This window comes from Pseudoalteromonas sp. 2CM36K, from assembly GCF_023161865.1.
GTDB lineage: Bacteria > Pseudomonadota > Gammaproteobacteria > Enterobacterales > Alteromonadaceae > Pseudoalteromonas > Pseudoalteromonas tetraodonis.
On sequence record NZ_JALNTK010000027.1, the window covers coordinates 1 to 54,445 of the forward strand.

The following is a 54,445-nucleotide window of genomic DNA, read 5'->3' on the forward strand; positions in this document are numbered from 1 at the left end:
GCTAGAGAAAATAAACATAAATATCAATTTTGATTCAATACGTTAGTAAATCTCTTAACCAAAGTTCAGGTTATTTACGTGAAGTTAAAATGCCAATTATTTACTTAGCCTGCTAACTAATGCTAAAATTTGCTGATATTCACAAGTAAGAGTTCCTATGAGTAGCACTATTCCTTTTCATGAAACACTCGATTTAACTTTATGCGGCAATATGGGTCGAGTCCACCGCTTATGTCGAGAAGCGGTAACACTGGCGGTTGAACCCTTAGGCTTAACTCAGTCGCGCTGGACGGCAATGATTCACTTACATCATTTACCTTTAGGGGCAACACAGCAAGCGTTGGCGACCAGTTTAGGTATTGAAATGCCCTCATTAACGCGCACCATTAAGCAATTAGAGCTGCAAAATCTAGTTATTCGACAAGTTGATGAACACGATAAACGCAGTAAAAAATTGTACTTTACCGATGAGGGTATAAAGTTATTAGAACACTTAAAAGAGTTAACAAGCGATATTAAACAGCGTTTATATGCAGGTTTAAGCACGGAGCAGCTTGATGGTATGGCGCATAGTTTAGTGCAAATGGAAGAAAACGCGCGGCGTTGTATTGTAAGCTTATCTGGAGATAAATAAGTATGACACCCGATCAAAAATTTGCTCGCTACGTTAAAGTATCGCTCGTTGGTTTTATTGTTGTATTTTTCTATTATATTGTTGCCGATGTATGGCTACCGGTTACGCCACAAGCACGGGTTTACCATCCGGTTGTGCAAATATCGCCGCAAATAAACGGCCGTGTTACCGATGTATTGGTTAGTAATAACCAAACGGTTAAAGCGGGTGATGTATTATTTGAAATAGACAAAAATACTTACCAACTAGCACTTGAGCAAGCGCAGCTCGCGCTTGATGATGCCAAACTGCAAAATAAACGACTTGATACCAACGTAAAAGCGCTGGAGGCACAAATAAGTGCAGCTAACGCTAAATTGCATGAGCAGCAGCTATTAAAAAAGCGTGGCGAAACACTCTACAAACAAAACTCTATTTCGGAGCAAGAGCTTGAAAGCATTCGTGCAAATTTTGCAGCAAGCCAATCTAATTTAGCTGCCTTTGAAGCACAGTTGGCAGAAGCTGTTTTAGCGCGTGGCGATTCAGGGCAAGATAACTTAGCACTGCGCCATGCAGCAAACCAGTTAGCACAAGCTGAGCTTAATTTATCTTATACGCAAGTGCGTGCTTTAAGTGATGGCGTTGTAGCTAATTTACAGTTACTTGAGGGCTCCTATGCGGTTGCGGGTAAGCCATTACTCGCGGTTGTAGCAAAAAAAGCAGATTTGGTAGCCGATTTTCGTGAAAAGTCACTATTAAACATGCAGCCAGGCAGTTTAGCAAAAGTGGTATTTGATAGCCGACCTGGTGAAGTTTTCGACGCAAAAATTGAAATATTTGAGGCCGGTGTCAGTGACGGACAACTTAGTGCGAATGGATTGCTTAGCACCACCGAAACCAGCAACCGCTGGGTTCGTGACGCGCAGCGTCAACGTATTCATTTAGTGCTGCCAAATAACAATCAGCTAATAAATAATATGCCCAGTGGTGCGCGTGCCACTGTGCAGTTACTTCCACAATCGGCTATAGGTCAATGGTTGGGATCAGTACAGATCCGCTTTATTAGTTGGTTACATTACATTTATTAGTGGGGCGAGTAATGACACAACATGTTAGCCAAGCGCCACAACTCGATTCAAATGGTTTACGTCAAGCGCTACGGATTGCTGGCGGCTGCACTATTGGTTTTACTTTGTGCAAGTTAATGAATTGGCCAAATGGAATATTTTTTACGGTTTACCCTATGTTATTACTCGGTTTAGTGCCAAGTATTAACAAAGGCGTGATCCGTCAATTTGTTGCCAGTGCTGCCTACAGTGCGTTTATAGTGCTTATTTTACAGGGCTTATTTTCACACTTTCCGGTGTTAATGACGCTCATTATTTTTGCTAGTTTTTGCGTGTTATTTTACTTAATGAGCTCTGGTGATGCGTTTTTATTTGGTGCGTTAGGTGCGGTGAGTTTATCGATTCAGTTACATTTTGCCAGTCATGTTGATCAAGCTAGTAGCATTTACCCGCTTATTTTAAGTAATGGTGTGGCTATTTTTATTACTATTATTATTGCGCTCTTGATGCATGGCTTGTTTCCTGATGTGACAGCGCGACCCATGCGCGCTGTACCGCACAAGGATAAAGAAAGTATTCGTCACGAGGTGTTGTTATGTGCCACGGTTGCGACTTTGTCGTTTGTGGTTTTTCAGGTGCTTGATTTGCAAGATTCAATTTCGGCGCAAGCGGCATCTATTTTAATTTTATTTTCGTTGTGTTTTAAGGCTGCGGGCACCGCAAGTTGGCAACGTATTATTGGTACACTGATAGGCTGTAATGCTGCTTTAGTTGCGCAGTTGTTTTTGTATAACCATACCGACGTTTTACTTTTTCCGGTCGCTATATTATGGATTTTATCTTTTATATTCAGTCGTTTTCATATTTTAGGTGGTGGTCCACCGGGGGTTGGGTTTGGGGTATTAACCACGTTTGGGATTTTATTTGGTCAGTCGTTAGGCCCTGGGCAAGATTTAATATACAGCGCCATGTATCGATTTAGCTCGGTGGCTGTTGCAGTAACAGTAAGCTTAAGCGCAGTGTATGTAGTGCATCGAATCCTAAACCGATTTAGCGTCACCCGCCATCATACTTATGATTAAATTAAAGGCTGCATTCGCAGCCTTTTTTATGTGCTTAACCAGAGTCAGGTTACTTAAGTTACAGCTTAATATTACCGCGGAGAGCTTTGGTTTGGCCGTGTTTGGTTTTTTTATCCATACGTTTACGCTGTGAGTTACGGCTAGGTTTGGTAGCACGACGTGCCTTATTAACCTTTGTGGCGCTTAAAATTAGATCTTTTAGCCGTTTAAGCGCATCTTCCCTGTTGAGCTCTTGAGTGCGGTGGCTCTGGGCTTTAATTATCAATACCCCTTCTTTGGTGATCCTTGAATCTTTTAAAGCAAGTAATCGTTCTTTATAAAACTCGGGCAATTTAGAGCGGTTTATATCAAAGCGTAAGTGTATAGCACTGGCTACCTTATTAACATTTTGCCCGCCTGCGCCTTGCGAGCGAATAGCGCTGAGCTCTACTTCCCATTCATCAATGGTTACGCTGTTTGAAATAGTTAACATAGTGCCCCGCTCTTTTTGCAAAAATGTATTATATCATCAGTACATTGCGTTGTGGTGAATCAACTTAAACTCACACCTGAGTAAATAATAATTTATAAATTTACGCTTTGTATTGGCAATAGCCGTTAATTAGTTTTTAATTAACGCTACTTTACTATTAGGAAATGCTTAATGAAAAAATTACTGTTATCAATCAGCTTGTTAGCGATGAGCTTCTCAAACTTTGCACAAGACATTAACGAAGGTCAATTACAAAGCTACATTAAGGCATTACCTGCAGTTACAAGTTGGGCAAGCAATCAAGAGTCGTTAAAAGGCTTAGATTTAGCGAATATGCTGGGCGCATCGGCAGATCAAACGATCACTGAGCAAAGCTCGTTAGCCAACAGCGCACTTAGCATGATCAAACAGCAAGACTTATATAAAAGCTTTGCCAACGTAACTAGCCAATATGGTTTTACGCCTGAACAATTAATTGCTGTAGGATCGGAAGTTTCAATGGCTTACATTGAAAACCTGAAATCAGGTTTATCAGATGAACATAAAGAAACCGCCAATAAATTAATGGGTGGCTTACAAAGTATGCAAAGTAGTAAAGACAAAGGCGTTAGTTCATTAATGGGATCGTTTGGCAAGGCATCAAGCGCAGCCCAATCGGCAGAGCCTGTAGTCAGTGAAAATAACCTAGCACTTGTGAGCGAATACATGCCACAACTTAAAAAGCTGTTTTCAATGTTGTAAAAGTTATTGTTTATAGAGGTGGCATTGGCCACCTTTTTTATACTTACTTTCCCAGTCTCATGTATTTTAAGTTTAAATAATGGCTTCAGTTTTAATGCTGTAAACCCCCTTTACGGCTATGATTAAGGCGTTATTTCGCTTGCGCTAAAAAAATAAAAAGTAATAAATTAACCCTAATTTTACTTACGCTAAGGCTGCGTTTTGTTTGGTGCTGAAGTTATACCAATCGACTTAAATATTTAACCATTTTAGCGAGCTAAATAAAGCGCTAACTGCGTTATAATTTTTTTCAAGTAGAACAACCACATGTCAAAATTTATGCCTTGTTATCACTCCATTTATTTGTCGCTATCAATGGTCAGTAACTTAACACAATTGGTATTAAGTTAGTTGCTACTAACAAGTTGTTGTTTTATACAGATCAGCCATTTATCAACTTAAGTAGTAAATGACAGTATATTTGCTTTCAGCTAGCTTATTTTTGTTTGTTTATTAGTCTTTTTTAATTTTTATACGGTTGAGTTAGTAAAAAATCGGTTTATTTTAACAATTTTGAAAAGTAGTTAGTAAAATCGTGATCCTTTCGGTGTTTTTAAATAAAGTTATTATAAATTAGGTGGTTAGGCTTTAGTATTACAAAGCTAAAATAGTAGTAATCCCAAAGGGAGCGTATGTTAATAGCAAATAATGGGACTAAAGCATCGCTATATAGCCGTTTGCAGCGGTTATAACTGTTTGTTCAGGTGCCTTATTTCAGATCACTATTTAACTAACAGTATTAAAAGAGCCTATTTTATTCAAATGCAAATAAGAACTACTATCTTTTGTACTTGTTGGCGTTATAATATCACCATCTTTTTTTAGCTATGTTTAAAAGGAATTTGCAGTTTATGCAGGCCTCCAACCGTCTTTTAGACTTTCCCAAACCCGTTTTTTCTATGTTATGGCAATTTATGCAACGCTTTAGCTATGAATTAGCGGTTTTATCGCGTTTTTTTATTGCCATTGTTGGCGGGTATTTTTTTACAGCCGTTAGTGTGTCGCTATTAAGTGTAGTAGTGCCTGTGCCTAAAGTTGACGCGGTTTTGCTTAGTGTGTCTGCGAGTATTTTAATTTATGCCCTGGTGTTTATTTATAGCTTTTATATTCATTCATTAAAAACTGTTTGGATCAGTATTTTACTAAGTATTGCAGCGCAACTTGTCGTGTTGTCGCTATTGAAGGGATGGTTATGAAAGGGAGTTTTTTTCGTTCAATGACGTGGTTACATACATGGGTGGGTTTGCTCGTGTGTTGGTTACTGTATTTAATATTTTTTGCAGGCACTATTAGTTTTTTTAGAGATGAAGTGAGCTTATGGAATCAGCCAAGTATCCATAATATTGAGCAGCAGGCAGATCGTATTGGCACGCAAAAACAACAAATCGTGTCAGGTGTTGAGTATTTAAATGCGCAAGCACCTAATGCGCCTAATTGGCGTATAACGCTTCCTGAGGAGCGTATACCTTATTTAACGTATGGTTATGCAAAACCAAAAGAGCCTGGACAGCGCAGAGCCTCTTTTGAAAATACCCGTTTAGATCCAAATAATATGCAGCCTTTAGCACCCTTTGTAGATACTCGAGGGGGGAATTTCTTTTATCGCCTGCATTTTGATTTGCATTATATTGATGTAAAAACGGCACGTTGGATTGTCTGTTTTGCTAGTTTATTTATGCTCATTGCATTGATATCTGGCATCGTTATTCACAAACGTATTTTTAAAGATATGTTTATTTTTAGAGCTAATAAAGGCAGTCGTAGTTGGTTAGATGTGCATAATTTAAGTTCGGTATTTGCCTTACCTTTTCATTTAATGATTACTTATACGGGCATTATTACCCTGATATTTATGATTTTCCCCTACCCCGCGCAAACCGTTTATGAGGATGGAATACGAGGCTTTTTTAATGATGTTTCGCCAAGTAGTCCTGCAACAGAGGCGTTGCAAGGCACTGCGCCGTTAGTGCCTATCAATACTGTTTTGGATCAGGTTTATACTAAGTGGCCAGAGGCTGATATAACTCGGGTGATTATAAATAAGCCGAATAAGGCCGCTGCGACTATTATGGTTTTGGTCAGCCCTGGAAAAACATTAAGGGATCAAGCACCGCGTTTGATATTTAGTGGAGCGAGTGGTGAGCTTGTTGCTCAAACTGATGATGAACTTACCGGCAGTAAAGCGCTGTATGAGTCACTAAATTCAATGCACACTGGGCGTTTAGCAGAGCCATTATTACGTGTTTTGTACTTTTTAGGCGGCATTGCTGGCTGCATAATGATAGCCACGGGCTGTATTATGTGGGCAAAGCGCATTCGAGAGCGAATGAAAAAAAATGCCCGGCCATCATGGGGTTTAAAACTCGTCGAAGCGCTTAATTTAGGAACTTTAATGGGTTTGCCCTTGGCAACGTCTGCGTTCTTTTTAGCAAACCGATTAATCAGCACACGCGCAATAGAGCGCGCGGATAAAGAGATACTTGCCTTCTTTTTAACTTGGCTGTGTGTACTTATTATTGCTTTTGTAAAGCGTGACAAGTTGCAGTGGTGTGTTATGGCGGCCATAAACAGCATTGCTTGTTTTAGTGTGCCAGTGGTTAATGCGCTAACAACACAAGGGAATATAATCAATTATTTACGTAATGAACAGTGGGCTTTATTTATGTTTGATAGTCTCTTTTTGTTATTTGGTTTGTTGTTTTTGTTACAAACCGAAAAATTACGTACTGCACTGCAAGCTAAAAAACCTAGCCCGATAAACACTCAGGAGCAAAAAGTATGATGGCATTGCTCCCTTTTAGTTTATGTTTGGTGGCTTTTAACTGCTTTGCACTGGCTAAGTTTAATCATTTTAAGGATGTTTTTAACAAGCGCCCTACTGATCAGCAGCGTTTAATTTTATTGAGTGTTGCTTGGATCAGTATTTTACTAAGTTTACTACTTTGTGTTAGCGAATTACACGGCTATGGCGCTCTACAGTTTTGCGGGTTTATGTCGTTAAGTGCTTTAATTATAATGATTTTTTATAGTTTTTTAGTCAATCTAACTAAGCTTTTTAACTTGCTTGTATTATTGATATTGGCCACGAGTACGTTATTTTTTGGTTTAAATGGGCTTTAGTTAGTAAAAACCTGATCCCAAAGGATAGGCTAAATTGAGGTAAAAAAATGGCAAGCCATCAGGCTTGCCAATTAAAAAGGGGGATTGTCATTATGTCTTGTGCTTGCCTTTCCTTTTGCAAGTGGGGCTAATATAGCCCCTCTTTATTTAGTTTACCTTACAGTAAGGTGAACGTTTTATTACAACCTAGGGGGTGTAAACCCCCTTTACAGCGATTTTTGATTTACCCATATAATCTCATCAGTTGCAAAACCAAGCGCTTTTACTTGGTTTAAAAAGTGCTGCTTAAGCTCTTTGCTTACTGTTGGTGTGCGCGATAAAAACCATAAGTAATCTTTGCTATAACTTGTAATAAACGCATATTGATAATCAGGTTGGTCGAGCTCAAAAATAATATAGGCACCATAAAACGGGCCAAAAAATGACACTTTAAAATGCCCTGTATCGGCGTTTTCTACAAATTTAGCTAAGCCTTCAGCTTCGTCCCATTTTTGTTCTTTACTAATAAACCCTTTGTTTAATACCTTTACCGTTCCATCATCGTTAATTGAATAAGTGGCTGTTACTTGCTCCATTCCTTGTTCAAAAGAGTGGTCTAATCGTGCTATTTCATACCACTTGCCTTGGTATTTCTCTAAATCAAAGTTTTTAACAGGAGTTATTCCTTCGGGGGCGCTGGTACAGGCACTGAGTAAAAACACGGTGGTAATAAATAATGCGGTTTTAAAAGCGAGTTTCATGTTGTTTCCTTTTCTTTAGAAATTGCTATAGGATCGTCTTAATACTAAAGCAATTTAAAGAACTTAGCATGAAAATTTGGGTTGATGCTGACGCTTGTCCGGTGGTAATAAAAGAAATTTTATTTAGAGCCGCAGAGCGTACGCAAACAGAAACTATACTGGTTGCAAATCATGCCATGCGAATCCCACCGTCAAAATTTATTAGCCGACTACAAGTGTCATCGGGCTTTGATGTGGCTGATGATGAAATAGTAAAACGAATAGAAAAAGGCGATTTAGTGATCACTGGAGATATTCCGCTGGCAAGTGAAGTGATTGATAATGGCGGCCAAGCACTTAATCCGCGCGGTGAGCTTTACACCACTGAAAACATTCGTTCATTACTAAATGTACGCGATTTTATGGATACTATGCGCTCAAGTGGTGTAGAAATGAGTGGTGGGCCGCCTCCATTAAACCAAAGTGACAGACAAAACTTTGCTAACAATCTTGATCGTATTTTAGCGCAAAATAAGAGCAGTTAAAGTGAGCAGCCAGTTAATAGGGTTAGGTGATAATTCATTCAGTGTTGCTGTGTATGTAGCAAAAGCGCCCCCTATGCCTTACTTTGAAACACTTGCGCAGCTAGAGCCTGTAGTTAATGGGCAAATAAATAGCATAAACCAGCACTGTGGCAATGGCTGGCGAAAAGTCTTTAATGTGTACGCCAAGGTGTTATTTGCGCTGCCAAGCGAGTATTACGCTTTTGCTAAACAAGCCGTGAGTTGGCAAGCATATCGCGATGAGCTGTTGTTACAGCAACATAGCGGTACTGCATTACTATTTAGTGCGCCGGTGCTTACTGAGCATAAAAATCAATTGCACATTATTGCAGGAAGAACTCACGCTAAAAACTTGATACAACAAAGTAAGTTAAACGCCCAACTTGATTGGCTTGATGATGAGTTTGCTATAGATAAAAGCCAGAATATTATTGTATGCCCCTATTTTGATTATAGGCAGCTGAGTAATATTAAAATTGCCCGTTTGAGTGAATTAGTGGCTCAGTTGCGAATAATCTAAGCCACTTTCGTTTTTTAGGTAAGTGTTACGCTCAGTGTGTTAGCGCTATCAACTAGCATGAGCGAGCCCAAAATAAATAGGATGCAGGCCGATGCACGGCCAAATTTTAGTGAGAGCGCCGGATTATTGCTGAGGATTTTTCTGGCACTTACCCCTATTAACCAATATACCAGCGCACAGCCAACTAAATGAATAATGCTAAGTACCAGCAATTGTTCAGTAATAGAAAATGACAGTGTTGGTAAAACAAACTGCGGCAATAAGGCTAAAAATAACAGCATCACTTTGGGATTCAAGCCACTAATTATAAAGCCCTTTCTCATCCACTTTAGGGGCGTGTCTGAGGTGTGTTGTTGGCCATCGTTATAGGCTGCAGGCATTGGAGGAAATCGGTACAGTGATACGGCAATCCAAATTATGTACAAAGCACCAAATAAGGTTAACAGCTTTATAAACATGGCATGCGATGCTAATAACGCGCCTAAACCTACCACCACTATTAAACTGGCCATTAAATGCCCAAGTATTAATCCTGACACCGCAGGAATGATTTTATCACCCGCTATACCTGCACTGATTGTATAAGCCCAATCGGCACCGGGGGTAAGTACAAACAAGATTGATACCAGCCAAAAAGAAAAAATAATATTAATATCCATACGTATCCATGCGCTAAAACCCAAAATAAGTGAGCTGCTATTTTATTTCTTTCTGATGAGTAAAAGTTACTGTATTTTACTGACATAACCGTTCATTTTAGGAAATAATCAACTATGGATACCATAGATAGGAAAATTCTTGCTGAGTTGCAAGTTGATGGCAGGCTCACCCTTTCTGAATTGGCTGATCGTGTTGGGCTAAGCGTGTCACCTTGTCATCGTCGTGTAAAAGAGCTTGAGAAAAGCAAAGCAATTGTTGGCTACAGAACTGAAATATCACCGGAGAAGGTTGGTTTAAACTTTTCTGCGTTAGTATTTATTACTATTAAAGAAGGTGATAAAGCGTCGTTAAGCAAATTAGAGCAAGCAGTCGATGCTATCCCTCAGATCACCAATGCACAACGCTTATTTGGCACCCCTGATTACTTATTACACGTCGTTACTAAAGATTTAGCCGCGTTTCAGCAACTCTACGATGACAAGCTATCAGCCTTACCGGGTGTACAACGTTTAACCTCAACCATTGTGATGAAAGATATTGTAAGAGCGCGTAACTTGCACTTTTAACAGGTTATGTTTTACACGAACTTTAAAAAGTTAAGCCGATGACGCTGCAAAGCCTATGGCAGCGGGCTTTGCCTAAATAGGTAAAAATAAAGTGTAAATAAAGCTTGTTATAAAGTGTATTGCTGTTATTCTGCTTGCCATCGGGTTGATAGAAAGCCCTGTTTATTTGTAAGTACCTCGTTGTTATTAGTAATAATCCTTCGCGATATCCTCAAGTTAAATGTTTGTTTTCTTCCTGTTAAACGCCTATTTTAAGGCAAATTTTTTATTATTTTTTTAGGATATTATTATGTCTAATACAACTACTGGTACAGTAAAATTTTTCAATGAAGCAAAAGGTTTTGGTTTTATTGAGCAAGAATCTGGCGCAGACGTTTTCGCACATTTCAGTGCTATCTCTGGCGACGGTTTCAAAACATTAGCCGAAGGCCAAAAAGTACAGTTTACTGTAACGCAAGGTCAAAAAGGCCCGCAAGCTGAAAACATCGTTTGCATCTAAATAGTTTTAATTGATGGGTTAGTGTTAACCCATCAATATTTATAAGTTTGAAAGAAGTTTTGTTTTATTTGTTAGTACCCCGTTGTTTTAGTAATAATCCTACGCGATATCCTCAAGTTAACTATTTTTTCGGCTCAATCGCCTCTTTTCAGGCACACTTTAATTAATTTTTAGGATACATATTATGTCTAATACAACTACTGGTTCAGTAAAATGGTTTAACGAAGCAAAAGGTTTTGGTTTTATCGAGCAAGAATCTGGCGCAGACGTTTTCGCACATTTCAGTGCTATCTCTGGCGACGGTTTTAAAACATTAGCCGAAGGCCAAAAAGTACAGTTTACTGTAACGCAAGGTCAAAAAGGCCCGCAAGCTGAAAACATCGTTTGCATCTAAATATAGAGTGAGTGGGCTTTAAAGCGCACTCACCCCGCTTAAACTCGTGTTAAGCAATAAAGCTAATATCATTATGATATTAGCTTTTTTTTTGACAAAAATTTATACAACGTAACCGCTAAAGCCAAGCGCTTTAAAATAAAGCTTTGGAATACCAAATCCACATTCATTCAGTAGTTCACTAAAGCGCATACGATCTAGGGGGTAAAACTCTCTTTCGAGGTTATGCCCCATTTGAGTTTTGCCTGCTTCAGTTAGGCCTAATTGAGCACAGGTGTTTAATTGTGACTCACGTTCAAATGTTGTTTCTGGGCGCATTAAATCAGCAATATAAAGATTCGCTCCTTTTTTAAGGTTAGCTTTAATGCTTTTAAGAATATGTTTTTTGTCGCCGTTATCTTCTACAAAATGCATCACCAGTAAACATAATACGGCGTCTGCTTTTGCTTTTACTTTATCAACTGGGCTACATTCAATAGTGACACGGCTATCAATACCTTGCTCTGCAAAGCGTTGTTTTGCAATATCGAGCATATCACTGGAGATGTCTTGGGCAGTAAACTGCCATTTAGGATTCATTTTGGCTAATGCTAATACTTCCTTACCTGTGCCGGCACCAATCACTAAAATGTGTGCATCGTCGCTTAACGTGGTTTGCAGCTGTGCATTGGTTAGTTGATGAAGTAGCTCATAGCCTGGGACTAAACGGGTAATGCGGTTATCATATTCTTGTGCTTCTTCGCCTGTGAAAGTGGGCATGCTGTCTCCTTAAATTACGTTTATGGTGGAGTATCCACCCGGTTTTTTAGCGACATGAATTTGCGTAGCAACGCGTTCGCTCATTTCACTTACATGTGAAATTACACCGACCTTTCTACCTTGCGCTTGCAATGAATCTAGCGCGTCCATGGCAATACTGAGTGTTTCACTATCTAGTGTTCCAAAGCCCTCGTCAACAAATAACGAGTTAATTTGCACTTTGTTCGAAGATAGTGAGGCAAGTCCCAGTGCCAATGCCAACGACACTAAAAACGATTCACCGCCAGATAGCGTATTGACCGAGCGTTGTTCATCGGCCATATCGCGGTCGATAATGGCTATATCAAGTGACTCAGCAATTGCAGTGAGCTCATAACGCTTGTTAAGAGTTTTTAAATGGCTATTAGCATAATGCAGCAATATTTTGAGTGTTTGTGTTTGCGCTAAATTACGCATTGTTTTACCTGTGGCATCACCTAGTACTTTATTAAGTAAATGCCATTGGTCAACCTGTTGCTTGAGCTGGCTCAGTTCAGCTTGTTTGCCCTCAAGCGCTTTTGCATTTTGGTTGTGCTGCTCAATCGCGGTGTTGATGGTGAGTAAGCTATTTTGCAATTGTGTTTGCTGGGTATTTAAGTGGGTTTGTTGCTCAATTAGCTGTGCTTCGCTTTGCGTTGGCTGATTATTTTGCTGATGCTGTTCATTAGCTTGTTGCTGTTGTTTTAACGCGGCACTGGCATCAACGACTGCTTGCGATAGTTGCTCGCCTTGCTTTAACTGAGTTTTAATATCGTCGTTGCTGATAGTTAGTAAAAATGTGACTTGTTCATGACTGATATCGCCATGAAGGGTGTTAAATTCTTTAAACCAGTCGTTGTAACGCGTTTCAAGCATCACTAACTCTTGGTGGTTATCTGCCAGACGATGCTCAAGGTTTTTAAGCGTGATGGCGTGTTCATCGCGCTGTTTTACGGCACTGTCGTGTGCTTGTTGGCTGGCACTTAATTGGTTTTGGCAGTGCTCTAGCTGTGCTGACAGTTTAGCTTGGTAGTCATCGGCGCTAATAGTTTGGTTATCAAATAAGGCTAAACGCTGTTGCTGCGTATTATTGTGCTGTTGCTGTGTTTGAGTTAATTCTTCATTGAGCGTGTTAACTTGCTGCTCTGCTTTGGTTATAAGCGGTGTTAGTTGTTGTAACTGTACATTGGCGCTGTCGAATTGTTTTTGACTTTGCTCAAGCTGTGCTTGGATTTGCTGATATTGTTCTACCTGCTGAGCTAAATCGCTAAGCGGTAACGATCCTGCTTGCAATGCGTGCCAAAAATCACTGTGTTCAAAATGTAAATTGAGCTCTTTTATAAGCGCTTCGCTTTGAGTTGCTAGTTCATCGCATTTGTTATTAAGCTGAGATTGCTGATTGCTCAGCTCAACATGCTGTGTATTTAAATGTTGCTGTGTCGCTTGTTCTTTTTTAACTGTGCTTTGCAGCTGGTTAACAGTTTCTTGCAAATTACTGAGCTGTTTTTGCGCCGAAAAATACTCTGTTTTTTGTGCACTTAATTGCTTATAAGTTTCATCAAGCTGCTCAACTGTTAATTCATTAAGCTCGGTTTTAGCCGCTTGCATGGTATTTTTAATTTCCAGCATTTTGGCTTGTGCATCACTAATGGCTTGGCTGTACTGAGCATGCTCTGCCACCAAAACCGCGTGTTGTGTTTGGTGTTGATGAAGCTGTGTTTGAGCATCTTGGTGTTGCTGCTTTTCGTTATTATATGCATTTTCAAAGTCGGTTATTAGGTTTGTAAAAGGTTGGCTTTGATTGCTCGCGAACGGGTGCTCTGTAGCCCCACAAACGGCACACGACTCATTTGGAACCAGTTGTGCGCGTAAATGCTCAACATGCTCACTGGCACGAAGCCGCGCTTGATTGAGTGCTTGCTCTGCGTGTTTAAGTGCCTGCTCTTTGCTGGTTAAATGCGTAAGCAGCGTAGTTTTAGTGTGTTCACTGTGGCTGAGCTTTTCTGCCACATCACGTTGCTGTTGCACCGTGTGTTTTAATTCTTGGTTAAACTGCTTATAGTGTGTGCGCTGATCTTTTAAATAATCAATGTTTTTAAGCTTACTGTCGCATTGTTCAATATTAAATTGAGCGTGCTGCTGGTTTAGCTTATTTAGGCTTTGCTGCTGCGTTGTAAGCGTTTGCTCTGCTTGTTCGAGTTGTTTATTTTGCTCGCTAAGTTTCGCTGTGAGTATTGTTTGTTGCTCTGCATGAGACTGGGCTTGCTGCTGGGTTGTTTTTAGTTGTGTCTGAGTATTAAAAAACTGCTTAAAGCTATGATGAAAATAGTTCCAATCAGTTGCCAATGGCTTTAATTGACTCTGCTCGTTTAACCAGTGCTGATGCCCTGCGATTTGCCTTGTGGCTTGCTCTGCACTTATTTTGTTTTGTTGTAGCTGCTGTTGTAAATCACTTAATTGTTGCTGCTCTTTGGTACTTTGTTGAGTCAGACTTTTTATAGTTTGGTTATATATTGCTAATTGGCTGTCGAGCACTCGCGCTTTTGCAATCAGAGGCTCTGCTGTTAGCTTTTGTTGTTTTGCTGTATCTAATTCGTTTTGCTGTTTTTTAACGTTATTGGCTTGCTCGGTGATCAGCGCGTTGTGATCAAGCTCGTTTAATTGTTTTATTTGTGTATTTAACTGGCTGTTTTGCGTTGTTAAGCGTTTACAGCGCTGGCGGTTATCTTTAATTTCAAGCGCACTTTGCGCTTGTTTTGCTTGCTCAGTTTGCGCTTTAATAGCATTGAGTGCGGCATGTGCTTGTTGCTCGCTTTGCTGAGCATTTTTTAATGCCAGCTCCAAGCTATGTGCTTGCTTATACCAATTAACGCCTTGCTCTGTCGTTGCTAAAGTTGTTTTAGTGTGTTCAATTTGTTGTTTTAAATCAGCCAGCGTTTGTTGCTTTTCACTCAGCTCATCGTCAGACAATAACGTATAACTGGCTAAACTTGCCGTTAGTAATTCAAATTTATCTTTAATAGCTTTGTTGCGCTCAAATATACGCTGCCCTATTCGACTAAATTTATCGGTGCCAGTCAGGCACTCTAAAAGCTGCGCGCGCTCATCGCCAGTGGCTTTTAAAAAGGCGGCAAACTCATGTTGTGCTAGTAACACCGCACGCGAGAACTGCTCAAAGGTTAAACCTATTTTATTTTCTATGGCTTTTAAGGTGCCACTTTTGTCAGCAATTAAGGTTTCATCGGGTAGGCTATGTAAAGTATGTTCGGCCACTTTAAGTTTGCCGGTTACTTTTTTATGTGTACGTTGAATACTATAACGTGCTCTGTAAAGTTGTTGGTCTTGGCCACTAAAATCTACTTCGGCGTACCCTTCCCATTTGCCACGGCGCAATAAATTGCGGGCATCGTTAAGCTTAATGTTATCGCCATTAAAATCAATTAAGTTACCTTTATCGCCTTTCAAACGCGCAGTTTTTGTATAAAGCGCTAAGCAGATAGCATCGAGTACGGTGCTTTTTCCTGCGCCGGTATCACCTGTAATGGCAAAGAGGCCTGCGTCTTTGAGTGGCGAGGCTAAAAAGTCGATTTCGGCATCGGCAATGGAGGCTAAATTATGAATACGAACAGCCGTTATTTTCATAGCAGTTGATCCTGTTCAAGTTCTTCAATTACCTCGGTTAACAGTGCTTTTAATTCATTTGGCACGGTTGCTGCGGCCATATCTTTATCATTATTAAATGCTTGTTCGAGTAAGCTAATTGGGTTGAGCATTTCAACAAAGCTTAAATCTTCAAATACCGTTTCTGAGGAATTACTCATTTGCTGGTCACGAACTCGCTCTATGCCACAAAAATTAACTTGTTTTCCTTTAAGTGCTTGCTCAATTTGTTCTCGAAAGGTGGTATCGATATCACTTGATTTAAGTTTAACTCGTAAGTAGGGAGCCATGTCGTATTGCTCTGTATCGAGTGCTTTTATTTGCTCACACAGCTGCGCTAAAGGTACACATTCTCCTTCAGGAAGTACAATCACTTCTGCTAAGCGCGGAATGTAAAGGGGGTTTACAGTGGTGTTTAACGGTTGGTTTTTTTGCGCGCTAAATTCAACCACATTTACTTGATGGGTATACTTTCTCTCTGAAAACGACATTGGAATAGGCGTGCCGCAGTAACGTATTTGCTCATTTCTAGCTACTAGTTGGGCTTTATGTAAATGGCCTAGTGCGACGTAATTGGCATGTTTACCAAATACCGACGCTGAAATAGCTTCTTCACCGCCAATGACCAAATTACGTTCAGAGTCATTGGAAATATTACCGCCTTTTGCATGCAAATGACCCATAACAATTAAAGGCGTATTTTCAGCGTTAAGTGTTAGCGCATGTTCAAGAGCAAGTTCATAGGCTTTTGCAACGCCTTGTGCGTAACTAGGGCCATCTTTGGTTTGGCTAAGCGTGCTTATGTCACTGGTGCGTAAAAAAGGCATAGCGAGTACCACAGCGCGTTTATCATCGTTATTAATCGTTATCACAACGTCACTGGGTTTAGCAGGATCAAACCGCCCTACCACATAAGTATCAAACTGGGCTAATAAGGGCTGTGCAGCCAAAATACGATTAGCGGAGTCATGATTACCCGCAATAATAACAACGTGTAATTGTGGGCACTGGGCTTTGGCGTTTTTTATAAATTGATAGAGTTGGTTTTCGGCGCTAGCACTCGGTGTGGCAGTATGATAAATATCACCTGCAACAAGCAATAAATCGATTTGTTGGTTAACGAGGGTGGTTAACAGCCAAGAGAAAAAAGCATGGTGTTCATGACGGCGATCATGTTCATAAAATTGCTGACCTAGGTGCCAGTCTGAAGTGTGAAGAACTTTCATTTTGCGCTCTTAAAAAATCATAAGATCGCCAATATACCCAAGGCAATTAAAGATGCAAGTATCGCTTTAGGTTAAAGTATACCAAGCTATAAAAATAAGGGGCAAAGCAGCGAGCGCGATTGTTAAAGGCCACTTTAATGCTTTGGCTTTTTTAGCTTGTAATACTTGCAGTGCATTAGTTTCATTACAAGCAGCGACTTTATCAATATACAGATAACCCGAGTTTATATACTGCTTACAATTTTGCACGTCTGCAGGTATTGCAATTAGTTTTTGCTGCTTTTTTAGGACATAAAAATCCATAAACTCACCACACTTAATACGACTAGTTAGAACAAAAAATATTTGAGAGAAACACTAAAAAAGTACCCTCAAATTAAAAAAGTGGGCGATTCTAATTACAAACCATAGTAAAGATCAACCTAAAACTGCGTTTTTTAGTATTTTTAATGAAAATAGCTGTGTTTTTTCATTTTATCTCTACTTTTAGTGATACTCAGCCTATTTTGTAAACCCCCTTTACAGCTTAGTTTTTTATGTAAATTGCTAAACAATTTAGTTAAATGTTGTTGTGTAAAACCGTGTTTTTTATATTTACATAAAGGTGTGGAATATCACCCTATAAAAGTAGGGTTTTATCGCTATTTTATTGAAGCTTAGCTGTAAATTTGTCACAGTAGCGTCACTAAAATCGATCAGGATTAACAATGAAGAAAAATTTACTTACACTGAGCGCGTTTGTATTGCCTTTGGCAATGGCAAGCACTGTGCTTGCCTCATCTGTTGAGCAAACTAAAGGCAGCTATGTTGATAAGTTTCGTCAACTAGATGAAGCTTTACCTACTCCTAATGTTTACCGCAGTGCAGCAGGTGCCCCTGCTGAAAATTATTGGCAGCAACGCGTTGACTACGATATTGATGTAACACTCGATGAGCAAAAGCGTCGCTTAACGGGGAGTCAAACAATTGAATATAAAAATAACTCTCCACATACATTAAAGTATTTATGGCTTCAGCTTGATCAAAATATTTTTAAAAATGACTCAATTGCAGAAACCACGCAAACATTTAAAAGTACCCTACAGAACGAACCTGATGCAAAGCCTGCTAAGTTAAGCTTAGGTGATTTACGTCGTCAACAGTTTATGAACGATAATGAACTCGGTTACACCATTAGCAATGTTAAAGATGAAGGTGGTAAAGCGCTGCGCGTGACTGTGGTTGATACCTTAATGCGCATTGATTTAAATACCCCACTTAAACCCGGTAAAGATGTTGAGTTTAGTATGGACTTTGCGTTTAACCTCGTTGAAGAAGACGCGGTAGGCGCACGAGCAGGTTACGAGCATTTTGAAGAAGACGGTAACGATATTTTCCTAGTGGCACAGTGGTTTCCTCGCTTAGCGGCTTACACCGATTACGAAGCATGGACAAACAAACCGTTTTTAGGCAGTGGTGAGTTCACTTTAGAGTTTGGTGACTACGATGTTGAAATTACGGTTCCTGCGGATCATATTGTATCGGCAACTGGTAAGCTTGATAACCCAAGCTCGGTATTGACCAGCACTCAGCGCAAGCGTTTAAAAGAAGCTGAAACAGCAAAACGCCCTGTGTTTGTTGTTACCGAAGAAGAAGCGCTCGAAAACGAAAAAGCCGGTACAGACAAAACAAAAACATGGCATTTTAAAGCAGAAAATGTTCGTGACTTTGCTTGGGCATCATCACGTAAATTTATGTGGGATGCTAAAGGTTACCAGCAAGGTGGTGATGAACAACCACTCGTTATGGCGATGTCGTTCTTCCCTAAAGAAGGTGGCGACTTATGGAAGAAATACTCAACTGAAGCGGTTGTACACACGATGGAAGTGTATTCACAATATTCATTTGATTACCCATACCCAACTGCGCAGTCAGTTAATGGCCCTGTAGGGGGGATGGAATACCCAATGATCACCTTTAATGGTCCACGTACAGATTTACAAGACGATGGTACACGCACTTACTCTCAAGCAGAAAAGCGCTTTTTAATTGGGGTTGTTATCCACGAGGTGGGGCATATTTACTTCCCAATGATTGTAAACTCAGATGAGCGCCAATGGACTTGGATGGATGAAGGTTTAAATAGCTTTTTAGACGGTGTGGCTGGGCGTGAATGGGATCCAACCATTCCTTGGGGTGTTGAACCACGTGACATTGTGGCGTACATGAAGTCAGAGACTCAAGTGCCTATCATGACGCAATCAGACAGTGTGCTTCGTTTAGGCCCTAACGCCTATACTAAACCAGCTGCGGCATTAAATATTTTACGTGAAGTGATTTTAGGGCGTGAATTATTTGATTTTGCGTTTAAAGAATATGCTCAGCGCTGGAAATATAAGCGCCCTACTCCGGCTGATTTTTTCCGTACTATGGAAGAAGCGTCAGGTGTTGATTTAGATTGGTTCTGGCGTGGTTGGTTCTACACCACAGACCATGTTGATATCTCGCTTGATAAAGTATATCAATTACGGTTAGACACAAAAAACCCTGATATCGACTTTAAACGTTTACGTGATATTGAAGCAAATAAGCCAAGTTCATTATTTGTTGAGCGTAATCGCGCTGAAGGTAAAAAAACCTGGGTTGAGAAAAACCCAGATGTAACCGATTTTTATGACGAAAACGATCGCTTTACGGTTACCAATAAAGAACGTAATTCATACAATAAATTTTTAAAAGGCTTAAAACCGTGGGAGCGTAAAACCCTCGATCGCGCGCTAGAAGAAGACAAAAACTACTACGTGATGGAGTTTTCAAACCTTGGTGGCTTAGTGATGCCAATTCTTTTAGAGCTAACGTATGAAGATGGCACTAAAGAGGAACGTTATATTCCTGCAGAAATTTGGCGTCGTAATCACAAAAACGTACAAAAGCTGATTATTACCGACAAAAACAAACCGCTTACCTCAGTAACGGTTGATCCAGGTTGGGAAACAGCGGATGTTGATGTAGAAAATAACCACTACCCACGCCGTATTATTCCTTCGCGTATTGAAGTCTACAAACGTGAAAAGAGCAAGGCAAAAGTAAGCCGTGATATTATGCAAGATATCAAAACAGAGCTGAAAAAAGACGAGCCAAAAGACGAAAAAAATAACGACGAGGATCAATAATAATGCGCTTTTTGCTTATTATTGTTTGTTTTTTAATTGCTGCGCCAAGTATGGCGCATCAATTAAAATCATCCGTTACAACGGTGTTATTTAATCAGCGTACGCACAATATTGAAGTGATGCATCGTTTTTATTTACATGATACAGAGCATGCTGTTAGTAACTTGTTTAAAGGCAAAGTGGATATTATGAGTAACAAGCGTGACCAAAAACGCTTTGCCAAGTATGTTGAATCTCATGTTGCCTTACAAACCTTGAGCGGTGAGCCCCTCCCCCTTAATTATGTAGGTGCACAAGTGGATGGTAAGTTTTTTTGGGTGTACCAAGAAGCTGCTATTCCCGATAAAATTGAGGGCATTAGAATGAGTCATGGTGCACTGCGTGATTTGTGGCCTGCACAAGTGAATATGGTGAACGTTGAAGGGCGAGGACAGATCAAAACCTTAAACTTTAGCCAAGACGATACCTGGCTTGAAGCGAAATTTGAGCCGAAATAACCACTATTATTGCGCACCTTTAGAGGGTGCGCACTTTCCTTTATAGCTGATCGAGTTAATTAATTGCATCGTAAAGTCTTTACTATACCAGTTATACAAACCCAAACTATTATGTTATCAAACTAACTATAATTAAATTTCAATGGACTGAGCTGTTTTTATATGTTTATTGATATACTTTTTATTAAAGGTTTAGATAACCTAAGCCAAACCTAGCATACTGAGCTAATTATTTAGCGCAAGGAATGAAATGAAAACGCAAATTGAGGCAATCAAAGGTGTTATTTTTGATTTAGACGGAACTTTAGTATCTTCAGAATTAAACTTTTCATTGATAAAAGCCCAAGTAGGTTGCCCTGCAGAGCAAGACTTACTCGATCACATAGAACAACTACCTTCCCCCTATATGCGTGAAGAAGCAATGAATATAGTGCATCAGCATGAGTTGTTAGATGCACAATCGGCTAAGCTTCTACCTGGCGTTTTAGAGGCTGTTAAAGCGCTACAAGCTAAAAACATACCTATGGCCATTGTTACACGTAATTTTGATAAAGCGGCCACACTAAAGTTGCAACACAACCCATTGCCAATAGAAATGGTACTCACTCGAACTGAAGCTCCGGCCAAACCCGATCCGAGTGCTTTATTAATGATTGCAAGGCAGTGGTCCATGCCCGTTGATAATGTTATTTACGTTGGTGATTATTTATATGACATACAAGCTGCTCATAATGCAAAAATGCGAGCCTGTTTATATGCTCCTGATGCAACCCTAACCCCTGCCTATGCCGAGCAAGCCGATTTTGTCATTCATGCGTTTGATGAATTGGTAACATTAATTGACAATTATGCTGAAAAAGTGAGGGTCTGTTGACCTTTCAAGGTTGAATTTGCAGCAGTCTGTTTGGTATTTAGGCAAGGCAGAGCCTATGTGGTGTGGTTATTCCCCATAAATAGGCGATAACGCAGCATCAATGCCAAACAGGCGTTGCCCGGAGGGTTCTGCCTAGGGGCAATTAACTCTTTGTTGCCTACATGGATGTAGGTAAGGGGCGTGAGCAGGACGCGGAAGCTTTGCTCGGTTTTGACTTATTCTTACATGGATGTAAGTCAGTAGAATAACGCAGGAGCAGTTATCGAGCCCACTAGGTTACAAACCTCGCGCCGCGATTAAATTGCCCCTAGTTTGAACAAATAGCAATCCGCAAAGATTAACAGACCCTGATTATGTTAAATTGAGCTTCGTTTTTATTTATTTAATGACAGTGGGTATTATTTAAATTAATCCCCCGCTGCTTTTGCACAGCATAACATGTTGAACCACTAGCCCAATACGCTTTGAATTGGTAAAATATCAAAAACAGAACGTATTCAATAGAGGCACAAGATGGGCAGAGCATTTGAAGTCCGCAAAAATTCGATGGCAAAAACAGCCAATGCGAAAACTAAAGTAAATTCAAAGTACGGTAAAGAAATTTACGTTGCAGCCAAAAGTGGTGAACCTGATCCCGATGTAAATCAAACATTGCGCCGCTTAATTGAAAAAGCCAAAAAAGACCAAGTCCCTGCGCACGTAATCGAAAAAGCAATTGAAAAAGCAGCCGGCGGGGCAGGGGAAGATTACTCTTCAGCCCGTTACGAAGGCTACGGCCCGGGTAATTGTATGGTGATTGTTGACTGTTTAACCGATAACCCAAACCGCACAATTAAAGATGTACGTTTACCGTTTACTAAAACAGATTCAAAAATAGGTACACCTGGGTGTGTAGCACATATGTTTGATCACCTTGCTGTTTTAGGATTTGCAGGCGATGACGACGAAGTTGTGTTAGAAGCCCTTATGATGGCTGACGTTGATGTGACTGATGTAGAAGCCGAAGATGGCAAGGTATCGGTATTTGCACCGCATACTGAGTACTTTAAAGCTAAAAAGGCATTAGAAGAAGCATTTGAAGGCATTAACTTTGAAGTTGATGAAATTACCTTCGTTCCACAAGTACATGTTGAAATCACTGATGAAGAAGTCATTGCCAATTTTGATAAATTTATCAATATGCTTGAAGATTGCGATGACGTACAAAATGTTTATCACAACGCGACTATTAAAAATTAATTCGTAGCTAGTGAATAGTGATTATTCACTAGCGTTATAAAAAAAATCAGCTTATTGATTTTTTATTTTTAGGTTAAGTTTTAAGTTAGTGCTGTGCTTTATATTTCAAGCGGTAGCTGTGTAGTAGCGGCTCTGTGTAACCGCTCGGTTGACTAACCCCTTCAAATACCAGTGCTAAAGCAGCTTGATACGCAATACTTTTAGCTAATGTCTGCTCATTAGTTGCCATGGGAATGTAAAGGCTGTCATGTTCATTTTGGCCATCAACAACCTTAGCCATTTTTGCCATCACTTTTTGTACTTGCTCTTTGCTACATACACCATGATGTAGCCAGTTGGCGATATGTTGGCTTGAAATACGTAAGGTGGCTCTGTCTTCCATTAAACCAATATGATTAATGTCAGGCACTTTAGAGCAGCCTATTCCTTGGTCAATCCAACGTACTACGTACCCTAAAATACCTTGCGCGTTGTTTTCAAGCTCGCTTTGAATATCTTCTTTTGATAGCGTTTCAGGGTTTGGCATGAGCGGCGGTGTAAGTAAGCTCTCTAGGCTTGCTATTTGACGCGTGGCAATGCTTTGCTGCAGGCTAAATACATCAACATCATGATAATGCATTGCGTGTAATGTGGCGGCAGTAGGGGAGGGCACCCAAGCGGTATTTGCGCCAGATTGAGGATGCGCTATTTTTTGCTCCATCATCATCGCCATTTTATCAGGCATTGCCCACATACCTTTACCAATTTGCGCTTTATGGCTTAAGCCACAGGCTAGGCCAATATCAACGTTGCGATCTTCGTAAGCGCTGATCCAAGGCTGTGCTTTAATAGCCGCTTTCGGCAGCACAACTCCCGCTTGCATTGAGGTATGAATTTCATCGCCAGTGCGGTCTAAAAAGCCAGTGTTAATAAACACAACACGCTCTTTTGCTGCATGAATACAGGCTTTTAAGTTGGCTGATGTACGACGTTCTTCATCCATAATACCCATTTTAAGGGTGTTTTTAGGCAAACTCAGTGCCTCTTCAACCATACCAAACAAGGTATTAGCAAAGGCGACTTCATCAGGGCCATGCATTTTCGGTTTTACAATATTAATACTTTGCGCGGTTGAATTTTTAATCGTGTTTTTAGTGTTTAAATCGTGCAAAGCAGCTGTTGCGGTGAACATGGCATCCATAATGCCTTCAAACACATCATTGCCGCTTACATCCGTAATGGCTGGATTTGTCATTAAATGTCCCACGTTACGCACAAACATCATACTGCGCCCTTTGAGGGTCAGTTTTTGGCCATCAAGTCCTGTATATTGTCGGTCAGCTTGTAACGTGCGGTCGACCATTTTGTCGCCTTTTCTAAACGTTTCAACCAAGTTGCCTTGCATTAAACCAAGCCAGTTTTTGTAAACTTGTACTTTATCTTCTGCATCTACCGCGGCAACCGAGTCTTCACAATCCATAATGGTTGTTAGTGCGGCTTCTAGCACCACATCTTTTAGCCCTGCTTTATCTGCTTGACCAATAGGATGGTGATGGTCTATTTGCAGCTCAATATGCAATCCATTGTTTTTAAGTAAAATAACACTCGGGTTTTGTGCTTCACCTTGATAGCCAATCAGTTGCTCAGGGTTTTTAAGTGTGGTGTGCGAACTGTCGCGCAGGGTAATAGCAAGGGCGCCGTCAACAATAGAATAGTTAGTGCTTTCAATATGCGAGCCATTTTCAAGCGGTAATGCTTTGTCTAAAAACTGCCTTGCGTAAGCCATTACTTTAAAGCCACGAACAGGGTTGTATTGGCTGCCTTTTTCGGCGCCGTCGTCTTCGCTTAAAACATCGGTTCCATATAAAGCATCGTATAACGACCCCCAACGTGCATTAGCAGCATTAAGCGCAAAGCGTGCATTACTAACCGGCACCACTAGCTGTGGCCCTGCAGTCAACGCTATTTCTGGCTCTACATTTTGAGTTTCAATACTAAAGTTTTCAGGCTCATCAACTAGGTAGCCAATATCTTTTAAAAACGCTTGATACTGAGCTTGGTCAGCATTTTTATTTGCAAGGTGGTAGTCATCAATTTGCTTTTGTAGCTGTTCACGTTTAGCCAGTAGTGATTTGTTCAATGGTGTAAGTGTTTGCACTATGTGGGCAAAGCTTTTCCAAAACTGGTGTTCATCAAGATGGGTACCAGGTAATAATTGTTTTTTAACAAATTCAGCAAGTTGCTTATCAACGCTGAGTCCTGAATGGGTGAGAGTGTGGCTCATAATTAATATCCTTAAACGGTCCGACAGTGTGCAATTTTTTATATGCGTACACCTACCATATCGCAAAAAAGTGGCTTTGAATGCCTTTTAGTCATTCACTATATGTATAGCCGCAATAAAAACTATAAATTTACTAAATCTAAAAAATAAGCCTAATGTTTAATTAAGCGCTACAGAGCTAACGTGATGTAGTCACTCTCTCAACAATAAATATTAATACCCGTTCGAAGGACTTTATTATGACAACATATCAAGGCGAAACAGATACACTAGCAACATTATGCCAATCACAAGGCAGTGCATGGAAAACAATTAATCCTGAATACGCAACACGTATGCGTTTACAAAATCGTTTTCGCTCTGGTGTTGATATTGCACAATTTACAGCAGACATCATGCGTGAAGACATGGCTGCATACGATAAAGACACAAGCCAGTACACACAGTCTTTAGGTTGTTGGCATGGTTTTACTGCGCAACAAATGATGATGGCAATCAAGCGTCATCAAAAAACAACTAAACGCAGTTACGTATACCTAAGTGGTTGGATGGTTGCAGCGCTTCGCTCTGAGTTTGGTCCACTTCCAGATCAAAGTATGCACGAGAAAACATCAGTACCTGCACTTATCGAAGAAATCTACACCTTCTTAAAGCAAGCGGATGCACGTGAACTTGACCATTTATTTAACGAGCTAGACGATGCAAAAGCAAACGGCGGCGACGTTCAAGCAGTGCTTAATAAAATTGATAACTTTGAAACGCATGTTGTGCCAATCATTGCTGATATTGACGCCGGTTTTGGTAACGAAGAAGCGACTTACCTACTTGCTAAAAAGATGATTGAAGCGGGTGCATGTGCTATTCAAATCGAAAACCAAGTATCAGACGCTAAGCAATGTGGTCACCAAGCAGGTAAAGTGACCGTTCCTCATGAAGACTTTTTAGCTAAAATTAATGCAGTACGTTACGCGTTTTTAGAGCTAGGTATTGATAACGGTATTATCGTTGCGCGTACCGATTCACTAGGTGCAAGCCTTACGCAAAAAGTACCGGTTTCAAAAAAACCAGGTGACTTAGCAAGCCAATACAATGCATTTTTAGAAACAACCCCAGTAAACAGTGTTGATGACTTGAATGAAGGCGAAACAGCAATGAAGCTTAATGGCCAACTTTGTAAGCCTACACGCCTAGACAATGGTTTATACCAGTTCCGCGAAGGCACTGAAAAAGACCGTGTAGTACTAGATTGTGTAACTAGCCTACAGTCGGGCGCTGATTTACTGTGGATTGAAACAGAAAAACCACACGTAAAACAAATTGCAGAGCTGGTAAATCGCGTTAAAGAACAAGTTCCAGATGCTAAATTAGTATACAACAACTCACCGTCGTTCAACTGGACGCTTAAGTTCCGTGAGCAAGTATACCAAGAGTGGCAAGAAGCAGGTCGTGACCTTAGCGCTTACCCAAGTATTGATGATAACAAAGCGCTTATGGCTCCAGAAATGGATTCAACAGAGCTTGCTGCAGCTGCAGACTTACTGGTACAAAACTTCCAACGCGATGGTGCACGTGAAGCGGGTATTTTCCACCACCTAATCACGTTACCAACGTACCACACAGCAGCATTAAGCACAGATATTCTATCTGAAGGTTACTTTGGTGACTTAGGTATGCTGGCTTATGTACGTGATGTACAGCGTCAAGAAATCCGTCGTGAACAAGCGTCAGTTAAGCATCAAGACCTTGCAGGCTCTAACATTGGCGATACGCACAAAGAGTACTTCTCTGGCGAGAATGCACTTAAAGCCGGTGGTGAAGCTAACACCATGAACCAATTCTAATTCAACTAGATAGTGTTACTTAAGGGCCGCAAGGCCCTTTTTTTATGCTTGCATAAAGGCAAAATTTAATAGATCAGTATTTTACTAGCTAGTTATTCAGGGATGCAATGCAGGTTAAGAGTGTAAATAAATTTAAAGGATGTTTATGCTTGGCTGTGAGGACTTTATGTTGATTACGCTTTGACACGTGTAAGCACAATAAATTAACTGTTTTTGCCGTATATAGATCAGAGTTTAACTAACATAGTGAAAGCAGATCACGATTTAACTAGCTAGTTAAAATACAGATCAGGTTTTAACTAACCATGCTAATAACGGCCATTTTTATTATTAAAGGGGGGGATTTGTCTTTCTAACCTTCAATTTGAGCATCTAAACGCTTAATTTAAAGATTTTTAACTAGGGTTTAGAAAGTAATAAACCGATTTTTTACTAACTGTCGCTACTTATAAAACATTTTTTTACTAACTGAGGGCTTATAAACAGTGACTCAAACCGATTTTTTACTAACTCAAAGGGGTTAAGTTAGTATAAACCGAATTTTTACCAACTCAGTTTGAAGCTAAGTCCGATATTTAGCTAAAGTATGTAAGGGATTACTCACATTATTGCTGTAAAGGGGGTTTACACTTGTGAGCTTCGAGCAACGAGCTTGTATAGCTCGTTACTCATAACTCTACGTTTTATTTCGAATGCTTATCAAACCACCACTGAATGTAAGCCACTTTAGTCATTAAATTTGATGGACGGGCAGTTATACCATGTGAAGCGTTTGGAATACGCACCATCGCGGTATCAACCCCCTGCAATTTTAAGGCTTGATAAAACTGCTCTGTTTCTGAAATAGGCGTACGGTAGTCTGCCTCACCCGTGAGTAACATGGTTGGGGTTTTAACATTGCCAACATAACTGATGGGTGAGCGTTTCATGTAATGCTCAATATGATCCCAAGGTTTGTCCGGAAACCAATAATCGGCAAAGAAAGGATAGAAGTCGGCAGTGAGTACAAAGCTGATCCAATTAATTACTGGTTTGGCAACCACAGCTGCAGCAAAGCGATCTGTATGACCTACAATCCACGCGGTTAATACACCGCCGCCAGAACCACCGGTTACGAACAACTTAGATTCATCAATAAACCCTTTGGCAACGAGTGCATCAACACCCGTCATTAAATCATCGTAGTCATTGCTTGGGTAATTATGATGAATGGTTTGCGCAAACTCTTTACCGTATGAATCACTACCACGTGGGTTCATGTATAAAACCACGTTCCCTTTAGCGGCAAATAGTTGTACTTCGGCACTAAAGTGCGGGCCATAATTAGCGACAGGGCCACCATGAATTTCAAGCACTAGTGGGTATTTTTTTGATTTATCAAAACCCGGTGGGTAAGCAACCCAGCCTTGTATTGGCAGCTCATCGTGGCTTGATTTAAGCCATAATTCTTCAACCTCAGCGAGTTGCTTGGTTGCGAGTGCATCAGAATTTAAATCAGTTAAGCGCTGCGCTTTACCACGCTTTATTGTGGCTACATCAGCAGGACGCTGGGTATCGGCCAATGTAAATGCAACATGACCATTTTCACTAATATCGAAATCGCCACCGGAATAAGGGCGACCAAACGCAACACTGCCTATTTGTTCGGTAATCACTTTGCGTTTGCCACTTCGAGGTTGATAAGCCAGCGCAGTTTGCCCTTCATCGGCATAGCTAAAATAAAGCCCTTTTGAGTTCGCGCTCCACTTAATTTGGCCAACACTTCTATCAAAATCGGTGGTTAGGCTGTGAGTATTCCCTGTTTTTAAATCGCGAATATAGAGTTGGGTGTTTTCGTAATTAGTACGCTTGTCGTCATACCCTGTATAGGCAAGGTATTTGCCATCGGGTGACACTTTAGGTTGTTGATCGGGCCCATTACGCTCAGTTAGAGGGAAAATGGCTAGAGAGTCTAAATCGAGTTGATAGAGCTCAGTGTTAGTGGGCTTCAATTCATTATTTTCATTGCGATTAGCAGAAAAATACAATGTTTTACCGTCTTCTGTTATGTCTATTTGGTTGGTATATTCAAGATTAAAGATATCTTGAAGTTGTAATGTGTCGATATTGGCAACAGCTAATTGACTGCTGCCCAGTATAAGACTCATAGCTAAAAACGTTTTCATTATTTATCCCTGTTTTAAATCACAGCTCTATTTAGAGGGTAGGAGAGGGATAATTAACAGTCAGATGCGACGAAGCCAGTATTTAAAACTACCAATGAATGAAAGTGATAAAAGAAAGTAAAAGCTGTAAAGGGGGTTTACAGCTTAGAGGAAGTTATACGCTTGCGCTGCAAAGTGCCTTAATATCTTCAATAAGCGCAACACCTTGGGCGTTATCACCGTGCACACAAATACTATCGGCGTTAAGTTTTAACGATTTTCCTGACTGGGTAGTCACACTGTTACTAGTTAAAAGCTGTTTAACTTGTGCCAATAATGCTGCTTTATCATGCACACTGCCTGCTATATTTCTTGCTACTAGGTGCCCTTGATCTGTATATAGCCTGTCTGCGAACGCTTCTAAAACAAGCGTTAGTCCAAGATGACGTGCCATTGTATGGTGGTGTTTAGCATCGGCCGTGGCCAGTATCATTAATTTTAGGTCAGCAGGGTAGCTGGCAACTGCGCCCATCACAGCACTAAGTAATGGCTGGTGTTTCATCATGTCGTTGTAAAGCGCACCGTGGGGTTTAACATAGCTAAGGGTTAATCCTTGTGCCTTTGCCATACCATCAAGGGCAGCTATTTGGTAGTGTAAACACTGAGTGAGCTCGGCCACACTTAGGTTCATTGAGCGTCTGCCAAATCCTTGTTTATCGGGGTAGCTTGGGTGAGCGCCAATCATAACATTATGCTGTTTAGCGAGCTTAAGAGTATTGGCCATAACACTAGGATCGCCCGCATGAAAACCACAGGCAATGTTTGCCATATCAATATGCGGCATTACTTGATCATCAAGCCCCATTTTCCACGCGCCAAAGCTTTCACCTAAATCACAATTGAGTTTCATATTAGTGGCTCTTTGATTGTTTAATAGTTACCGGTAAGCTGCCTTTAGCAGAGGCTTGACCGAGTAATACTTTAGCAAGTGCTGTAAATGCAGGCCCAGATACTTGCTCGTTTTTGTCTACGTCAATATTATAAGCATATGAAGCTAATACTGCATCGGCAGAGTCGCCAAACTGCGCAATATCATAAGGAGCTCGCAAACTAATAAACACGGTGGGTATTTGTTGCTTGTTAGCCATTTTAAGTAATGATTCAAGTGCTTTAGGTTGCTCTGCGTTATTGAGGGCAAAGTCTGGGTTATCGGCTAAATCATCCATCCCGCCAATTTCCACTGCGCTTTGATTAGGCGTGGCATTCCCGGCAATAATAATATCAGCTTGGTTTATATTACGCTGAGCATCAACAGGGTCAAAACCTTGTAAACTGCTACAGCTAAAAACTAATGCGTGTGAGCTGAGCGTCATTATGGCTTGTTGTATGGCCATACATTTACGCGTATCGGGCATAATAATATGAATGTGTTGGCCAGCAGTAAGCTTAAGTGGCAAGGTGTTGTTGTTATTTTTTATTTGGGTGATCGCCGCTAAGGCCAGTGACGCTTCTAATTCGCGATGTGCTTTATTACCAATAATGTGCTTGGCATTGGCTAATGCTTTGATGGGAACAGGCGAAGCGTTTAATTTAAATTTACTTTTAAGTGAGATAATACGCTGTGCTGAATGCGCAATTTCCTGTGCGTTTAGTTGCTCTGATTTAACCGCACTGACTAATGACTCAATGAGAACATCGAGCTTTTTAATGTCATCTGGCGTTCTAATCTCTATTGGCATAAGCGCAATATCAACCCCAGCGGCAAAGGTGTTTATAATTGCTTGAGTTGGACTAAAAAAGTGACTAATACCTGCCATATCAAGTGCATCGGTTACCACCACACCTTGATAGTTAAGTTCTTTACGTAGAATATCGGTCATGATTTTACGCGACATTGTCGCGGGCTTGATCATTTGTTTGCCATCAACATTAGTCAAGGTACTGCTATCGAGCTCTGGATACTGAATATGCGCAGTCATTATCATGCCCGGACTGTGCTGCTCAATAATGTGTTTAAAGGGCGCTAAATCTTGTGCGTAAATCACCTCTTTTGAATGCATCACTTTAGGCAAGCCGGTATGACTATCTACATTGGTGTCGCCATGCCCAGGAAAATGCTTTAGTGCGCTAATAATGCCATTTTTTTCAAATTCACTAACTTGTGCGGCACCTAATACTGCTACATCATTTGGGTTTTCACTAAAAGAGCGGACATTAATTACCGGATTGCCTGGGTTCATGTTTACATCAACGGTTGGCGCGTAATTTACATTAATCCCCAATGCTGAGAGCTCCGTGGCAAGAACATTCGCGGTTTGAGTTGCGAAATAAGTGCCATGCTCTGGATAGGTGGCGCCAATTGACATATTACCGGTAAATGAAGTGGCCACATCACGTGGCAGTCGTGCTACGCGTCCACCTTCTTGGTCAATTGAAATAAAAAGCGGTAAGCCTGATTTAGACTGAGACGCAGCTTGTTGCAGTTGCTGATTAAGGCTAATTATTTGTTCGATGCTTTGGGTGTTTTCAGAAAATAAAATAACCCCGCCAATATTATAACGGCTAATCGCTTTGGCTAGTGTATCTGGTAATTCAGTTAACGCTGTTCTGCAGCGCTCACTGCTGCCTTGGTGACAAAAATAGCGTAAATCGAGCATAAGCTTTTGCCCAAGTTGTTGTTCAAGTGACAGCGCAGAATCGGCAAAAGAAGATTTTATTGACATGAAACATCCGATTAAAAAAAGAGAAGACGACAACAGGTACTTATTTAGCAACACACACCTCAAGGCTAAATAAAAATAAAGTGCATGCAGCTTAACTATTATTGAGCTTAACTGCAAAACCCGACATATATAATAAATGTCATTTTGTTATTCCAAAAATAACAAAAATTAGGCTACTTAGTTTAATTTCTGTATTATATTTAGGATATATGTAGTACATAGCAGTCGTTTTTATTTGCTTAGGATGATAATAAATTGCGTTTTCGATCACCATTTACTTTTAAACTTAGGCAATTAATTCTGTTGTTAGCTATCACTGCTACAGCCACTATTTTGTTCAGTGGTTCATACATTAGTTACCAAGTACAAAAAGAACGGGTAATAGAAGATACTCTCAAAAGTAACCATGTATTTGCTAGTAAGCTTGCCTCGGCGACCGAACACTTTTTAGCCGCCGCGATGCAGCAACTTGAGTTTTCAGCCAAAATAATTGCTAAAGATATTACCAATACTGCGTTACTCCAAGCTGAAACCAACCGCCTTTTAAACCAAACACATAGCTTTAATTCGGTAGCAATTAACATGCAAGGTGTCGTTAAAGCGGCCTCACCTGTTTCATTAAATATTATTAATAAAACCGTTAATTCAACTCAATCTAAACAAGCCTTTAAACTACAGCGTCCATTAGTTAGTCGTCCTTATGTATCGCTTGCGAATAACTTAATTGTTGTACTTTCTTATCCTTTATTTGACGAGATGGGTAACTACTATGGCTATATTGGCGGTAGCTTTTATTTAGAGCAACAGAGCATTTTAAACGCCTTATTAAAACAGCATAGTTACGATGGCGGGGCATACTTTTATGTGGTGGCTGATAATAAAACCTTACTTTATCATCCTGAGACTGAGCGGATTGGCGAACAAGTCATTAATAACCCAGTAATAGAGCGTGTTTTGCAAAGCGAAGATGGATACGCCCGGGTTTTAAATAGCCAAGGCGTGTCTATGCTTGCTGGATATTCGCCCGTTAAACTTGCTAATTGGGGCGTAGTTGCCCAGCGTAGTGAGGTGGCAACACTTGCCACGTTAGATACTTTTCAAGGGCTGGTGCTTAAGCGAATGCTACCAATTGTATTAATTACTTTTGTATTGATTGGTGTGTTAGCGCATTTTATTGCTAAGCCCCTTAGGTTACTAGCTGACAGTGCAAATTTATCGACTGATCAAAAAAACGTAGCGAATCTTAAAAGTATTAAATCTTGGTACTTTGAAAGTCAGCAACTTAAAGCAGCCATGTTAGAGGGAATTAATATACTGCAGTCGCAAATGGGTCAATTACGCCAAGATGCACTCACCGATCCGCTAACTGGTGCGCATAATCGGCGAGGTTTGTATTTATTGTTAGATAAATTAATTCAAGAACAGATCCCCTTTGCGGTTCTAGAAATAGATATCGACTTTTTTAAACGGGTTAATGACACTTTTGGCCATGATGTGGGCGATGAGGTACTAAAAACTTTAACGTGTGTGATCAAGCAGGTATCTCGCAAAGATGATATTGTCGCGCGAACTGGTGGGGAGGAATTCTTACTTATATTACCGAACGAAAATAGCGATAGTGCGTTTGTTATTGCTGAGCGGTTACGTAATGAAGTGGCGAATACACCGATGGCCAAAGTTGGTTGTATAAATGTCTCCATCGGCATTGCTACATGGCCGCAGCACAGTGATGATATTGATCAAGTATACAAATGTGCTGACAAAGCGCTCTATCATGCAAAAGAAACGGGCCGTAATAAAACCGTTATTGCCAGTCTAAATTAAATTTTTTAAAAAATTAATTTACCTTAAGTTTTATTTAAGTTTCGCCTATTAAATTCTACCTATAGATTTAATACAGGCGATGCTTTTATGCAACTAGCTCAACAACAACAGTCATCATCAGCACTTTTTCAGTCGTTCACACAGTGTGTGAGCGCGAGAGAATGTGATGAACACCGTCAGCGCCTTGAAGATACAGTAAAACAAGGTTTTTTAGCTGCGTATAATGCCAGCCTAACTTCATTTATGCCATTACTCTGTCAGTATAAAACTCAGCAAGGGCATTGCACATTAGGGCTTAGAAACGCCACCTCTCCTTTATTTATTGAGCAATATTTAGCAGCGCCCATTGAGCAGTTTTTACCAATGGGCACACAGCGCAGTAAAGTGTTTGAGTTAGGTAATCTCTATTCAACACACAGAAAAGCCACGTTATCGCATTTTATTATTGTTAATGAAGCTTTAAGAGCTATTGGTGCTACTAATTTGGTTTTTTGTGCCACCAAACATGTACGCGCTTTATTGCGTTTATTAGGGGTAACGTGTAATGAAATTGCATTGGCTAACAGCAGTGTTGTTGAGCAACCAAAAAGCTGGGGAAGCTACTACGCTAACCAGCCTACAGTATGCATTGTTAATTTAGATCAAGCACATCTACAGGTACTTAATACGCCAATGCTACTTGATATTAAACAACAAAATGCAAATGGAATTACGGCATTAATCAACGCGCTGGAGACGGTATAAGTATGTTAAATAGCTTAAATGACTTAGCTATTCAGCCGGCGGTTGTCGCGCATTTTGCGAATCAAACACAACAGTTAACAGGCACTGAGCTGCTTCAAGAAATTAATAAAGTTGCGGAAATTTTTGCAAATTCAGATGCTGATGCAATTGCATTTCAACTTGATAACACACCTGCTTGGTTGGTACTTGATGCTGCGACCAGCGTTGCTAATAAAGTGGCTATACCGATTGCCCATTTCTTTAGTCAACAACAAACGCAATATGTGTTGGCACAGTGTGGTGCACAACTGTTCATAAGTGATATGCCAAGGCTTTCTTTGGGTGCGCATACATTGTCTATTACTTTGTTTGATCATTACACTTTATATATTTATCAGCTCAACGTTAAAGAACCAATTAGTTACTTTGAGGGCACGCAAAAAATCACCTTCACGTCAGGCTCTACAGGCGAGCCAAAAGGTGTGTGTTTATCAACTCATAGCCAAATGCAAGTTGCACAGTCGTTATGTGAGCAAATAGGTATAAGTAAACCAACTCACTTATGTTTATTGCCATTACCTGTATTACTGGAAAATATTGCAGGTATTTATGCACCATTATTAAGTGGCGGTTGTGTACATTTAATGCCGTTAAACGAATTGGGTTTTGTTGGCTCAGGGTTAAAAAATCCTGAAAAACTAATTAGGGCAATTGACAGTGTAAAACCTAACACCCTTATTTTAGTGCCTGAGTTATTAACGTGTTTAATTGCGTTTGCAAAACAAGGTTGGCAGCCGCCAAAGTCATTACAGTTTATTGCAGTTGGCGGAGCGCTCGTGAGTGATGCTTTAATTGTCACCGCCAGAGAGCTTAATTTACCTGTTTATCAGGGGTATGGATTATCAGAGGCGGCATCCGTTGTAAGTTTAAATACGCCCAAAAATGATGATTTAAAGAGTGCCGGCACTGTATTACCGCACATACAAACCAAAATCGAAAAAGGCCAGTTGTACATAAAGGGTGAGCTATTTTTAGGGTATTTAAATCAAGCGCCGCATAACCCAAATAACTGGTATGCAACAGGCGATTTAGTGACCCAGCATGGCAATAAGCTGTTTATAAAAGGGCGACTTAAAAACCTGATTATTACCAGCATGGGCCGTAATGTGAGTGCTGAATGGCCTGAGTCATTAATATTGAGTCAAAGCGCGATTATACAAGCCGTTGCTTTTGGTGAAGGCAAACCTTTTTTAACCGCGATTATTTATGCAATCCCTGAGTTGAGTGAGCAACAACTCAGTGAGCATATGAAATTTATAAATCAACAGTTACCCGATTATGCACAAGTTAAAAAGTGGCATCGGTTAGCTCAGCCTTTAAGTGTTCAGCAAGGGTTACTAACGACCAATAATCGTCCTAAGCGCCAGGCTATTAGCCAGCAATTTAACCTTATTTTTGAACAATTTTACCGACTTGGAGAAGTAATCCATGACTGATTTTTTTAATACATTAAAAGCACAAACTCAAAACGAGCGTGAGTACTTATTAGCTGCGCCAATTATACAGCGCGTTTTTAAAGGCCAAGCATCACTTGAAGAGTATGCGTCATTTTTAGCGCAAGCCTACCATCATGTAAAACACACTGTGCCATTAATGATGTCGTTAGGTGCCCGTTTGACCGACGAACAAGAATGGTTACGTGAAGCCGTAGCCGAATACATTGAAGAGGAAATTGGCCATCAAGAATGGGTGCTTAACGATATTGCCGCGTGTGGTTTTGATAAAGAAAGCGTGCGCCATAGTAAGCCACAATTTGCTACCGAAATGATGGTCTCGTATGCCTATGACAGTATCGCTCGTAAAAATCCATTAAGCTTTTTTGGCATGGTTCATGTACTCGAAGGGACTTCAATTGCACTGGCTGATGGCGCAGCTTCAAATATTGCTGATGCTGTTGGTTTACCTAAAAAAGCATTTAGCTATTTAACCTCTCATGGTGCGCTTGATATAGAGCACGTAAAGTTTTTTGAAAACTTGATGAACAAAATTACTAATGAGGCCGATCAGCAAGCTATTTTACATGGCGCAAAATGTTTTTATCGTTTGTACGGTGATATTTTTCGCGCTTTAGATGACGAGCCGTTCTTTAAAGCATCAGCACAAGAGCAACACGCATGAATACCGGCTTATGTGTGTTAACAGGAGCCGCTGGGGGAATTGGCCAAGCGATTGCCAAAACATTGCACGCACAAGGTTGGCAATTACTATTAGTAGGGCGTAATGGCGATGCGCTAAATGCGCTAAGTAGCCAGTGCCCAGGGAGTATGACTTTTGTGGGAGATTTAACCGTTGCAGAAAACATGTTGGCACTCGCCATTAAAGCCAAAAAATTAGGGGGCGCTAAGTTACTCATAAACAATGCAGGCATTAATGTAATGCAAAGCTTAAGTGCATCGAGTAGTGAGCAAATTGATAATCTACTGAGCACTAATTTAGCCGTCCCTATGAAATTATGTCAGCTGTTTTTAGCGCAATTGCATGCGAATAAAGGCTCCATAGTTAATGTTGGGTCGTCATTTGGCAGTATAGGTTACCCATATCAAACACTTTACTGTGCTAGTAAGTTCGGTTTACGTGGTTTTAGCGAAGCGCTATCACGAGAGCTTTCAGATACACCCGTTAAAGTTAGTTATTTAGCACCAAGAGCAACCGATACAGATATTAATGATGCACAAACACGAGCAATGAATAAGGCGCTTGGTAATCAAATGGACTCCCCGCAGTTGGTGGCTGATGAGTTAGTTGCGTTATTAAACTCAAATAAAACCAGACGATTTATTGGTTTTCCTGAGAAACTTTTTGCACGTATCAATGGTGTTTTTCCACGTATTGTGGATAACGCAATTGCTAAACAGCTCCCTAAAATAAAACAGTTTTTAGGTTAATAGAGGATTTATTATGAAAAAATTTACTTTAGTAGCTTATTTAAGCATTATTAGTGTGTTTTCATCGCCGGTATTTGCAGACGAACAAAGCGATTTACTCGCTATTCAACAGCAGTGGGCGGTTGCTAATTATGAGCTTAAAGATGATGCACAAATCAAAGCCTTTACTCAACTAAGTGAGCAAAGTGCTCAATTTATTGAAAGCTACCCTGATTCAGCAAATAGCTATACGTGGAACGGCATTGTACTGGCCAGTTTTGCTGGCGCAAAGGGTGGGTTAGGGGCGCTGGGCTATGCTAAAGATGCAAAAGCGTCATTAGAGCAAGCCCTTAAAATAGACGACAGTGCTTTAGGTGGCTCAGCGTATGCCAGCCTAGCAACCTTATACAGTAAAGTACCGGGGTGGCCAATAGGCTTTGGTGATGATGACACCGCCGATAAGTTTTTTAAGCAAGCACTCGCTTTTAATCAAAAGGGCATTGATACTAATTACTTGTATGGTGAGTTTTTATACGACGAACGTGAATATAAGCAAGCCAAAGCCCATTTGTTAGTTGCACAAGCGGCCGGTATTCGTGATACTCGCGCTAAAGCGGACAAATATCGTCAGCAAGCAATTAGCCAATTATTAGCTAAAGTTGATAAAAAACTAAAGAGATAACAAAAAAAACAATGCATTTATTATTAGTTGAAGATGATCATCTTGTGGCGCAAGGGCTTTGCCGCTCATTGCGCCAAGAAGGCTACAGTGTAGAACACAGCGCAACGGTTAAGCATGCGTTGCAATGTTTAGGCAGTGGCGAAATAGAGTTGGTTATACTTGACCTAGGCTTACCTGATGGTGATGGTTCGCAAATTTTAAAGCACATAAAAGCACAAAAAAAAGTCATTCCGGTGGTGATACTAACCGCTCGCAGTAGCATAGATGACAAAGTGCAAGGGCTTGATATGGGGGCTGATGATTATTTAGCTAAGCCATTTGAACCAGCCGAATTATTTGCTCGCTTGCGCGTAGCGAGCCGACGTGTAAATCAAGCTCAGTCGAGCATATTACAATGTGGTGATGTTACTATGGATACGTCAGCGCACAGTGTCACACTTAACGATGAGCTACTTTCTCTACCGCGAAAAGAGTACATGCTGCTAAAAGCGTTACTGGAAAACCAAGGTCGCGTGCAATCTAAGCAGCAGTTAGAAAATAAACTCTATCAATGGGGTGAAGAGGTTGGCTCTAACACCATTGAGGTGCATATTCATCACCTACGAAAAAAATTCCCCAGCGATTTTATTAAAACTCTCCGTGGTATTGGCTATGTCGTGGGAAAGAGATAGCTCACGTGATTAAAACGTCCCTAGATTGCACAAACTTGAATTTACAAAGGTAACCATACTCTATGTCAATTCGTAAGCGTTTAACACTTATCTTACTGTCAATGATGGTGTTAACTTGCTTTTTAGCTTTAGTCAAAGGCTATCAAAAAAGTATGAGCCATGGTGAGCAATTACTCGATAGTGAGCTAAAAGTGGTGGCTGGAGTCTTGATGCAACAGCCTCTATCTATAAACGCTATGGCGCCAAAAATGCAAGAAAGCGCCCAGTTACTGTATCAAATTTGGCAAAGTGGTGAGCTACTTAGCGGTTCTGACGAATTAAATCTTGATTTGAGCCAGTATCAAGCGGGTTTTCAAACGCTTAATATTGCAGGGCAGCGAATGCGGGTATTCGTTTTTGCTACTTCTTTACGCACCGTTATTGTTGCCGAGCCGATTACTAAGCGGTTTGAGCTTGCCGAGGCGGTGATTTTATCAGCCATGTTACCCATGTTATGGGCGGTTCCTTTGCTTGCGCTATTTATTAGCTTTTTTGTTAAATATGCACTGGCACCGTTAACCCGTTTATCAAAACAGTTAGCTCTGCGCCAAGCAAATGATTTCACAGCGATCAATTGGCAGGTGACGGATGAAGAAATAAAACCAGTGATCAGCCGCTTAAACGACTTATTTAAACGCGTAGAAACGGCCTATTTACGAGAACGTTTTTTTGCTTCAGATGCCGCCCATGAATTACGTACTCCCCTGAGCAGTTTAAAAATTAATGTGCATAATTTGGCCGCCCAACAAGGCGATAACCAAGAATTACAAGCCATGACTCAAGGTATTAATCGACTCACCAATATAGTGGAGCAAATGCTAATACTAGGGCGTACTCAGCCAGAGCAGTGGCAAAAGCAGTTTAAAGAACAGTCATTATTAGCGATCACGCAAGAAGTAGTTAGCCAACTATATGAAAAAATAGAGGTTAAAAATCACACTATTAGCCTTGAGGGAGATGACTTTACTATTAACGGTGATGAGTTTACCTTAGTGACGTTGATTTCAAACCTACTGAGTAATGCTATAAAGTACGCGCCTGCAAACGGACAAATAAAAATTACCCTAAAGCAGATGCACAGGCAGCGTATTTGGCAAATAGAAGACAGCGGTCCAGGTATGACTGACGATCAAAAACAACGGATATTTAACCGTTTTTATCGCGTTGGCGGCGACCAACATCCTTCGGGTGAACAAGGTGCGGGCTTAGGCATGGCAATAGTCCAGCATATTATTGCTATTTATAGCGCTGAAATTAATTTAACAGACAGCGATTTGGGCGGCTTAAAAGTACAGGTAGTTTTTGCAGGAGCTAAATGTGATTAAACGACTTATTCGCCCCTATTTATATTGTTGCGTATTTTTATCATTTAACGCCGTCAGTAAAGACTATCTTATTGTACTTAAAGATCATTTGTTTTATCCCGCAGAAATCGTGGTGCCAGCCAATAAAAAGGTACGCTTGTTAATCGAAAATCAAGATAGTACGCCTGAAGAATTCGACAGTTTCGATCTCAACCGAGAGAAAGTACTTTACCCTAATCGCAAAAGCGTTATTTATATTGGGCCGTTAACTCCTGGGCGTTATGAATTTTTTGGCGAGTTTTCACCCAATACGGCGCGTGGTGCTGTAATAGCGACCGAAAAGGAGGGTTCTGATGCTAATAACTAGCCTTGTGATGAGCCTCAATCAGTTATTGCCGGTAGCCATTTTACTTATCTTACTCCAAGTGATTGCCAGGCAAAGTTTAGTGAAGGTACTGGGGATGCTTGTTTTAGGTGTGGGGCTATCATTTTTATTTGTAAAAAGTGCTCCGCTAATCAGTCCCTTGTTCGACTATCAGGGTTTAGAATATACCCAAATTGCTTTATGTGTTTTAGTGTTTATCAGTGCGCTGTACTACGCCATTAAACAAGCAACGCCTGCATTTATGATTGCGATTATCAGCGTAATGACTCTTTATTTAAGTCATTACATTATTTACCTGATTGGCTTTTGGCAAAACAACGAAGCAGCACAAAGCTTATTTATTGGCACTTTTTTAGGCTTAGGGATATGCAGTAGCTTTAGTGTGTTGTTGTATTTTTTATTGGGTGCAATCAAACAGCGCTTTGGGCTTATTCCTTTATTGGTATTGTTAGCGTTAAACAGTGCGGCAAAACTGGTTGTGGCACTTGATTTGGCGAGCCAAATTGATTTGATAGCAACAACGGCAACCGTATGGGATTTACGTGCTATTTTAACTGAAAACTCAGAGTTTGGACGGGTTTTGCGCGCACTTATCGGTTATGAGGCTACGCCTAATTTAACCAGTGTTTTAAGTTATGTGCTGAGCAGCGTGTTATTTTTATCAGTTTGTTATTTTATTCCTAAATCAATAACTAAGGAACAATCATGAAAGCAATAAACCTATTTGCAGCCACTGTATTAATTGGTTTTTGTTTATTAATACCTAAGCTGACTTATGCTGATGGCATAGTGGTTGATAAAGTTTATCATCCGTATGTTTTGCCGTTTGAGCGCGAGCTAGAGTGGCGGCTTGTATCACATCAAACCGACAGTGGTAATATTTTAGCGCAGCGCGTTGGCTTAGGCGGCGCAATTAACGACACCATGGCATTGGAAGGCTATTTAGTGGGCGAGCGCGATGATAATGGTGACTTTGGCTTGCAAGCGTATGAGTTAGAACTTCGTTGGCAGTTAATAGAGCAGGGCAGGCTATGGGCTGATTGGGGCGCGTTATTTGAATTTGAAAAACAGCATGACGCCGACGCATACGAAGCAACCACCGGTTTTGTGATTGAAAAAGAGTTTGGTCGTGCAAGTCTCACTATGAATGCATTTTTAGTGTACGAGTGGGGCCAAGATATACAAAATGAGTGGGAAAGCGAATTTAGAGCGCAATATCGCTACCGCTATTTGTCTGCTTTTCAGCCCGCGGTTGAGGTTTATCTTGGCGAAGACTTTGTCGGTATTGGCCCCGGATTTATAGGGTTACATCGCTTTGATGGGCAAAAACAATTAAAGTGGGAAGCCGGTTTTATTACTGAAATCAGCCAGTCAGAGAAAAATCATAGCTTTAGAATGGCACTAGAATTTGAATTTTAAGCTCTTTAAACAAGTACTTAATTTATAAAGCGGGCTGCTTAAGCTATTTTATAAATTAAATCGCATTAAGGGTTGACTTGAGTCTGTAACTCTATATAGTAGTGCGCAGCTAGAAAGAAAGCATGATAATTTATAAATCTCCATTTCGTTGTTGTATAAGTAATACTTGTAGTACCGTCCTGAAGTTTTTAAGTACCATCTCATTTTTTGCTACACCGCCCATTAGGGCACAATTTAATTTTTATATCAGGAATAATACTATGTCTAACATCGTATCAGGTACAGTTAAGTGGTTCAACGAGTCTAAAGGTTTTGGTTTCATCGAGCAAGAAAATGGTCCAGACGTTTTCGCACATTTCTCAGCAATCAAAAGCGAAGGTTTCAAAACTTTAGCTGAAGGCCAACGTGTAGAGTTCACTCTTTCACAAGGTCAAAAAGGTCCTCAAGCTGATAACATCACAGCTCTATAATTTTACTTTTAAGTAAAATGAAAAAAAGCGCTTAAGGCGCTTTTTTTGTGTCTAAAATTTAAGAATATTACACCACCGCTTTAACACCCTAGTCATTTTTATTTCTATTTACGTCATCTGCTATTTTAACATTACAAACAGCGTTATAAATTAATAGTTTCTACATGCTTTCTAGGTTAAGGTTATTACTTAAATTATAGGGGGTGTTTATTTTTAAATTTACATTATTAGCGTTAGGGTTGCTATTTAGCCATAATATTCAGGCTAATGCGCCTAAATTGGTTATTTATACCGAAAGCTTTGCCCCTTACAATTTTCAAAATGAAGCTGGACAGCTAGCGGGTATTAATCATGACATAGTGAAAGACGCTTGTGATCGTGCCGCACTAGAGTGCGAATTTATTATGTTACCTTGGAAGCGTGCTTACCAGTTAGTGCAAAATAACCCACACTCAGCCATCATTTCTCTAGCAAAAACGCAAGAACGTATTCCTCTTTTTGAATGGGTGGGACCTTTGGTATCGAGCCAAACCTACTTTTTTAAATTAAAAACCAGCGACCATATTGTGATGAATGATATATCACAAGCTAAAAACTACTCGTTGGGCATAGTGCGAGGCGACATTTATGAAATGCTGGTGCGTCGACTTGGGTTTGTTACCGATAAAAACTTACTACTGTTTAGTGAAGCTGACTCATTTATGCGATTGTTTTTTAAAAAACGCATCGATTTAATTATTGGCTCTGATTTTACTATTGATCATCAAACTGAGCCATTTGGGTACTCTAGGGATGACGTGGTGAAGCTCAAGCAAATTAATGTGGATGAACTTAAAGGCAACTATATTGGCTTTAATAAAGCCGCTTCACCTGTGGTAGTAAAACGCTTTAATCAAGCACTTGAGCAGCTTAAGGCTGAGTCTGGCTATGAAGCTTACATTAAACGTTATGTAAAAAATTAAGCGTTTAGACCATAAGCACAGAAAAGCTCAAAAAGCTCCCGCTTAATAATGCCTATATTGCCTCTTCACAGCCTTCATTCTTGTTAACTTCGCTACCTTTTATACTCTCAAGTGCCTTGTAAAGGGCTAATAAGTAAATGCTCCTACAGCTACACAGTTGTTCATATTTTTTAGTAATACCAATTCGCTTAATCAAGTGGTCTATTTTGAGGCTGGAAAAACGAGTTGATAGCTAGGCAAAAAATTCGCTATTTAGTTGTTCTAAATGAGAATTTTTTAACACAGGTAGCGACACGTTTAGCCCCGCAAAATGATTAAGTATTATTGCGGATTGGTATAAGTGCAATGATGGCTTTTTAATGGCGTAAAGAGTGCGTGAATGAAAGCTTTGCTAGGGAATTTTTAGGTATGAATTGCTGAGGATTTAGAAAGTAGAGGCTATAAAAATGATAAAAGGGCCTTGCGGCCCTTGGTGAAGTATCGTTCAAGTCAGATAGTGCTTTAACCCCTTAAAGCGCTATCCTATTGTTTTGCAACAGTTGGATCGTCTCATTAAGTTTCTAAGCTAGCGAGAGGAAAAACCCAGCAATTGCTGCGCTCATAAGGTTAGCCATAGATCCTGCTAACACTGCTCTGAGCCCTAAGCGTGCGATATCCTTTCGCCGACTAGGCGCCATACCGCCTAATCCACCTAGTAAAATGGCTATCGATGATAAGTTAGCAAAGCCACACAAGGCAAAGGTAACAATTGCTTGTGTATGCGCACTTAACATATCGCGATAATTTATAAAGTCTAAGTAAGCAACAAACTCATTTACTACTAACTTTTGACCAATAAAGCTGCCGGCTAAAATTGCCTCATTCCACGGTACACCGAGTAACCATGCAACAGGGGCAAACAAGTAGCCTAAAATTTCTTGTAGCGTTAATGTAGGGTAATCAAACAACTCACCAATACCGCCTAATAAACCGTTTAATAACGCAATCAGTGCAACAAATGCTAAAAGCATGGCACCTACGTTTAATGCTAAGTGCATACCGTTTGCTGCGCCTGATGCTGCTGCGTCAATAACATTAACCGGTTTGTCGTCGCCTAAATCTATATCGGCTAAATCATCTTTAGGTGTTTCTGTCTCTGGCACTATCATTTTTGCCATTAAGAAACCACCCGGTGCTGCCATAAAGCTAGCTGCAATTAAATATTTAAGGTCTACACCAATAATTACATAACCGGCCATTACAGAGCCTGCTACGGTTGCCAAACCACCTACCATTACGGCAAATAACTCAGATTTGGTCATGGTTGCAATAAACGGTTTAACAATGAGTGGCGCTTCAGTTTGGCCAACAAAAATATTTGCGGTGGCTGAAAGCGACTCGGTGCGAGAGGTTTTCAATAATTTTTGTAAACCACCGCCTAAAATTTTAATTATCCAATCCATAATGCCAAGGTGGTAAAGCACAGCAACAAGTGCTGAGAAAAACACAATCACTGGCAATACTTGAATGGCAAAAATAAACCCAAGTGTATCTTGCGATGCTAATGGGCCAAATAAAAAGCCAATTCCATCGTTGGCATACCCAATAACCGATGAAACGGCGCGAGACATACTCGCTAATACATTTTTGCCTGCTTCAAAAAAAAGTACAAAACCGCCGATAATGACTTGCATTAAAAATGCGATACCCACGGTTCTTAGTTTTATTGCTTTGCGATCAGTTGAGGCCGCAAAAGCGATGCCTAGTAGCACTAGCATGCCTACTAAGCTCATAAATGTTGTCATACAAACGTTTCCCGTTGTTATTCTTGTAAAATGTACTTTATTTTACTTTTTATAATATCAATCGCAACGCGATTCATACCGCCTCGAGTCACAACTAAGTCAGCGTTATGCTTTGAAGGCTCAATAAATTGATAAAACATCGGTCTAACAGTTGCTTGATATTGCTCAACAACAGATTGTAATGTTCTGCCTCTTTGTTCCATGTCGCGTTGCATTCGGCGCATTAAACAAATATCCAATGGCGTATCTATAAACACCTTGATATCAAATTCTTTATTAAGCGCTTTATCGCTCAGTAATAAAATACCTTCTACAATGAGTATTTTAGCCGAAGCCACACGGCGCGTTTTATCGCTGCGTGTATGTTGGGCATAATCATAAGTTGGTACTTCAACAGAGTGGCCATTACGAAGTTGTGTTAAATGCTCAAGCATTAGTTCGTGTTCAAATGCATCAGGATGGTCGTAATTCGTTTGCGTACGATGTGCCATCGGCAAATGCGATTGATCCTTGTAATAAGCATCTTCTTCAATAATGGCGATAGCGCCTGGTTCAAGCTCATTTACCAATTCATTGTAAATAGTTTGGCTAAATAGAGATTTGCCGGACGCCGATGCGCCTGCAATAGCTATAATAGTTCGTGTCACTAAAGTTCTCACCCACACAGAAGGATATATTGTTGGTAGATCACAATAGCAAAAAAGACACGATTAATCTCTTTTGCTTCGCTTAAGAGTGCAAATTTATAATGTTTAGGTTTTATGAAACAGGACTTATGTCCTGTACGGAAAATTCGAAGAGCAGATAAAGTAACCACCTAGAACAGATGTGAGGTCACAATGGCAAGAGCAATTATCTTAATGGCGGATAGTTTAGGAATTGGCGCAGCACCCGATGCAGATAAATTTGGTGATGTTGGTGCTAATACATTCGCACATTTACTCAAGGCATATTATGACGAGACTGGCAGTAAGCTTTCGCTTCCTAACCTTTCAAAATTAGGGTTAGTGGATGCATGTGAAGCCGCTGGTAAAGAACCCTGTTTAGTTGCTGAGCGACATAAACCACAAGGTGCATGGGGTTACGCAAAAGAGCTTTCAAGCGGTAAAGACACGCCATCGGGTCATTGGGAAATGGCAGGCGTGCCAGTGTTATTTGATTGGGGTTACTTCCCTAAAACACAGCCGAGTTTCCCACAAGAATTTGTAGACGAGTTTATTGCTCGCACAGGTATTCCGGGTATTTTAGGCAATTGCCATGCCTCAGGTACCACGATTTTAGAGCAGCTAGGTGAAGAGCACGTAAAAACAGGTAAACCAATCTGTTACACCTCAGCTGACAGTGTGTTTCAAATAGCCGCGCATGAAGAATCATTCGGCCTAGAGAAGCTTTATCAAGTTTGCGAAATCGCACGGGCGCTGCTTGATGAAATGAATATAGGGCGAGTGATTGCGCGGCCATTTTTGGGTTCTAATAATCAAGATTTTGCCAGAACAGGTAATCGTCGTGATTATTCAGTATTACCGCCATCGCCAACATTGCTTGATGTACTTGCAAAAGACGGTGGCGAAGTTATCAGTATTGGTAAAATTTCAGATATTTATGCGCATCAAGGCATTACCCAAAAGCATAAAGCGCCAGGGTTGATGAACTTGCTAGAAAAAACCAGCGAAGTGGTGGCGACTGCGCCGGATCACAGTTTGATTTTTACCAATTTAGTTGATTTTGATGAAAAGTTTGGTCACCGCCGAAATCCTGTTGGCTATGCGAAAGCGCTCAAAGAGTTTGATGATTACTTACCCACTATTTTAGCGCAATTAAAGTCGGATGATTTATTAATGATCACCGCCGATCATGGCTGTGACCCGACCTTTCCAGGGTCTGAGCACACCCGTGAATATGTGCCGGTTATTGCCTATAAGCCAGGGATGAAAAACACCCCGCTGGGCGAACGCAATAGCTTTGCCGATATTGGCCAAACGCTTGCACAATGGTTTAACCTTGAAGCGTTAGAATATGGTGATGGCTTTATTGATAAGCTGAACACAGTTAAGTAACTTAAAAATACGCTCGCTATTTTTAAAGTAATAGGGCTTTTAGCCAAACAAAAGGAAAACAATCAATGAGTACTCCGCATATCAGTGCAAACGTAGGTGATTTTGCCGAAACAGTATTAATGCCAGGCGATCCGCTACGCGCACAATATATTGCTGAAAACTTTTTAGATGATGCAGTGCAAGTAACCGGCGTACGTAACATGTACGGTTTTACTGGAACTTACAAAGGTAAGCCAGTGAGCATTATGGGTTCTGGCATGGGCATTCCTTCAATGTCAATTTATGCTCGTGAGCTTATTGTCAGTTTTGGCGTTAAAAATATTATTCGTATAGGTACCTGTGGTGGTATCGGAAGCGATATTAAAATTCGCGACGTGATTTTTGCACAAGGTGCAAGCACAGATTCAAACGTAAATCGTGCCCGCGTTCGTGGTACTGACTTTGCTGCAATAGCTAACTTTGAATTACTTTTAAACGGCGTAAATGCAGCTAAAGATTTAGGTATCGATGCAAAAGTAGGTAATGTATTTACTACCGATACTTTTTATCAAGCAGACGACACGTTTTATAAAGATCTAGACAAACTAGGTGTACTCGCTGTTGATATGGAAACAGCTGGCTTATACGGCGTAGCAGCAGAATACGGCGCAAAAGCAATGGCATTATTTACCGTTAGTGATCATGTAATCACCGGCGAAGCAACACCTGCAGATGAGCGTCAAACCACGTTCAACGAAATGGTTAAAATTGCCCTAGAGTCAATTTAATTAACTATTTAAATAACCTGAACTTTGGTTAAGAGATTTACTATCCAGAGTTCAGGTTAAATACAACAGTTCCTTGGTAACGTATTCACTAAGTTTTGGAGACACGCCCAAAGTGAAGTGAGACTAAACCCGCAAAGCCGCATTTTATGCGGCTTTTTTTATACCTGAATTTAGGTGCCAGCACCGAGCACCGAGCTTTGGGCTTCGAGCTACGGGCTTTATGTTCCTAGGTTTCAGGTTCTAGGTTAAAGGTCAAAGGTTAAAGGTTAAAGGTTTTAGCAGTAGCTCGCAGCTCGTCACTCGAAGCCCGTTGTCTTCTCTTTGTTCAAACAGTTTTAGTGAATTTTGACAAAGAGGGCGAAGAGACGCTGCGCTTTTAGAGGAAATAAAAAAGCCAAATATTATTCTGTAGCAGCGATTTTATATCGCGTCAGATATGTATTTACCACCGAGAACATTGAGTTCACAGAGAAATGCTTAAAAAAAATACCAATTCACCTCTGTGTAGCGCGAAGCGCCTCGGAACCCTCTGTGGTGAAAAATTGTTTTTAGCAGTAAGTGCCTTTCGTAGCAGCGATTTTATATCGCGTCAGGTTAAAAATTATGGAGTAAATAAACGCGGGGTAAACCCGCTGCTACCAGTTTGATGTCTACACAAGCTCGCAGCTCGCCACTCGAAGCTCGCCACTCGCAGCTCGCCACTCGAAGCTCGCCACTCGCAGCTCGCCACTCGAAGCTCGCCACTCGAAGCTCGCCACTCGAAGCTCGTCACTCGAAGCTCGCCACTCGAAGCTCGCCACTCGAAGCTCGCCACTCGCAGCTCGTCACTCGAAGCTCGCTGCCTTCTCATTTATTTCCCTGTCAGTATTTATAACTTAATGCTAATGTTTAAGTTATAAAACTTGCTTTTAAAATGAACCACTTTAAAGTTTTAGCTGATAGCTAAAACACGTTTTACACTCTGGAGTAATTATGTCTAATTGGATTGATGCCACAGTAAAGTCAGTTAAATGGTGGAATGAATCGTTATTTAGCTTAACGGTTAACGCCGATGTAGAACCGTTTAAAGCAGGGCAATTTACAAAGCTCTCTATTATGGACGGTGAAAAACGCATTGCTCGTGCTTACTCGTATGTTAACGCACCAGATGATCCAAATTTAGAATTTTATTTAATTAATGTAGTCGATGGCCAATTGTCATCGCATTTAGCACAACTTACCCCAGGTGACACTGTACTAATGGAGCGTCGTGCTAGCGGTTTTTTTACCCTTGACGAAGTGCCAGCGAGTGAACAACTTTGGATGCTTAGCACCGGCACCGCTATTGGCCCGTTTTTATCTATATTGCAGCAAAGTGAGGTATGGCAAAAATACAAACATATCAACTTAGTGCATGGGGTACGGCAAAATAGCGATTTAAGCTATCAGGAGCTTATTAAAAAACTAATAAAATCACACCCTAGTCAACTGAACTATATTCCGGTTGTTAGCCGTGAGATGCCTTTACAAGGCTTAGCAGGCAGAATTACCACTGTGATTGAAAACAACGCTTTATATGAGCACGTGGGGTTATACGCGACACCAAATAACGCCCAATTTATGCTGTGTGGTAATCCGCAAATGGTTAAAGACACCACAGAGTTATTATTGGCTCAAAATTATAAGCGTAATCGTCGAAAAGAGCCGGGACATATCACGGTTGAGCAGTATTGGTAGCGAGCTATAACGTTATAATAACTATCTCATGAGGGTAAAATTTGCTATGTTGCGCTTTAATTGTATTTAGTCTTCGTACTTAGGAAATCCATGAAATCTTTATTTATTATTTGTGCCTGTTTATTGGCCGCTTTCACATTTAACAGTCATGCTATAGAGCAATCAACATCGCTGAACGAGACTAAACAAACACAGCAAAAAAATGCAGCGCAACAACAAGACGCGCTTGATACATTAAGCCAAGAGGCTAATACACCAAAAAAGCCAGTTGTTGAGAAAGTTAAAGCCGATGACTCTCAAGTACTTGGCAGCGAATCAACAAAGCCGGTTCAGCAGCCTAAAAGTAAAGTAGATAAAGCACAAGCTGTTGCGCAAGCTGAGCAAGCGGTTACACAAGCAAAAGAAGCACTCACAGCAAGGCAACAAGCCAAAGCAAAACAGTCGCGCGAGTCACTGGCTGTTGTTGAGCAATTAGTAAATGCTTACAACGCACGTAACATTGAAGAATTTATTCGCATGTATGATGAAGATGTTGAGTTTTATATTTTCCCGAATGAGCTATTATTTAAAGGCAAAGAAAAACTAATAGCGCGTTATGGCATTATGTTTAAAAAGCTTAAGTGTCTGCACTCATCACCTATTAAGCGTATTGTGCATGGTGACATTGTGATTGACCATGAGCTATCAGAAACCTGCTCTAACGATCCGAACGTGATAGATAAACGTTCAGAGCTTATTTCAAGCTATCAAATTAAAGATGGCAAAGTGGTTAGGGTATTATTTTTTAGGTAATTATTAATTATGCAGCTAAGTGACGAGAAAAAAATTCGTGTAATGTATCGTGTAGAGCCCGGCTGTTTAGGCCCTGAGGGTGTAGACCACATTGAAGACTTTTGTCGCTTTGCGAACAAGCATATTAAATCGCCATATTATGCGCAGTTATTATTTTTGCCTCGATACGACAAGCAAAAAGATGAGCGCCAATACAGCGTTAAAAGCCGCAATTTATCTCAGGTGCAGGCTAAAGCGTACTTAAATCATTTTGAAATTAATATAGAAGACTTTGAAGAGCAGCTCGACGAGCTGCTTACTAAGTCAATAGATTTGTACTTTAAACGCTAAGCTCTATTGACCTTTGTAGATTGATATTTATTTAATCTAGAGGCAGTTTAATTGCGGCGCGAGGTTCTAACCTAGTGGGGTCGATAACTGCGCCTAAGTGATTCTACTGGCTTACATCCTTGTAATAATAAGTAAAAACTGAGCAAAACTTTTGCGTTCTGCTCACGCTTTTTACCACCCTCCCTGTAGGCTACGAAGTTTAGGCTTCGTTTGAAACTATTGCATTAAAGCTGTCGTTATCATGCAGGCTGGCAAAGGCACTTTCATGAAGTAGCTCGTTTCGTAAGTTAGGTGAGTATTCAAGCGACATTTTTATATCGGCTAGAGCATCTGCATGCTCATGCGTTAAAGCATACGCACAGGCGCGCTGCCAGTATGCGTAACCATAGTCGCTATCTATATCAATTGCTTGATTACACAGCTCAATAGCTTGCTCAGTCTCATTTAATTCTAGTAAAGCATCCGCTTTGTAGGCAATGGCTTCTACATCTTCTGGTTTACGTTTTAAAATTTCATCGAATATTTCAATTTTATTCGCAATATCACTTTCAAGGTTGGCTCGCATCCATAACGAATGAACTTCATTAGTGATTGATATGCGTTCTTGGTTACTGAGTATTTCTTCAGAGCGTACTCGCAGTTTTTCTTCTAATATTTTCAAGCGATCTTCATATTCATCAGTAATAACACTCACTCGGGTGTTTACTATATCTTCTACTTTGTTCTTTACATCACGTAACGAGTTCCAACCTACTAAAACCAAAATAGACGCGGTGGCGGTAATAATAAAAAATACATTATTAATGGTATCTGTGGTGTAGGTAAGCGCCCGATCGGCGGTGTCTAACTGTGTATGCGTAACTTGTTTGGTCACGTCTTCACGCAGTTTTTGTTGATCTTGGCGTACCGACTTTAATTCGTCGAGAATATAACGTTCAAGTAATGGTTTGTACAAAGGGGCTTCTAGCTGTGCTAATTCACGCTGTTGTTGCTCGTTGAGTGCTGCGGTGTTTTTATCAGCAGCTTGCACCGCAGATGAAAAAACACCAATAAATACAATAAATAGTAAAAAATAAAAACGCATTGATATGCCTAGTTAAAAAATTAGTTAATCGCTTTGTTAACTTTAACATGCGCACATCATTGGTACTAGGGTGAGGATAGGGAAGCTGGAATTAACTCAAAATCTTTTATTACAGGCAAAAAAAATCCAGCCCAAGGTGGGCTGGAAAAAACTACATCAACATATCAAGGGAATAATAGGAGATAGGTGCTATTGTATGTTTGCCTACCTGAATTTTTACTTAACTAAATTCAAATAGATAAAAATTAGAAAGAAATAAAGGTGCATAAGTAACTTATACACCTTTTATAACTATAATTTCATGGCGAAGGGGGGTATTCCACTGTGCACTTAAGAAAACCTAAGTCACTTTCAAACCCTTCAGCGGACATTACGTGGCTATTTTTAATAACGATCATCTATTTTATAAAAAGTTTTAATATTTATTTACGCTAAGCACAAACATTGGCAGCATCATCACATTTATAAATGAGAGTAATCGTTTTAAAGCATTACTTTTCCCTAGCGTATCAAATCAGCTACACGTATATTGAATAAGCAGAAACCATAAACGTCATTCATTAAAATAATAGCGCTCCCAATTGGTGAATGCCAAAAGCAGTAAGCATGGGCGTTTTTACTTATATTTAAAAAGGAGCTCAATATGGATAATCATAAAGCGGGTAAATGCCCGGTTATGCACGGCAGTAATACTACAACCGAAAACACCAATACAGATTGGTGGCCAAACTCACTTAATTTAGACATTCTTCATCAGCACGATAGCAAAACCAGCCCCTACGACAGCGACTTTAATTACGCCGACGCGTTTAATTCACTCGACCTAGAAGCACTTAAAACCGATTTAAAAGATTTAATGACTCAAAGCCAACCTTGGTGGCCAGCTGATTGGGGGCACTATGGAGGCCTGATGATCCGTATGGCATGGCACTCTGCGGGCTCGTACCGTTTAGCTGATGGTCGAGGCGGTGGTGGTACCGGTAATCAACGTTTTGCACCACTTAATTCGTGGCCAGATAATGCCAACCTAGATAAAGCGCGCCGTTTATTATGGCCAATTAAAAAGAAATATGGCAACAAGCTTTCATGGGCCGATTTAATTATTTTAGCCGGTAATATGGCGTACGAATCAATGGGATTAAAAACCTTTGGTTTTGCCGGTGGCCGTGAAGATATTTGGCATCCAGAAAAAGACGTTTATTGGGGCGCAGAAAAAGAATGGCTTGCGCCAAGTGATGAGCGATATACCCAAGTTGATAAACCCGATACCATGGAAAACCCATTAGCGGCAGTGCAAATGGGTTTAATTTACGTAAACCCAGAAGGGGTGAATGGTAAACCCGATCCACTTAAAACCGCAGAACAAGTGCGCGAAACCTTTGCACGTATGGCAATGAACGATGAAGAAACCGCAGCGCTAACGGTCGGTGGCCATACAGTAGGTAAAACGCATGGTAACGGCAAAGAAGAAAACTTAGGCCCAGAGCCAGAAGCCGCCGATGTGCACGAGCAAGGCCTTGGCTGGAATAACCATAAAACCCGTGGCATTGGCCGCGATACCATGACCTCAGGTATTGAAGGCGCATGGACAACCCACCCAACTAAATGGGACAACGGCTACTGTAAATTGTTGCTCAATTACGAGTGGGAGCTAACCAAAAGCCCTGCTGGAGCTCATCAGTGGGAGCCGGTTAATATTAAAGAAGAAGATAAACCCGTCGATGTGGAAGACCCATCGATTCGTTTAAACCCAATAATGACCGATGCCGACATGGCAATGAAGCTCGACCCAGCGTACCGTAAAATTATTGAGCGTTTTAATGACGATTTTGAGTACTTTACTGACGTATTTGCCCGCGCATGGTTTAAGTTAACCCACCGTGATTTAGGGCCAAAATCACGTTATTTGGGCGCCGATGTACCCAGTGAAGATTTAATTTGGCAAGATCCTATTCCTGCAGTTAATTACACCCTAAGCGACGCTGAAATAACCGATTTAAAAGCGAAGCTACTTAATTGTGGATTAAGTGAAACCGACTTAATTAATACCGCATGGGATAGCGCACGTACTTATAGAGGCTCCGATCACCGTGGTGGTGCAAATGGCGCCCGTATTCGCCTTGCTCCGCAAAATAACTGGCAAGGTAACGAGCCTGCACGTTTAGCTAAAGTACTTAGCGCACTTGAAACACTGCAAGCGAGTTTAACTAAGCCTGTTAGTATGGCCGATTTAATTGTACTTGGCGGCACCGCTGCGGTTGAGCAAGCGGCTAAAAAGGCAGGAGTAGATATAACCGTACCGTTTGCCCCTGGGCGTGGCGATGCTAGTGATGATATGACCGACGCAGAGTCATTCGAGCCATTAGAACCCATTCATGACGGTTTTAGAAATTGGCTGAAAAAAGACTATGCTGTATCCGCCGAGGAGCTATTACTAGAGCGCAGCCAATTAATGGGCTTAACCGCACCAGAAATGAGCGTATTACTGGGTGGTATGCGCGTACTAGGTACTAACTATGGCAATAGTGAACATGGCGTATTTACCGATAACGTAGGCGTACTCAGTAACGACTTTTTTGTTAATTTAACCGACATGAACAACCGCTGGGAGCCTGCAGCTAAAGGCGAGTACAACATAGTCGACCGCGCTAGTGGTAAAACTAAGTACACGGCTACGCGGGTTGATTTAGTATTTGGTTCAAACTCAATACTCCGTGCACTGGCAGAGTTTTATGCTCAAGACGATAACAAAACTCGTTTTGTACACGACTTTGTCGCCGCGTGGGTAAAAGTGATGAACGCCGACCGGTTTGATATTAAATAAACCTAAGTAAAATTTAAAAAGGAGCAGCAATGCTCCTTTTTTTATATTATTTAAAGGTTAAAGGTTAAAGGTTAAAGGTTAAAGGTTACGAGCTGCGAGCTGCGAGCTGCGAGGTGCGAGGTGCGAGGCGCGGGTATAGTTTAATAACCTAGGCCTGACGCGATATAAAATCGCTGCTACCAAGAATTATCACCACGTAGCAGCGGGTTTACCCCGCGTTTTTGTGTTTAATGACCT

The 54,445-nt window shown here is 40.6% G+C and carries 49 protein-coding genes and 1 pseudogene; 36 read left to right on the top strand and 14 right to left on the bottom strand.

The annotated features are described in order from the left end of the window. Nucleotides 1–157 precede the first annotated feature (157 nt). Genes MTN97_RS15435 through MTN97_RS15445 form a run of 3 tightly spaced genes read left to right on the top strand, consistent with a single transcriptional unit; the run spans nt 158 to nt 2,762 of the window. On the top strand, nt 158–634 hold the full coding sequence (locus MTN97_RS15435; protein WP_248474810.1) for a MarR family winged helix-turn-helix transcriptional regulator: 477 nt from the start codon (nt 158–160) through the stop codon (nt 632–634). A 2-nt stretch (nt 635–636) separates the two neighbouring features. Beyond that, nucleotides 637–1,701, top strand: coding sequence for an HlyD family secretion protein (locus MTN97_RS15440; RefSeq protein WP_109875029.1), 1,065 nt, complete (start codon nt 637–639; stop codon nt 1,699–1,701). 11 nt (nt 1,702–1,712) lie between these two features. Next, nucleotides 1,713–2,762, top strand: coding sequence for a DUF2955 domain-containing protein (locus MTN97_RS15445; protein WP_193049772.1), 1,050 nt, complete (start codon nt 1,713–1,715; stop codon nt 2,760–2,762). 58 nt (nt 2,763–2,820) lie between these two features. Here the strand turns inward: MTN97_RS15445 and arfB are convergent, their stop codons facing one another. Continuing rightward, a complete protein-coding gene (gene arfB, locus MTN97_RS15450; RefSeq protein WP_010388730.1) occupies nt 2,821–3,234 on the bottom strand; it encodes an alternative ribosome rescue aminoacyl-tRNA hydrolase ArfB in 414 nt (137 codons plus the stop codon). Between the two features lie 171 nt (nt 3,235–3,405). Between arfB and MTN97_RS15455 the strand changes: the two genes are divergently transcribed. The 4 genes from MTN97_RS15455 (at nt 3,406) to MTN97_RS15470 (ending at nt 7,134) form a co-directional block, all read left to right on the top strand. Next, a complete protein-coding gene (locus MTN97_RS15455; RefSeq protein ID WP_248474811.1) occupies nt 3,406–3,975 on the top strand; it encodes a short-chain dehydrogenase in 570 nt (189 codons plus the stop codon). A gap of 890 nt (nt 3,976–4,865) precedes the next feature. Continuing rightward, entirely contained in the window at nt 4,866–5,210 is a 345-nt protein-coding gene (locus MTN97_RS15460; RefSeq protein WP_069439039.1) for a hypothetical protein, read from the top strand. After that, nucleotides 5,207–6,796, top strand: coding sequence for a PepSY domain-containing protein (locus MTN97_RS15465; protein ID WP_248474812.1), 1,590 nt, complete (start codon nt 5,207–5,209; stop codon nt 6,794–6,796). The genes MTN97_RS15460 and MTN97_RS15465 overlap by 4 nt, the downstream gene beginning before the upstream one ends. Next, entirely contained in the window at nt 6,793–7,134 is a 342-nt protein-coding gene (locus tag MTN97_RS15470; RefSeq protein ID WP_016899981.1) for a DUF3325 domain-containing protein, read from the top strand. Before MTN97_RS15465 ends, MTN97_RS15470 begins: the two co-directional genes overlap by 4 nt. Before the next feature lie 206 nt (nt 7,135–7,340). On the opposite strand, the gene MTN97_RS15475 is transcribed toward MTN97_RS15470, so the two are convergent. Then, nucleotides 7,341–7,874, bottom strand: coding sequence for a lipocalin family protein (locus MTN97_RS15475; RefSeq protein WP_036983590.1), 534 nt, complete (start codon nt 7,872–7,874; stop codon nt 7,341–7,343). A 68-nt stretch (nt 7,875–7,942) separates the two neighbouring features. On the opposite strand from MTN97_RS15475, the gene MTN97_RS15480 reads away from it, so the two are divergent. Continuing rightward, nucleotides 7,943–8,398: a YaiI/YqxD family protein gene (locus MTN97_RS15480; protein WP_248474813.1), complete on the top strand. Its 456-nt coding sequence runs from the start codon at nt 7,943–7,945 to the stop codon at nt 8,396–8,398. A 1-nt stretch (nt 8,399) separates the two neighbouring features. After that, nucleotides 8,400–8,936 carry a DUF6942 family protein gene (locus tag MTN97_RS15485; protein ID WP_248474814.1) on the top strand — a complete coding sequence of 179 codons (537 nt, stop codon included), beginning with the start codon at nt 8,400–8,402 and terminating at the stop codon, nt 8,934–8,936. A gap of 14 nt (nt 8,937–8,950) precedes the next feature. Here the strand turns inward: MTN97_RS15485 and MTN97_RS15490 are convergent, their stop codons facing one another. Then, nucleotides 8,951–9,595 carry a LysE family translocator gene (locus MTN97_RS15490; protein ID WP_248474815.1) on the bottom strand — a complete coding sequence of 215 codons (645 nt, stop codon included), beginning with the start codon at nt 9,593–9,595 and terminating at the stop codon, nt 8,951–8,953. 114 nt (nt 9,596–9,709) lie between these two features. On the opposite strand from MTN97_RS15490, the gene MTN97_RS15495 reads away from it, so the two are divergent. The 3 genes from MTN97_RS15495 (at nt 9,710) to MTN97_RS15505 (ending at nt 11,055) form a co-directional block, all read left to right on the top strand. Then, nucleotides 9,710–10,162, top strand: coding sequence for an Lrp/AsnC family transcriptional regulator (locus MTN97_RS15495; RefSeq protein WP_013462814.1), 453 nt, complete (start codon nt 9,710–9,712; stop codon nt 10,160–10,162). 289 nt (nt 10,163–10,451) lie between these two features. Beyond that, nucleotides 10,452–10,661 carry a cold-shock protein gene (locus tag MTN97_RS15500; RefSeq protein WP_008463923.1) on the top strand — a complete coding sequence of 70 codons (210 nt, stop codon included), beginning with the start codon at nt 10,452–10,454 and terminating at the stop codon, nt 10,659–10,661. 184 nt (nt 10,662–10,845) lie between these two features. Next, nucleotides 10,846–11,055, top strand: coding sequence for a cold-shock protein (locus MTN97_RS15505; RefSeq protein ID WP_036983594.1), 210 nt, complete (start codon nt 10,846–10,848; stop codon nt 11,053–11,055). A 102-nt stretch (nt 11,056–11,157) separates the two neighbouring features. Here MTN97_RS15505 and MTN97_RS15510 read toward each other — a convergent pair whose 3' ends face one another. The 4 genes from MTN97_RS15510 to MTN97_RS15525 form a co-directional block, all read right to left on the bottom strand. Next, nucleotides 11,158–11,814 carry a class I SAM-dependent methyltransferase gene (locus MTN97_RS15510; protein ID WP_248474816.1) on the bottom strand — a complete coding sequence of 219 codons (657 nt, stop codon included), beginning with the start codon at nt 11,812–11,814 and terminating at the stop codon, nt 11,158–11,160. Nucleotides 11,815–11,823: 9 nt separating this feature from the next. After that, nucleotides 11,824–15,474, bottom strand: coding sequence for an SbcC/MukB-like Walker B domain-containing protein (locus tag MTN97_RS15515; RefSeq protein WP_248474817.1), 3,651 nt, complete (start codon nt 15,472–15,474; stop codon nt 11,824–11,826). Beyond that, complete coding sequence (locus MTN97_RS15520) at nt 15,471–16,718, bottom strand: exonuclease SbcCD subunit D C-terminal domain-containing protein (RefSeq protein ID WP_248474818.1); 1,248 nt, start codon at nt 16,716–16,718, stop codon at nt 15,471–15,473. The genes MTN97_RS15515 and MTN97_RS15520 overlap by 4 nt, the downstream gene beginning before the upstream one ends. 66 nt (nt 16,719–16,784) lie before the next feature. Then, complete coding sequence (locus MTN97_RS15525; RefSeq protein WP_248474819.1) at nt 16,785–17,021, bottom strand: hypothetical protein; 237 nt, start codon at nt 17,019–17,021, stop codon at nt 16,785–16,787. Nucleotides 17,022–17,425: 404 nt separating this feature from the next. Between MTN97_RS15525 and MTN97_RS15530 the strand changes: the two genes are divergently transcribed. The 4 genes from MTN97_RS15530 (at nt 17,426) to MTN97_RS15545 (ending at nt 22,480) form a co-directional block, all read left to right on the top strand. Then, the gene (locus MTN97_RS15530) at nt 17,426–19,870 is read left to right on the top strand and encodes a M1 family metallopeptidase (protein WP_248474820.1); all 2,445 of its coding nucleotides are present in this window, start codon (nt 17,426–17,428) and stop codon (nt 19,868–19,870) included. 2 nt (nt 19,871–19,872) lie between these two features. Continuing rightward, a complete protein-coding gene (locus MTN97_RS15535) occupies nt 19,873–20,367 on the top strand; it encodes a DUF6702 family protein (RefSeq protein ID WP_248474821.1) in 495 nt (164 codons plus the stop codon). 250 nt (nt 20,368–20,617) lie between these two features. Next, a complete protein-coding gene (locus tag MTN97_RS15540) occupies nt 20,618–21,241 on the top strand; it encodes an HAD family hydrolase (RefSeq protein ID WP_138627405.1) in 624 nt (207 codons plus the stop codon). A 513-nt stretch (nt 21,242–21,754) separates the two neighbouring features. Then, the gene (locus MTN97_RS15545) at nt 21,755–22,480 is read left to right on the top strand and encodes a YebC/PmpR family DNA-binding transcriptional regulator (RefSeq protein WP_036983603.1); all 726 of its coding nucleotides are present in this window, start codon (nt 21,755–21,757) and stop codon (nt 22,478–22,480) included. Nucleotides 22,481–22,565: 85 nt separating this feature from the next. Here the strand turns inward: MTN97_RS15545 and MTN97_RS15550 are convergent, their stop codons facing one another. Continuing rightward, nucleotides 22,566–24,743: a malate synthase G gene (locus tag MTN97_RS15550; protein WP_248474822.1), complete on the bottom strand. Its 2,178-nt coding sequence runs from the start codon at nt 24,741–24,743 to the stop codon at nt 22,566–22,568. A 239-nt stretch (nt 24,744–24,982) separates the two neighbouring features. Between MTN97_RS15550 and MTN97_RS15555 the strand changes: the two genes are divergently transcribed. Further along, nucleotides 24,983–26,584, top strand: coding sequence for an isocitrate lyase (locus MTN97_RS15555; RefSeq protein WP_036983605.1), 1,602 nt, complete (start codon nt 24,983–24,985; stop codon nt 26,582–26,584). A gap of 683 nt (nt 26,585–27,267) precedes the next feature. On the opposite strand, the pseudogene MTN97_RS15560 reads toward MTN97_RS15555, so the two are convergent. From MTN97_RS15560 to MTN97_RS15570, 3 genes and pseudogenes are all read right to left on the bottom strand, one after another. After that, a pseudogene (locus MTN97_RS15560) lies at nt 27,268–28,626 on the bottom strand (S9 family peptidase); the annotation flags it as partial. 277 nt (nt 28,627–28,903) lie between these two features. Continuing rightward, a complete protein-coding gene (locus MTN97_RS15565; RefSeq protein ID WP_036983606.1) occupies nt 28,904–29,638 on the bottom strand; it encodes a 5-oxoprolinase subunit PxpA in 735 nt (244 codons plus the stop codon). 1 nt (nt 29,639) lies between these two features. Further along, nucleotides 29,640–31,451, bottom strand: coding sequence for a glycoside hydrolase family 3 protein (locus tag MTN97_RS15570; RefSeq protein WP_248474823.1), 1,812 nt, complete (start codon nt 31,449–31,451; stop codon nt 29,640–29,642). A 303-nt stretch (nt 31,452–31,754) separates the two neighbouring features. Between MTN97_RS15570 and MTN97_RS15575 the strand changes: the two genes are divergently transcribed. The 13 genes from MTN97_RS15575 to MTN97_RS15635 all read left to right on the top strand — a co-directional run bounded on the left by MTN97_RS15575 (nt 31,755) and on the right by MTN97_RS15635 (nt 42,854). Then, the gene (locus MTN97_RS15575) at nt 31,755–33,275 is read left to right on the top strand and encodes a sensor domain-containing diguanylate cyclase (RefSeq protein WP_248474824.1); all 1,521 of its coding nucleotides are present in this window, start codon (nt 31,755–31,757) and stop codon (nt 33,273–33,275) included. An 87-nt stretch (nt 33,276–33,362) separates the two neighbouring features. Beyond that, nucleotides 33,363–34,019 (top strand): thermostable hemolysin, encoded by a 657-nt coding sequence (locus tag MTN97_RS15580; RefSeq protein WP_248474825.1) that lies wholly within the window; start codon nt 33,363–33,365, stop codon nt 34,017–34,019. A gap of 2 nt (nt 34,020–34,021) precedes the next feature. Continuing rightward, nucleotides 34,022–35,494, top strand: coding sequence for an AMP-binding protein (locus MTN97_RS15585; RefSeq protein WP_282447408.1), 1,473 nt, complete (start codon nt 34,022–34,024; stop codon nt 35,492–35,494). Continuing rightward, the gene (locus MTN97_RS15590) at nt 35,487–36,176 is read left to right on the top strand and encodes a TenA family transcriptional regulator (RefSeq protein WP_016900001.1); all 690 of its coding nucleotides are present in this window, start codon (nt 35,487–35,489) and stop codon (nt 36,174–36,176) included. The genes MTN97_RS15585 and MTN97_RS15590 overlap by 8 nt, the downstream gene beginning before the upstream one ends. Continuing rightward, complete coding sequence (locus MTN97_RS15595) at nt 36,173–36,943, top strand: SDR family oxidoreductase (protein WP_248474826.1); 771 nt, start codon at nt 36,173–36,175, stop codon at nt 36,941–36,943. The genes MTN97_RS15590 and MTN97_RS15595 overlap by 4 nt, the downstream gene beginning before the upstream one ends. A gap of 13 nt (nt 36,944–36,956) precedes the next feature. Further along, on the top strand, nt 36,957–37,604 hold the full coding sequence (locus MTN97_RS15600) for a hypothetical protein (RefSeq protein ID WP_248474827.1): 648 nt from the start codon (nt 36,957–36,959) through the stop codon (nt 37,602–37,604). Between the two features lie 11 nt (nt 37,605–37,615). Then, entirely contained in the window at nt 37,616–38,275 is a 660-nt protein-coding gene (locus tag MTN97_RS15605; RefSeq protein WP_214551856.1) for a response regulator transcription factor, read from the top strand. Nucleotides 38,276–38,337: 62 nt separating this feature from the next. Further along, a complete protein-coding gene (locus tag MTN97_RS15610; RefSeq protein WP_248474828.1) occupies nt 38,338–39,639 on the top strand; it encodes an ATP-binding protein in 1,302 nt (433 codons plus the stop codon). After that, nucleotides 39,632–39,985, top strand: coding sequence for a cupredoxin domain-containing protein (locus tag MTN97_RS15615; RefSeq protein ID WP_248474829.1), 354 nt, complete (start codon nt 39,632–39,634; stop codon nt 39,983–39,985). The genes MTN97_RS15610 and MTN97_RS15615 overlap by 8 nt, the downstream gene beginning before the upstream one ends. Next, the gene (locus MTN97_RS15620) at nt 39,972–40,712 is read left to right on the top strand and encodes a hypothetical protein (RefSeq protein WP_036983615.1); all 741 of its coding nucleotides are present in this window, start codon (nt 39,972–39,974) and stop codon (nt 40,710–40,712) included. The genes MTN97_RS15615 and MTN97_RS15620 overlap by 14 nt, the downstream gene beginning before the upstream one ends. Beyond that, a complete protein-coding gene (locus MTN97_RS15625) occupies nt 40,709–41,422 on the top strand; it encodes a hypothetical protein (RefSeq protein WP_248474830.1) in 714 nt (237 codons plus the stop codon). Before MTN97_RS15620 ends, MTN97_RS15625 begins: the two co-directional genes overlap by 4 nt. A gap of 260 nt (nt 41,423–41,682) precedes the next feature. Further along, nucleotides 41,683–41,892 carry a cold-shock protein gene (locus MTN97_RS15630; RefSeq protein WP_008467029.1) on the top strand — a complete coding sequence of 70 codons (210 nt, stop codon included), beginning with the start codon at nt 41,683–41,685 and terminating at the stop codon, nt 41,890–41,892. 203 nt (nt 41,893–42,095) lie between these two features. Then, nucleotides 42,096–42,854 carry a substrate-binding periplasmic protein gene (locus tag MTN97_RS15635; protein WP_036983617.1) on the top strand — a complete coding sequence of 253 codons (759 nt, stop codon included), beginning with the start codon at nt 42,096–42,098 and terminating at the stop codon, nt 42,852–42,854. Between the two features lie 560 nt (nt 42,855–43,414). On the opposite strand, the gene MTN97_RS15640 is transcribed toward MTN97_RS15635, so the two are convergent. Both MTN97_RS15640 and udk read right to left on the bottom strand, forming a co-directional pair. Beyond that, nucleotides 43,415–44,638, bottom strand: a complete 1,224-nt coding sequence (locus tag MTN97_RS15640; RefSeq protein WP_248474831.1) for a NupC/NupG family nucleoside CNT transporter — start codon at nt 44,636–44,638, stop codon at nt 43,415–43,417. Nucleotides 44,639–44,655: 17 nt separating this feature from the next. Further along, nucleotides 44,656–45,285, bottom strand: a complete 630-nt coding sequence (udk, locus tag MTN97_RS15645; RefSeq protein WP_008110733.1) for a uridine kinase — start codon at nt 45,283–45,285, stop codon at nt 44,656–44,658. Between the two features lie 192 nt (nt 45,286–45,477). Here udk and MTN97_RS15650 point away from each other — a divergent pair, with 192 nt between their 5' ends. The 5 genes from MTN97_RS15650 (at nt 45,478) to MTN97_RS15670 (ending at nt 50,300) form a co-directional block, all read left to right on the top strand. Continuing rightward, complete coding sequence (locus MTN97_RS15650) at nt 45,478–46,695, top strand: phosphopentomutase (protein WP_248474832.1); 1,218 nt, start codon at nt 45,478–45,480, stop codon at nt 46,693–46,695. Nucleotides 46,696–46,760: 65 nt separating this feature from the next. Continuing rightward, entirely contained in the window at nt 46,761–47,462 is a 702-nt protein-coding gene (gene deoD, locus MTN97_RS15655; protein WP_036955453.1) for a purine-nucleoside phosphorylase, read from the top strand. Nucleotides 47,463–48,434: 972 nt separating this feature from the next. Then, nucleotides 48,435–49,178 carry a ferredoxin--NADP reductase gene (locus MTN97_RS15660; RefSeq protein ID WP_248474833.1) on the top strand — a complete coding sequence of 248 codons (744 nt, stop codon included), beginning with the start codon at nt 48,435–48,437 and terminating at the stop codon, nt 49,176–49,178. A gap of 90 nt (nt 49,179–49,268) precedes the next feature. Further along, nucleotides 49,269–49,970 carry a nuclear transport factor 2 family protein gene (locus MTN97_RS15665; protein WP_036983623.1) on the top strand — a complete coding sequence of 234 codons (702 nt, stop codon included), beginning with the start codon at nt 49,269–49,271 and terminating at the stop codon, nt 49,968–49,970. Between the two features lie 9 nt (nt 49,971–49,979). Then, nucleotides 49,980–50,300: a hypothetical protein gene (locus MTN97_RS15670; RefSeq protein ID WP_248474834.1), complete on the top strand. Its 321-nt coding sequence runs from the start codon at nt 49,980–49,982 to the stop codon at nt 50,298–50,300. A gap of 199 nt (nt 50,301–50,499) precedes the next feature. On the opposite strand, the gene MTN97_RS15675 is transcribed toward MTN97_RS15670, so the two are convergent. Then, nucleotides 50,500–51,384, bottom strand: coding sequence for a tetratricopeptide repeat protein (locus MTN97_RS15675; RefSeq protein WP_248474835.1), 885 nt, complete (start codon nt 51,382–51,384; stop codon nt 50,500–50,502). Between the two features lie 643 nt (nt 51,385–52,027). On the opposite strand from MTN97_RS15675, the gene katG reads away from it, so the two are divergent. Then, entirely contained in the window at nt 52,028–54,208 is a 2,181-nt protein-coding gene (gene katG, locus MTN97_RS15680) for a catalase/peroxidase HPI (protein WP_248474836.1), read from the top strand. Nucleotides 54,209–54,445: the final 237 nt, after the last annotated feature.

What these genes read in the sequence shown, in the direction of transcription:
- MTN97_RS15465 (WP_248474812.1), top strand. Translation starts at nt 5,207, where the DNA reads ATGAAAGGGAGTTTTTTTCGTTCAATGACGTGGTTACATACATGGGTG.
- MTN97_RS15480 (WP_248474813.1), top strand. Translation starts at nt 7,943, where the DNA reads ATGAAAATTTGGGTTGATGCTGACGCTTGTCCGGTGGTAATAAAAGAA.
- MTN97_RS15540 (WP_138627405.1), top strand. Translation starts at nt 20,618, where the DNA reads ATGAAAACGCAAATTGAGGCAATCAAAGGTGTTATTTTTGATTTAGAC.
- MTN97_RS15555 (WP_036983605.1), top strand. Translation starts at nt 24,983, where the DNA reads ATGACAACATATCAAGGCGAAACAGATACACTAGCAACATTATGCCAA.
- MTN97_RS15660 (WP_248474833.1), top strand. Translation starts at nt 48,435, where the DNA reads ATGTCTAATTGGATTGATGCCACAGTAAAGTCAGTTAAATGGTGGAAT.
- MTN97_RS15630 (WP_008467029.1), top strand. Translation starts at nt 41,683, where the DNA reads ATGTCTAACATCGTATCAGGTACAGTTAAGTGGTTCAACGAGTCTAAA.
- MTN97_RS15625 (WP_248474830.1), top strand. Translation starts at nt 40,709, where the DNA reads ATGAAAGCAATAAACCTATTTGCAGCCACTGTATTAATTGGTTTTTGT.
- katG (WP_248474836.1), top strand. Translation starts at nt 52,028, where the DNA reads ATGGATAATCATAAAGCGGGTAAATGCCCGGTTATGCACGGCAGTAAT.
- MTN97_RS15490 (WP_248474815.1), bottom strand. Translation starts at nt 9,595, where the DNA reads ATGGATATTAATATTATTTTTTCTTTTTGGCTGGTATCAATCTTGTTT.
- MTN97_RS15570 (WP_248474823.1), bottom strand. Translation starts at nt 31,451, where the DNA reads ATGTCAATAAAATCTTCTTTTGCCGATTCTGCGCTGTCACTTGAACAA.
- MTN97_RS15595 (WP_248474826.1), top strand. Translation starts at nt 36,173, where the DNA reads ATGAATACCGGCTTATGTGTGTTAACAGGAGCCGCTGGGGGAATTGGC.
- MTN97_RS15670 (WP_248474834.1), top strand. Translation starts at nt 49,980, where the DNA reads ATGCAGCTAAGTGACGAGAAAAAAATTCGTGTAATGTATCGTGTAGAG.
- MTN97_RS15435 (WP_248474810.1), top strand. Translation starts at nt 158, where the DNA reads ATGAGTAGCACTATTCCTTTTCATGAAACACTCGATTTAACTTTATGC.
- MTN97_RS15590 (WP_016900001.1), top strand. Translation starts at nt 35,487, where the DNA reads ATGACTGATTTTTTTAATACATTAAAAGCACAAACTCAAAACGAGCGT.
- MTN97_RS15535 (WP_248474821.1), top strand. Translation starts at nt 19,873, where the DNA reads ATGCGCTTTTTGCTTATTATTGTTTGTTTTTTAATTGCTGCGCCAAGT.
- MTN97_RS15445 (WP_193049772.1), top strand. Translation starts at nt 1,713, where the DNA reads ATGACACAACATGTTAGCCAAGCGCCACAACTCGATTCAAATGGTTTA.
- arfB (WP_010388730.1), bottom strand. Translation starts at nt 3,234, where the DNA reads ATGTTAACTATTTCAAACAGCGTAACCATTGATGAATGGGAAGTAGAG.
- MTN97_RS15605 (WP_214551856.1), top strand. Translation starts at nt 37,616, where the DNA reads ATGCATTTATTATTAGTTGAAGATGATCATCTTGTGGCGCAAGGGCTT.
- MTN97_RS15530 (WP_248474820.1), top strand. Translation starts at nt 17,426, where the DNA reads ATGAAGAAAAATTTACTTACACTGAGCGCGTTTGTATTGCCTTTGGCA.
- MTN97_RS15470 (WP_016899981.1), top strand. Translation starts at nt 6,793, where the DNA reads ATGATGGCATTGCTCCCTTTTAGTTTATGTTTGGTGGCTTTTAACTGC.
- MTN97_RS15600 (WP_248474827.1), top strand. Translation starts at nt 36,957, where the DNA reads ATGAAAAAATTTACTTTAGTAGCTTATTTAAGCATTATTAGTGTGTTT.
- MTN97_RS15610 (WP_248474828.1), top strand. Translation starts at nt 38,338, where the DNA reads ATGTCAATTCGTAAGCGTTTAACACTTATCTTACTGTCAATGATGGTG.
- MTN97_RS15505 (WP_036983594.1), top strand. Translation starts at nt 10,846, where the DNA reads ATGTCTAATACAACTACTGGTTCAGTAAAATGGTTTAACGAAGCAAAA.
- MTN97_RS15650 (WP_248474832.1), top strand. Translation starts at nt 45,478, where the DNA reads ATGGCAAGAGCAATTATCTTAATGGCGGATAGTTTAGGAATTGGCGCA.
- MTN97_RS15675 (WP_248474835.1), bottom strand. Translation starts at nt 51,384, where the DNA reads ATGCGTTTTTATTTTTTACTATTTATTGTATTTATTGGTGTTTTTTCA.
- MTN97_RS15460 (WP_069439039.1), top strand. Translation starts at nt 4,866, where the DNA reads ATGCAGGCCTCCAACCGTCTTTTAGACTTTCCCAAACCCGTTTTTTCT.
- MTN97_RS15440 (WP_109875029.1), top strand. Translation starts at nt 637, where the DNA reads ATGACACCCGATCAAAAATTTGCTCGCTACGTTAAAGTATCGCTCGTT.
- MTN97_RS15495 (WP_013462814.1), top strand. Translation starts at nt 9,710, where the DNA reads ATGGATACCATAGATAGGAAAATTCTTGCTGAGTTGCAAGTTGATGGC.
- MTN97_RS15520 (WP_248474818.1), bottom strand. Translation starts at nt 16,718, where the DNA reads ATGAAAGTTCTTCACACTTCAGACTGGCACCTAGGTCAGCAATTTTAT.
- deoD (WP_036955453.1), top strand. Translation starts at nt 46,761, where the DNA reads ATGAGTACTCCGCATATCAGTGCAAACGTAGGTGATTTTGCCGAAACA.
- MTN97_RS15500 (WP_008463923.1), top strand. Translation starts at nt 10,452, where the DNA reads ATGTCTAATACAACTACTGGTACAGTAAAATTTTTCAATGAAGCAAAA.
- MTN97_RS15515 (WP_248474817.1), bottom strand. Translation starts at nt 15,474, where the DNA reads ATGAAAATAACGGCTGTTCGTATTCATAATTTAGCCTCCATTGCCGAT.
- MTN97_RS15525 (WP_248474819.1), bottom strand. Translation starts at nt 17,021, where the DNA reads ATGGATTTTTATGTCCTAAAAAAGCAGCAAAAACTAATTGCAATACCT.
- MTN97_RS15620 (WP_036983615.1), top strand. Translation starts at nt 39,972, where the DNA reads ATGCTAATAACTAGCCTTGTGATGAGCCTCAATCAGTTATTGCCGGTA.
- MTN97_RS15475 (WP_036983590.1), bottom strand. Translation starts at nt 7,874, where the DNA reads ATGAAACTCGCTTTTAAAACCGCATTATTTATTACCACCGTGTTTTTA.
- MTN97_RS15510 (WP_248474816.1), bottom strand. Translation starts at nt 11,814, where the DNA reads ATGCCCACTTTCACAGGCGAAGAAGCACAAGAATATGATAACCGCATT.
- MTN97_RS15455 (WP_248474811.1), top strand. Translation starts at nt 3,406, where the DNA reads ATGAAAAAATTACTGTTATCAATCAGCTTGTTAGCGATGAGCTTCTCA.
- MTN97_RS15585 (WP_282447408.1), top strand. Translation starts at nt 34,022, where the DNA reads ATGTTAAATAGCTTAAATGACTTAGCTATTCAGCCGGCGGTTGTCGCG.
- MTN97_RS15640 (WP_248474831.1), bottom strand. Translation starts at nt 44,638, where the DNA reads ATGACAACATTTATGAGCTTAGTAGGCATGCTAGTGCTACTAGGCATC.
- MTN97_RS15545 (WP_036983603.1), top strand. Translation starts at nt 21,755, where the DNA reads ATGGGCAGAGCATTTGAAGTCCGCAAAAATTCGATGGCAAAAACAGCC.
- MTN97_RS15565 (WP_036983606.1), bottom strand. Translation starts at nt 29,638, where the DNA reads ATGAAACTCAATTGTGATTTAGGTGAAAGCTTTGGCGCGTGGAAAATG.
- MTN97_RS15580 (WP_248474825.1), top strand. Translation starts at nt 33,363, where the DNA reads ATGCAACTAGCTCAACAACAACAGTCATCATCAGCACTTTTTCAGTCG.
- MTN97_RS15665 (WP_036983623.1), top strand. Translation starts at nt 49,269, where the DNA reads ATGAAATCTTTATTTATTATTTGTGCCTGTTTATTGGCCGCTTTCACA.
- MTN97_RS15550 (WP_248474822.1), bottom strand. Translation starts at nt 24,743, where the DNA reads ATGAGCCACACTCTCACCCATTCAGGACTCAGCGTTGATAAGCAACTT.